This window comes from Cohnella boryungensis (assembly GCF_042651945.1).
Lineage (GTDB): Bacteria > Bacillota > Bacilli > Paenibacillales > Paenibacillaceae > Cohnella > Cohnella boryungensis.
Map to the genome: position 1 here is coordinate 1 of NZ_JBHSED010000036.1, position 40,755 is coordinate 40,755.

Below are 40,755 nucleotides of genomic sequence, written 5' to 3' on the forward strand. Positions count from 1 at the left end.
AAACTTGCCGCAGCTATAGTTTCAGAAATCGGGGATGCCAAGCAGTTTGAGGATCCGAAGCAACTCGTAGCTTTTGCGGGGTTAGATCCTGGGGTCTTTACGACAAGAAAAGAGAAGAGGGCAAACCCTACAAGGTGACGGTGATTGCTTGCGCCAACAAGCTATTGCATCACATTTACGCCATCTTGAAAAAGAGTCAGCCCTACCACGTATAAACCATATTTAACCAACACCCTCCACTGCTATGGAGGTTATTTGGTGTGCAATGAGAATTATATCAACATAATGTTATCAAGCCAAGACACCAATGCTTGACAAACATTAGCTGGTTTTGTTGCAAGAAAACCCCCAGTTCTGAAATACGACAATTCTGGTGTAGAGGATATTTCGTGGATACGGTAGGTCGTAACAAGAAAGCGATCGCCGAATACATTCGGAATCAACTGACGGAGGACAAGAACTACGAACAACTCACGATGAAGGAATTGTTGGACCCGTTTATGGGAGAGTCGGTGAAAAAAGGCGGGTAAAGAGGCTCTTCTCAGGGGCTAGCCCGAGGCAAAACGCGGTTGGAAGATCTTCAATGCGCCTTATATGAGGCGCTTCCTTGTATCATGCCCTTATAGGGCTGATGGAAGCCACCGGCTAAGCCGGTAGTTATGACTTGACCCGAATCGGAGCATTAGATGTAAAAAGTGCAACTATGTCAATCAAAGTGTAAGTAGAGTGTCACACTAGTTGTAAGGGATACAACTAATGCTAGGGTATCACGCTTTGTTAGCGGAAAACCCTGAAATTAGCTGCAGTATCGCAACTAATCTCGCCAAACTGGAGAAATGCTTCAAATTAGTTGCACATTATGCAAGTAAACCAAAGCCGCCTTCGGGTCGCGCTCCTACAGTTTGCTCGATGGGTGTAAAACTATCCATTTCTCCGCAGACTGGCGGATGCCCATGCGTATCCTTCATTTTTGCAGCTGCGGAATGAGAAAGCCTCTTCCGGCATAGAGAAAAAAAGGGGGGTTGACCCTTTAGTTTATGAACTGCAATCTGAAAACGGATACATTACGCTATAATGAAGGTAGTTTTGCGGGAATGGAGGAACGATATGTATTCCGTCTTGCTGGTGGACGATGAGCCGCTTGTGCTGGAGGGGCTTCGTTTTATGGTGGATTGGCAGACACACGGCTTTCGCATATGCGGAGAGGCCTGCGACGGCGAGGACGCCCTTGCGCGCATTCGGGAGCTGAAGCCCGACCTCGTCGTTACGGATATCCGCATGCCGGTCATCGACGGCTTGCAGCTCATCGAACAATGTCATGAAGAGACGGGAGGGCGATGTCAATTCATCATTCTGAGCGGGCACGAGGATTTCGCCCTGGCGCGCCGGGCCCTGCACTATCAGGTGAGGAACTATTGGCTCAAGCCGATCGACGCGGACGAAATTCATGAAACGCTGCGGGAGCTCCGCAAGGAGTGGGAGCGCCCACGCGCTCATGCGGCGCCGATCGAGGCTCCTCTGTCGGTCGCTGCGGCGGGGGCGGACGCAAGGGAGTGCGAGGAGACGCTGCTTGCGGCGATCGAGGGCGCGTGTCCCGGCGATATTCGCGAAGCGGCCCGCAGACTGACGGCGCTGCTGGAGGAGAGGCTGGGGGAGGCGGATAACATTCGCGCCTACCTGTCCAATCTCATTCCGCTGCTCGCGGGCCGGGTCGCTGAGGTCGGCGCGTCAGCGGCAGGCGGGAGCCGAGTCCTGGAGGTCGGCGTTCCGTCCTCTACGGAGTCGCTGAGGCAGGCCTTCACGGCATTTTGCCTCGAAGAGGCCGAGAGGCTTCGAACAGAGCGCGCCAAAGCAGGCGCTGCCGGCGAAGCGGCAAGATATGTCCGGGAGCATTACTCCCGTCAGCTCAAGCTTCAGGATGTCGCGCGCGAGCTGCATTTTCAACCGGCCTATCTCGGCCAGCTATTCAAGAGGGAGTTCGGCGTCTCCTTCCTTGATTTCCTGCATCGAACCCGCGTGGAAGAAGCGCAGCGCTTGCTGCTTAGAACCGACTCCGCCATCTCGGACATTGCCCGCACCGTCGGTTACGCCGATCCCGAACGCTTCACGGCCAAGTTCAAACGCTTCGCCGGCTCCCTTCCTTCCCGATACAAAAAAAGCTGATCGCCCGGAGGGATCCGAATGCGCCAACCGAAGGCATGGCTAGGCTTCGTGAACGATATTCCGATTACCTGGAAATTCATTCTGATCTTCATCCTGTGCGTACTGATCCCGATTCTGACCATCAATGCGCTGTTTTTCCAGCAAATCTCCCAATATGCGCGCGCGCGGGAGGAGACGAACATTCGCATGACGCTCGACCGCGTCTCCAAAAAAGTCATGGACATCGTCCAAGGAGGCGTAGCCGTCAGCCACTCGATTGCCACGGATAGGTCGCTATACGAAGCGCTGGACTTCCATTATCCGGGGTTGGTCGACTTCTATGACACTTATGCCGGCTCGTTAAGGGACAAGATGAAGCCTTATCTGTCGGCCTATCCCTACATCGAAAATATCTCGATCTATACCGGGAACGCTTCAATCGCAAACGGCGGCAGCTATCTGATCCTGGACCAGACCGTGAAGGACGCGGAGTGGTTCCCGGAGCTTGTCCAGTCTCCCGGGGTGCGAGTGTTCGTTCATCTGGGAGCCGACCCCCTAAACGTCAAAAATCCGAAAGCGTACTTCAGCGTCTTCCGCAAGCTGAACGAATACCCCATCTACAATCGTTACGAGAAATACTTGAAGATTGATATTAAAGTCGCCAACATCGACGAAATCCTCAGACAAGAAAAGCCCTATCTGGAGTTGAGCATAAAGGACGGAGAGGGGCGCAGCGTATTTCCCTCGGCCAGCTTTCTGTCCGCTTCCAAGCCTGAGATTCCCCCCACCAAGACGGAAGAAAAACTCACCTACGCAAGCGAATTGGGAACGCCGTCATACCTGACAGGTTGGCGAGTAGTCGGAGCTGCGAACGCGAATCTTTTTCAAACGCAGCAGGCCGAATCGGAACGCTATATTTGGATGCTGGCGCTCATTAGCACGCTCGTACCCACCTCGTTAATCTTCATCATTCTGCGCTCCTACATCTATCGCGTGAAGAGACTGTCCCGCCACATGGACAAGGCCCAGAACGAGAAGTTCGTTCCGATCAATCTGCCCGAGGGCAAGGACGAGATCGGCGGACTGATTCGCAGCTTTAACCGAATGACCTTGACGATCGAATCGCTGATCAACGACGTCTACAAGCTGGAAATTCAGCAGAAGGACCTGCAGCTCGAGTATGTCCGGGCGGAGCTTAAGCTGCTCCAGAGCCAGGTCAATCCGCACTTTCTATTTAATACGCTGAATGCCCTGTTCGTCGTCAGCGCGAAGAAGGGGTATGACGAGGTCACCGACACGATCAAAAGCCTCTCCCAGCTTCTGAGAAGAATGCTGAGCTGGTCGGATGAGCCTGTCACAGTGGAGGAGGAGCTTCGCTTCACGGAAATGTACTTGAAGATCGAGAAATTCAGGTTTACCGAGAGGTTCGATTATCGCTTCGACACCGACGAGGCCAGCATTTCCTGTCTGGTTCCCAAGATGTGCATTCAGCCGCTTGTCGAGAACGCATGCAAGCACGGCTTGCAGTCCGTGAAGGGGAGAAGGTTCATCCGGATCGAGACGAGAAAAATAGGGCCCTATGTGACGGTGCTGGTCGAGGACAACGGAATCGGAATCGACGAAGCCAGGCTCAGCGAAATACGCGCACAGATGAACGAAGGGCTGGATGCCGACGAGAATGTCGGCCTTCGCAACGTGTATAAGCGCTTGAAGCTGCATTACGGGGAACGCGTTGATTTTGACATCGCGAGCGAGGCAGGCGAAGGGACGCGGATTGTATTCCGCATTCCCGCTATGCCGGCGAGTGGCGAGGAGGAAACCGACTATGTATACGGTGCTGCTGGTAGACGATGAGCCCCGGGCGATTGAAGGTCTGCAATGGTTCGTCGATTGGGAGAGGCTCGGCTTCCGCATATGCGGAATATGCGAGAACGGGAAGGAGGCTCTGGATTCGATAGGGAGGCTTGAACCGGACGTTGTCGTGACGGATATCCGCATGCCCGGCATGGATGGGCTGGACATGATCGGCCATTGCCGGAACGTTCACCGCAAGCCTCCGGAATTCGTGATCTTGAGCGGCTATAGCGAGTTTGCCTATGCCAAAAGAGCGCTAAGGCTCGGCGTTCGCCATTACTTGCTGAAGCCCGTGATGGAGGAAGAGGCCTCCGAGGTGTTGAGGCAGGTTCATGACGGGCTGAGAAGGCGAGCGGCGAACGGCGATTTCGATAACAAGGAGCGGGGCTCGGCAGCGCTGCCTGAGGAAGCGGCGCGCCGGATCTCGTCTATTCTGGAGGCGATTGAACGTTTGGAAGCGGCGATGGCCGAGGAGCGGATTCGCGCTTCGTTCGCCTGGCTGGAGCGCGAGGCTGCCGACGTTCAGGCACTGTTCGCGGCCCAGGCGGCCTTTCGAATTTCCCGTCTCGTTCAAGAGTTGGAAGGGGACATTCATTCGCTTGTGCAAAGTGACGGAACGCTGCCCGCTGCGGCAGGGGTAAGCCGACTGGCGCAGCAGGCGATCAAGGCAATCAGAGCTATCCGGGTAAAGCAGCCGGGGAACACGTTGTCCCGTGTGGACGAATTCATGCAGGCGCATTATCGGGAGCCCTTGACGATCAAAAGCCTTGCGGCGCAGTTCTATTTGAACCCGGTTTACTTGGGCAAAGCCTATCAGGACAAATACGGACAAGGCGCGCTGGACCGCATTCACGACTTACGAATCGAAGAGGCAATGAGGCTTCTGCGGGAGACAAATGAAAACATCGGAGACGTCGCGGAACGGGTCGGCTACGCGCATTATCATCATTTTTTGCGGCACTTCGAAAGACGGACGGGACTCAAGCCCGCCGAATACAGAGCGGAAGCCCGACGCAGCCGGGAATCGTAATTTTCAGGGGGAAGAGGCTTTAATCCATGAATTGTAAACGTATTCATAAATGAACTATTTTAGATACAAGGCTTTGCGAAAGCGCGCATCGCACTGTCCCAATACCGTCTAGGAGGATGTTCGATGGGGGTACAGGCAAGAAAGACAGCCAAGTGGATGTTCATGCTTATGGTGATAATCAGTCTCGTGGCAACCGGATGCGCCAAGGGGACCAACAGTGAAGGGAGCCCTCCCGCATCCAAGGATACGGGCTCAAGCCAGCCGAGCACATCGGAAGCTTCGGCTTCTCCCGCAGAGCCGTTCGACATTTCGGTTTTCCTGTCCGTTCCCAGTCCGATTCCGACAGAGAACAACCGAATCTACAAGATCATTAAGGAAAAACTCGGCGTGACGCTGAAGGAAGAGTATCTCGTAGGAGAATTGGAGCAGAAGCTGGGGGTTATGATCGCCGGTGGAGACTATCCGGATGTCATTTCGGCCAACGTTAAGCTGACCAACGCGAAAGCCGTGATCCCGCTTGAGGATCTGATTCAGGAGCATGCTCCGAATCTCAAGAAGCATTACGAGAAAGTCTGGAACCAATTGAAGGATCCGGATGACGGGCATATTTACTGGCTACCGAACTATGGGGTCTATCAAGGGGATTTCCAGTCGACGCAGCATTACGGTCCGGCCTTCTTCATCCAGAAGGCGGTACTGCAGGAGTATGGATATCCGAAAATCAAAACGCTGGATGAATACTTCAAGCTGATCGAGGATTACAAAACGAAATATCCGGAGATTGACGGACAACCCACGATCGGCTTTACCTCGCTGGCCTTCGATTGGCGGGACTGGGGTCTGAGAAACGCTCCTCAGCATCTGGCCGGCCATCCGAACGACGGCGGCGTCCTGGTTGATCCGGTGACGAACGTAGCTACGCTCTATGAAGGCACCGATGTCGCAAAACCGTATTACAAGAAGCTGAACGATATGAATGTCAAGGGTCTGATCGACAGGGAGTCCTTCGCTCAGAACTTCGACCAGTATTTGGCCAAAATCTCCAGCGGACGCGTGCTGGGCATGTTCGATCAGCGCTGGAATTTCCAGCAGGGAGAGGAATCCCTTATTTCCCAAAACAAGCCGGAGCGTGCTTATGTCGGCATTCCGCTTGTGTATGATGCCTCGACAAAAGACTATTACGTGGATCGTCCGCCGATCAACCTGCTCAACGGATTTGGGATTACGGTTAATGCGGAGGATCCGGTTAAAATTATTAAGTTCTTCGATACGATGATCACTGAGGAGTGGCAGAAGCTGCTCTCATGGGGCGAGGAAGGCATTGACTACCATGTCGGCGACAACGGTTTGTTCTATCGGACGCCGGAGCAGCGCAAGCAGCAAGAGGACGTCACCTGGAAGCAAGCGAACAAGGCGGAAGCGCTGTACGGCCAACTGTTCAAGCTGGAGGGGAAATATCCGGACGGCAACGCCGAAGGCGCGGGCAATCAGCCGGACGAATTCTTCGCTAATCTCAAGCCGATTGATCAAGAGCTGCTGAACGCATACGGCTATAAGCTCTGGACCGATTTCTTCTCGGTGCCGTCGGAGAGCCGGATCTCTTATCCGGCCTGGAACATCGATCTTATCGAGGGCTCGCCGGCCAAGATCGCCAATCAGAAGTTGAAGGACTTGGCGTTCAAGTATTTGCCAAAAGCGATTCTGTCCAGCCCCGACGATTTCGAGAAGGTCTGGAGCGAGTATGGGGCTCAGATCGGCAAGGTGGACACGAAGTCCTATCTGGATCGGGTTAATTCGCAATTGCAATGGCGTCAGGATAATTGGTCAAGTAAATGACAGTGAGGGGGGAAGGCGGACGAGAGCCCGGCCTTCCTCCTCTCGCGAACGGATAGGAGGAGGTACCGTTGCCCGAGGCTATGCTTAAGCAAGAACCCGCAGCGAAGACGGGAAGGCGGACCGAGTCGCCTTGGAGGCGCATGATTCGTCAGCGCCAGTTGATCTTCATGTCGTTCCCGATGCTCATCTACGTGATTATTTTCGCCTATGTGCCGATTTGGGGCTGGGTGATGGCCTTTCAGCAATATCAACCGAGGAAGGGCGTATCGATCTTCGATCAGAAGTGGGTCGGATTCGATCAGTTCCGCTTCCTCTTCGCAGACGATGCTTTCCTGAGGGTGCTTCGCAACACACTGGCAATGAGTTTGATATCCATGATTCTCAGCTTTGTCACGGCGATCGGATTTGCTATTCTGCTCAACGAGATTCGCAAATCCGGGATTAAGAGGATCATTCAGAGCATCTCTTATCTGCCACACTTTCTTTCCTGGGTTATCGTAACGGGCATCGTGGCCCAATCCCTGTCCACCGAGGACGGAATCGTGAACGTTGTATTAATGAAGCTGCACTTTATCGATCAGCCGATTCTCTGGCTGGGAGAAGGGAAGTATTTTTGGGGCATCGTCGGCGCATCCAACGTCTGGAAGGAGGTCGGGTGGAATGCGATAATTTATCTAGCCGCTATCACTTCCATCGATCCTTCGCTCTACGAAGCTGCAGAGGTGGATGGCGCTAGCCGTTATCGGAAAATGCTGTACATTACGCTTCCGGGCATTAGATCTGTCATCATTATTCTGCTCATCCTTAACATTGGCTGGATCCTGAACGGAGGCGGCTTCGAGGTGCAATACTTTCTGGGCAACGGACAGGTTCTGGATTGGTCGGAAACCATTGATATTTTCGTTCTGAAATACGGCTTGAAGATCGGCAACTACTCGCTGGGTGTCGCCGCGGGCATCTTCAAGACGGTAGTCAGTATCTTTCTGCTCGTAATGGCCAATTCCATCGCCAAGCGCCTTGGCGAAGAAAGATTGATTTAGGGAGGGCTCCGCATGAATGCAAGAATAAACAAATACAGAGCGGAGCCGGTGATTTTTCATACGCTAAACGGTTTACTGATGCTGGCTATCGTTGTTGTAACCTTATATCCGTTTTTGAATACGCTTGCGGTATCGTTTAACGCCGGGGTCGATACGACCCGAGGCGGGATCTACCTGTGGCCGAGAGAATGGACCATGAAAAATTACGAGGCAGTGTTCATAACCGGCAAAGTGCTGCACGCATTCTGGATTTCCGTTGCGCGTACGGTCGTCGGCACGTTGCTGGGCGTGCTGCTAACCGCGATGCTTGCCTACGCTGTCAGCCGTAAGGATTACATGTTCCGTAAAATCATCACCATCCTCGTCGTCATGACGATGTATTTCCACGCAGGCTTGATTCCCTCCTATTTTCTGGTGAAGGATCTGGATTTGCTTAACACCTTCCTTGTGTATATCCTGTTCCCGGGAGGCGCGGCCGGGCTTATCAGCGCCTTCAACATGCTGGTCATTCGCACCTATATCGGCACGCTCCCGGAAAGCCTGGTCGAATCGGCGAAGATGGACGGAGCCGGAGACTTCAGGGTATTCGCAAGCGTCATCCTGCCGCTGTGCGCGCCTGTGCTGGCGACGATTTCTCTGTTTATAGCGGTAGGGCAATGGAATACGTGGTTCGATACATTTCTCTATGCCTCGTCCAAGCAGGATCTGAGCACGCTGCAATACGAGCTGATCAAGCTGATGTCTTCCACTACGCAATCCAACGCGAATCCGAATCTGACCTCGACAGCGGCGAAGGATACGGCGTCCATGATTACGCCGGTATCCATCCGCGCGGCAATTACCATTGTCGCTTCGGTGCCGATTCTCGTTGTTTATCCGTTCCTTCAGCGACATTTCGTCGCAGGTTTGCACCTGGGCAGCGTGAAGGAATAGGGTGGTCCGGAGAATACGCGGCTCTAGAATTAACGAGCTGTCCTGTAAGCTAGGGGCAGCTCGTTGTTTTGCTCGTATCCTCGCAAACGAACCGTCTTTGTACAGCTTCCTGCTCGTCCATATCCCCAATATTCGCAATTAAGGCGTTCCCCTCCTCCGCATCCGCCGCTATGCCATTCTTATCTGCCCCCAATCCTGCAATCCCTCCGCCGTTTAGCCCATCCTTCGCCTGACGTACTGCCTCATCGCTGCCATTCAGCAAGGTTTAAGCAAACCGACGGCAACGCCCGAGGCGGCCGGCGCATAAAGCGACTTCAAGCGGCGGGGGCCGCGCCGTTATGCGCAGAACCTGTCGGATAAACGAAAAAAATATTATGAACAGAATCGGAGTAGGGGCGCGAATTATAGGTCAAACTTAAAAAAAGTGTCACATGTGTCGAAAGGGGGCTATACCCAGCCTGTCAACGCTGTGATAAAATAAATAAGTTAACGCATCGTAAAATCTACATCAACGCGATGTAAACTTGAGCAGCTACATACATGGGAAAGAAGGGTTATCCGTGTTTCGGAAAAAGGATATTTTCTTTAAGACGCTGGAGGAAATGGCGGACATTATCGTTGAAACTGTCGATGAGTTCGCAACGGCCGTCAATGCTGATCTGCCTGACGTAACTGCGTTCGCCAGAGTGATGAAGGAGTTCGAGCACAAGGGAGACAAGTGCACCCATATCATTCTGACCGAGCTCAACAAAACCTTCATTACGCCAATCGAGCGGGAAGATATTATGGAGCTGATCAAGAAGCTCGATGATGTGCTCGACGGCATTGAAGCCTGCGCATCGCGGTTCGAGATGTATCAGATTATCAAAGCCGATCCTTTCATTCGGCAATTCGGGGATTGCCTGCGGAGAAGCTCTCTGGAAATCAAGTCGGCGATCTATCTGCTCAGTCAGAAAAAGCTGCTGGCCATTCAGCCGCACTGCGTAAACCTGAACGAGCTGGAGAACGAAGGCGACGACCTGATGCGTCAAGGCATCAAGCATCTGTTCCAGAACGTCACCGATCCGATCGAGCTGATTAAGCATAAAGAAATTTATGAACGGCTGGAAGAGACGACCGATTCATGCGAGGATGTTGCCAATACGCTGCAATCCATCATCATGCGCAATTCTTGATCGGCGCGAACGGGGACGGAAACGAATACAATGGATTATACAATGTGGCTAGTTGTCGTTATTGTTGTACTTGCCCTCGGATTTGACTTTATCAATGGCTTCCACGATACGGCCAACGCGATCGCGACGTCCGTATCGACAAGGGCGCTGACGCCCAGACGCGCCATTCTTTTGGCGTCCGTCATGAACTTGCTGGGGGCCTTGATGTTTACGGGGGTCGCGAAGACGATAGGCGGAAAGATCACCGATCCGTTCAAGCTGGAGCATGGACTGACGGTCGTCATAGCAACGCTTGTCGCGGCGATCGCCTGGAACCTCATTACCTGGTGGTTCGGCATTCCCTCCTCCTCCTCGCACGCGCTCATCGGCGCTCTTGCCGGAGCGGCCGTTGCATCTGAAGGCTGGGCGGGTATAAATTACTCAGGGTTCTCCTCTATTATGACGGGCTTGCTGTTGTCGCCGTTGATCGCCTTTGCTCTCGGGTTTTGTATTATGTTCCTGCTTAAGCATATCTTCGCCAATTCCAGTCCGCATCACGTGAACAAGGTTTTCCGCGGCGGGCAAGTGCTTACGGCCGCCTTCCAGGCGTTCACGCACGGGACGAACGATGCACAGAAGGCGATGGGCATAATCACGCTGGCGCTTGTGGCGGCGGAAATTCAGACGGATCTCGATATCCCTCTCTGGGTTAAGCTGTCGGCCGCCTTCTCGATGGCGCTCGGAACTTCGCTCGGAGGCTGGAAGATCATCAAGACGATGGGAACGAAAATCTTCAAGATCGGTCCGATCAACGGGTTCTCGGCGGACCTTGCTTCCGCATCCGTCATTCTTGGCGCTACGTTGACGCACTTCCCGGTCAGTACGACTCATGCGATCACGTCCTCCATTCTTGGCGTCGGCTCCGCCAAAAAATTTTCCAGCGTGAAGTGGAGCATGGCCGGACGCATTGTGGTGACCTGGGTCATCACGATTCCTATCGTCTCCGTGCTGGCGGCGATCGTCTATTATTTCCTGAGTTTATTCCTGCACTGATTCCGGGATGCGCCCAGATCAAAAATAGGCGTGGGATGACCCAAACCTGAACGCCCGAGATTGCTACAATAGAGTAAGGACGCTGCCATCTCAGTTTAGTCTGGAGGAATTCCCATGCTAGCATACACAGAACAGGCACAATCTTGCTTGGAGCTGCTCAAGGAATACATGGAGACTGAGCCGAGCGCGATAGGGGAGAGGCTTGTCTTCTCCGGCGTCGGCGATCGAGACGTCTACAACATCAGCGCTCCGTTCCTCGATCAGGGCGAGAAGGTCATCGCGGGGCGGGTCGAGGATCGCGACAAGGAGTCCTCGGAAGTGATGTTCTTCGTGGAGCGGCAAGGCGTGTGGCTGCCGAGGAACGGAGCTCCGGTATTCGCGCTGCAGGACCCGTTCTTCACCTTCATCGGTCAAGAGCTTGTTTTCGGCGGAGTCGAGGTGTACTTCGATGCGGACGATCCGCATTATGTCACTTCCTGGCGCACCATATTCTACAGAGGATACTCGATCGACGATCTGGAGCCGTTCGCGCAAGGACCGCTGACGATGAAGGATATTCGCCTGGTGGAGCGGCATAACGGACGCATCGGCGTATTTACCCGTCCCATGATGGTGGAAGGGGCGCGCGCGCTTATCGGGTATGCCGAGATTGCTTCCCTTGAGGAATTGACGGAGGAGGCGATCTCCGGCGCTCGCCTGCTGCGTCATCAGTTTCTGCCGGAGGAGTGGGGCGGGGCGAACGAAACGCACCTGCTGTCCAACGGATTGATCGGCGTGCTCGGCCATATCGCCTGGATGGAAGACAGCAATATCCGGCATTATTATCCAATGGTGTTCGCTTATCATCCGGAGGAGCACAGGTATTCGCCCATACAGCTCATCGCGACGCGCAGCATGTTCCCTGACGGCCCGGCCAAGAGAACGGACCTGCAGGACGTGATCTTCAGCGGAGGGCTGGTCCGACATTCGGACGGGACGGCTTCGCTGTATACGGGAGTCAGCGATGCGGAAGCGCATAGAATCGTGATCCCGGACCCTTTTCTAACCTACGAGAAATGAGAAAATAGAGGCTGACGCTGGCGATTAACGGCCAACGTCAGCCTCTTTCGAATGGGATTGATAAGGCTGGTCCGGCCGGCTATCGCCGCTTCGCCGGGCGCCTGCTGCGCGCCTTGCCGCCGCCCGACCGCTTGGTCCGGCGCTTGCGGACGACGCCTTTGGAAGCGTTGGCCGCGGCTGCTTTACTGGCCTTGCTTCCCATAAACAGCTTGATCATGGGAGCCATCTGCTGCATCGTGGACATGAACTTCTGAACCTTACCCATTGTAGACAGAACGCCCTCGATGCCTCCCATTCGGTCGACGATATTTTTCAGATCGCTCAAATTGGAGATGTTGAAGGGGAGGGAGCTTTTGGCCGTGCTGACAGCTGTGCTTACGGCCGTGGCCTGCACGGGGACAGCAGCAGCCTGATCTATAACGGCGGGAGGGCCCGAGATTGTGCCACCGATGCCGGGAAATTCATTCTGCCCCGTACTGGGGGTCCAACTGTGCAGAGAGGGAGAAAACGGATCGTTCATGGCCTCACACCCTTTCTTCATGGTAGGTTATGCCGGGCCGGAGCCTTTGGCATGGACGCATGCCCGGAGGGGGAGACATTTTAATCCTGTAATGCGTGAATACGGTGATGCTTGAACTATCGGCAGGTACACAGTACAATAAAGCCAAAGGGAAACGGAGTGCCGCTTCCGGCATTCGGTGATTTCCCCCGTCTCCAGAGCGAGAAAGGATGCGAGCGCATGCAACTGAAGAAGCTGAACGATAAATCGATAGATCAACTGTTCGAAGCGGTGCTAACCTTGAAGAGCGTGGAGGAGTGCTACGTCTTCTTCGACGACTTGTGCACGGTCAACGAGATTCAATCCCTGTCTCAGCGGCTTGAGGTCGCGCGTATGCTGGGCAAGGGGAATACATATAACCAGATTGAAACGGAGACTGGCGCGAGCACGGCGACGATCTCCCGCGTGAAGCGTTGTCTCAACTACGGCAATGACGGCTACAAGCTCACGCTGGCGCGGCTGGGGCGCTTCGGCGCGGGAGACGGCGCGGCTGAAGGCACTTCGTAAGGGTTTCGGCTTGTTACATAGGTTCTTTCGACCGCCAAGGCAGCTTGGCGGTTTTTTGCCATATCAGAAAGATAGAATTTGGCCTTCTTATCCCATCTGATAGCGCCATACACAACGTTTACCGCCGTTCCCAAGGACGGCGAAGCCGTTTTTACTTGCGTAAGCGGCAAAGATTTTATTGCTGGAACTGGAAATCGTGGGTTATGCTGACCTTATAGATCAGGTTCGGGGAGTTGTCGTCATGAGGTTCTGGCAGTCCGTGAGGTTCAAGATCGTGTTCGGTTTTTTTCTAATCATCCTGCCAATGGTTGCTTTCATTATATACAACAATCTGTATGCGATGAAGATTGTCCGCCAGCAGATTTCCTCGAATTACAGCAAGCTGCTGACGATGAACGTGCGCGAGAATGACAAGATGCTGCTGGAATTTCTCTATTATTTAATTCGCTTGAAGCAGACCGATCCCGATATCGCCTTGATTCAGAAGCTGCCCATCGATGACAGCGACTACACGTTCGCAAAGATCAGGCTGAGGAACAGCTTCATCGGGAATTCGGGCGGCATGAACTATAACATTGATTCCGTCTTTATCTATCCGCGCAAGGAGGGAGAGGTGTTCCTCTCGACCCAATACAGCGGCGATTCGGCTGAGAAGCAGCAAAAGCTGAAGGAGTGGGCCCAGCAGCGTCTGAGCGGAAGCCTGATCGACAGCTCGACGGCGTGGGAGCCGATGCAGGTGAGCGACCGGCACTATTTGCTCAAATCGATCGACATGGGCTTCAACGTCTATGCCGGGATCCTCGTTAATACGCAGGGGCTGATGAGGGGGCTGGAAGGCTTCGATGTCGGACCGAACGGGAAATCCTTCCTGATGAATTCGCGCAACGAGATCATCTCCAGTCCGGGCTTCCAGCCGCTGGAGGACGAGCCGTTCCGCAATGCCATCGGGAAGCTTCAGAATACATACGGCTCCGTCAAGCATGGCGGCGAATCGTATCTGGTGCTCTCGCAATCTTCGATGTATGCGGATTTGCGCTACGTGATCGTCATGCCGGAAACCTACATTTTGCAGAATCTGCCCTTTTTCCAGGTGATGCTGTTCGTGTGGATTCCTCTAGCGGTTGCGGTGCTGCTGTCGTTCTACTTGCTGCTGCTGCAGAGAGTTATGTTCAAGCCGCTGGTCGAGCTGATCCGGGGGATGCGCAAAATCGGCCAAGGCCGCCTGGATGTTCGCTTGCCGGACAAGCAAAGCAGCGAATTCGCGTTTATGTCGGGAACGTTCAACCAGATGGCCGGACAAATCGAGCAGCTTAAAATCGGGATTTACGAGGAGCAGCTCAGGGTTCAACGGGCGGAATACAAGCATCTGCAAATTCAGATCAATCCCCATTTCTACATGAATTGTCTCAATATCATCTACAATCTGGCGGCGCTGAAGGACTTCAAGTCGGTGCAGAAGCTGAGCTTGCATCTGGCGGATTACTTCCGTTTTCTGATGCATAGCCATCGCTCGGTTGTGCGGCTGGAGGATGAGATCGGCCATATTCGCAACTATCTGGAAATTCACAAGCTGAGGTTTGTAACGAAGATGGACTATGAGATCCAGGTGCTGCCCGAGCATCTCTCCTGGGAGGTGTCGCCGCTGATGATCCAGCCGTTCGTCGAGAATGCCGTTATTCACGGCTACAACGGGCGGGAGCAGGACGACTCGCAATTCCGGATCGGGATATATTCGGAAGCCGACCCGGAGGAGCCGGACAGCTACATCAGAATCAGGGTGCAGGACAACGGGCCGGGATTCCCGGCGGACAAGCTGCGGGATCTGACGAGCGGCGATTATTTGTCGGGGACGGGAGAACAGCATCTGGGCATATGGAATATCCTGCGCCGGTTCAAGATGCTCTACGGCGAGAACGGCGAGATTTCCTTCCGCAACGCACCGGAGGGCGGGGCTGTCGTCGAGGTTCGGCTCCCGCTGCGTCTGTACGGCAATTTCGAAGTCGAGAACGGAGAGCCATCGGAAGCTCTAACATCCTTGAAGGAGGGCGCCCCCCATGCTGACGATGCTGGTCGTGGACGATGAAATCTATGCTCTGAAAGGAATCACCCAGGGAATCGACTGGAGCGATCTGCCGATCGAAACGATACTCGAAGCGGAGAACGTGGATCAGGCCAGCCGATTGCTGACGAAGCATCGCGTGGATATTGTGATCTCGGATATCGAGATGCCCAGAGCGAACGGCATCGACCTGCTCAAGCAAATCCGCGAAATCTCGCCAGACACGCTGACGATCTTCCTCACCGGTCATGCCCGGTTCGAGTACGCCCAGGAGGCGGTGCATTACGGCTGCTTCGATTACGTGCTGAAGCCGATCGACCATGACGTGCTCAAGGAAATCGTCCGGCGGGCGGCGGAGGAGGTGGAGCGGCGCAATGAGCAGCATCAGTTCGAACGGTCGCTTGAGGAGTACCGGATGCAATGGAGCAGCCAATTGCCGATTCTGGCGGAGCGCCTGTGGCAGGAGGTGCTCGGCGGCAAGGCGGCGATCGTGCCGCAGCGGCTGACGAAGGAGTTCGAGCTGTACGACATTCCGTTGACGGCGGAGGATTCGGCTCTGGCCGTGCTGATCAGCGTCGAGCAATGGGAGGTCGAGCTGGACGAACGCGATGAACGGATTATGGAGTACGCTGTGCGCAAGGCGGCTGCGGAAGTGATTCTTGGCTCCGAGGCGGGAGCGATCGTGCAGGATCGCAACGGGCTTAATCTCGCTTTGCTGTACGGCAAGAACGTGGATCGCGAAGGGCTGAAGACGCGATGCAGGCAATACGTCAACGCGTGCAGGGACTATTTTCATTGCCGGGTGTCTTGTTATGTCGGCGTTCCGGCGCCGATCCTGGAGCTCTCGGAGGCGCTGGATCGGCTGACGCAGCTGGAGCGCTCCAACATCTCAAGCCCGCAGTCCGTTCTGGACAGCACGTCGGTGGAGGAGTCGGCCGGCGCTGCGAGCGGCGCTGTGCAGCTTCCCTTCGCCGAGTGGGCAATTACGCTTGAGAACGGTCAGGTGGATGCGCTCATTGGACAGATTGAGGAGACGATGAACAGGCTGCAGGAGGAGCCGGCGGGAAGGGAAGCGCTGGACTTGTTCTACTACGGCTTCGTGCACCTGCTCATTCAGGCGGCAAGCCGCAAGGGCCAATCGGTCTACGACCTCGTATCGGGACAGGAGATCGAGGAGGGCAGGATGCTGCGCACCCCGACGCTCATGCAGGGCTGGGCGGCGAAGCTGCTGAACAAGGCGGCTCCCGCGCTGACGGATCGGCAGCGGGATACTTCCGCCGTTATTGCCCGGATTCAGGCTTATATTCAAGACAATCTGGACAAGGAGCTGAGCCGCGACGATATCGCCGGCTCGGTGTATCGCAATCCCGCGTATCTGTCGAGGCTGTTCCGCAAGGAGACGGGGCTGTCGCTGTCCGACTATATCGTTCAGGCGAAGATCGAGAAGGTAAAGAAGCAGCTGAAAGAAACGAACGACAAGATCAGCAATATCGCGGAAAGCCTCGGCTATGTCCATTTTTCCTATTTTGCCAAGCTATTTAAGAAAATGACCGGGCTTACGCCCCAGGAGTACCGCAAAAAGCATCAATCCATGCCGTAAATGAGAAGGGGGAGCGGTTGCGAATACCGCTCCTTTGTCATTGCCATATCAGACAGTATAAAATTCAGATATCCTTATTCCCATCTGATAGCTCGAGACAAAACGTCTGCCGCCGTACCTAGGGATGGCGAAGCCGTTTTTACTTGGCAGATCCCGCTCAAGTCACAATAGTGCTATGTAGGTCATCCCAGTAGATAGATAGAATCGGGGAAAAACTTGTAAAATGACCATACAAACAGTATCCGACAAGATAAAGGATCGTGATGGAGATGGAACAAGCGGCTCAAACCGCAGGGGTGAACAAGCCGCGCAAGACGCAGCGGTTGAACCAGAGTTACTGGAAAAAATACGGCGTTTTCTATATTATGATGGCGCCTGCGATCATCGTGTTGATTATCAACAACTACATCCCGATGCTGGGATCGGCGATCGCCTTCAAGAACATTACGTATCAATCGCCCAGCTTCTTCGAGAATTTCATGAACGGGGCATGGGTCGGCTGGAAAAACTTCGAGTTCTTGTTTAACACAAGCGATGCCTGGAGAATTACGCGCAACACGATTTTGTACAATGCCGTATTTATTTTCCTGAATCTCGTCATCGGGGTGGGCATCGCGCTCCTGTTCAATATGATGAGAAGCCGGCGTCTGGCCAAGTTTCATCAGACGGTTATGTTCCTGCCGTTCTTCCTATCGTGGGTTATCGTCAGCTACCTCGTCTACGCCTTCTTGAACCCGCAGCTCGGGATCATGAACAATTACGTGCTGAGCTGGTTCGGCGCAGAAGAGGTCGAATGGTATTCCGATCCGAAGTGGTGGCCGGTCATCCTGCCTATCCTGAACGTCTGGAAGGGCATCGGCTATTACGCGGTGCTGTACCTGGCGGCTATCATCGGCATCGACAAGGAGTACTACGAAGCCGCTACCATCGACGGCGCAAGCAAGTCGAGACAGATCTGGAGCATTACGATTCCGCTCATTCGTCCGGTTATTATCGTCCTGACGATGCTGCAGATCGGAAAGATCTTCAACGCCGACTTCGGGATGTTCTTCAATGCTACCCGGAATGCGGGCGCGCTATATGATACAACGCTGGTTATCGATACTTACGTGTACCAAGGCTTCCTCGTGACGGGCGATATCGGACTTTCCTCCGCTGCCGGATTCTATCAGGCGGTTGTCGGATTCTTGCTAGTGTTCGGATCTAACTTGATCGTTCGCCGCATCAGCAAGGAAGATGCCTTGTTCTAGTCGCTTAGGCGACAGAGAGGCGCTTCCCGGGCGGAATACATGATCGTCTTGATCCGAAATTCGAAGGAGGATAACCATCCATGTCTGCAATCACGCTGAAAAAAAAGAAAAACTTCGATCCGACGCAAATATCCGCCGGCTCGAATGTCATAATCAATATCTTCTTCTGGTTCTATACCGCGATTTGCGTGCTGCCGCTGCTCCTGATCGTCGGCGTGTCGTTCTCGGACGAAAGACAGGTTCTGATTAACGGCTACAAGCTCTTTCCCGAGAAGTTCAGTCTGGCGGCTTACGACTTCCTGCTAAAGGACTGGAAGGAAGTCTTTCAATCCTATGGCGTCTCGCTGTTCGTTACGATTATCGGCACCGTCGTAGCGCTTACGATTATGGCGCTCTATGCGTACCCGATCTCCAGAAGGGACTTCAAGCACCGCAACTTCTTCTCGTTCTTCATGTTCTTTACGATCTTGTTCAGCGGCGGTCTCGTTCCCTTCTACATTATGTATTCGCAAATTCTCGATCTTCGGAACACGATGTTCGTTCTGATGATGCCGATGTTCGTACAAGGCTTTTTCGTACTCGTCATCCGCACCTTCTTCTCGAACTCGATTCCGACGGAGCTGCTGGAGTCGGCGAAGATCGACGGCGCCGGCGAGTTCAGAACCTTCTTCTCCATGGTGCTTCCGCTTTCGTTGCCGGTGCTCGCTTCCGTCGGGCTTCTGTGTACGCTGGGTTATTGGAACGATTGGTTCCTCAGCCTCTTGTTCATCACCGACAATGAAACGATAAGCATTCAGTTCCGAATGTACGAGGCGCTGCTGGATATCCAGTACTTGAGCGCGAACTCAACGGCCTACTCCGCTATTCTGCAGGCCAATCCCAACTTCTCGATGCCAAGCGAGACGGCCAGAATGGCCATGGCGATCGTCGGCGTGGGACCGATCATATTCGCGTATCCGTTCTTCCAACGCTTCTTCATTCAAGGTCTTACGGTCGGCGCGGTCAAAGGCTAAGCCAGCCGTTCTCCGAAATGGCAAGACACAAGCATGGCTTCTACCGGTTACCGGCCGGTTGAGCATAAACATTTTGTCAAAGAAAAGGGAGGCAATACCCATGCTCAGAAAGAGCAAAACTGGAAAGATGTATTTCTCTTTGTTAGCTGTCGTCTTGATGCTGTCCGTCGTATTGGCGGGCTGCGGAGGCAATGACAACAAAAAAGCGGATCCGTCTCCATCGGCTTCCGCATCCCCTTCCGCTTCTGCGGAAAGCTCGCCGTCTGCATCTGCCGAGCCGTCCCAAAGCGCTGCCGCAGATCTTCCGGAAGTGACGCTGTCGATCACTTTCCCGGGTACTGCGCCTAAGGACGAACAGAAGATAGAAGAAGCGGTTAACGCTTACCTGAAAGACAAAATCAACGCCAAAATCGATATCAACATGATCGATTGGGGACAATGGGACAATAAAATCAACCTGGCTATCGCTGGCCGCGAAAAGATGGACATTCTGTTCACGGCTGCATGGAACGGTCACTCCAACAACGTTGCGAAGCAAGCATTCCTTGCGATCAACGATCCGAAAGGTCCGAAGGGCAACCTGCTTGAGCAGTACGGCAAAGGCATCCTTGAGACTCTGCCCCCAGCTTATCTGGAAGGCGCCAAAATCGGCCAATTCAACTATGGCGTTCCGGCGAACAAAGAGCTGGCAGAGCAAGGCGGCGTAATCTACCGCACTGACATTGCTGATGAGCTCGGCTTGACGGCTCAGCTTGACGCAGTAAAAACGATTGCCGATCTGGAGCCGATTCTGGCTGTAGTAAAAGAGAAAAAGCCTGAACTGATTCCTCTGTACATGAAAGACGGAGAAAACTTCAACGCTCACTACTTTGCAAAATACGACCACCTGGGCGACGGTTCGATCGAGGGCGTCATTATGAAAACCGGTTCCGAAACAACGGTTAAGCCTCGTTACGACTTCCCGATCTACAAAGAAACGCTGAACATTACTCGCGATTTCTTCAAGAAGGGCTACATCAACCGCGATGCGGCAACTGCACAATTGTCGCCGCAAGACGCTTTCAAAGCGGGCAATGTGTTCATGGGCGTATTCCCTCTGAAGCCAGGCAAAGACGCAGAGGTTGCAAACGCTGCCGGTCTGCAAGGCAAGCTTAAGCAAATTCCGATGACGGATCGTACGACTTCCACTGGCGAAACTGCCGGCTCCATGCTGGGAATCACGACGACTTCCCCGAATCCGGAGCGCGCAATGATGTTCATCAACCTGCTGCACACGGACAAAGAGCTGAACAACCTCATGAACTTCGGTATCGAGGGAGATCACTACACGCGCAGCGGAGACATCATCACTCCGACTGCCGGAACGCCTAACTACGCGATCGGCGCAGCTTGGATGCTGGGCAACCAGTTCCTGAACTATGTATGGAACAACGAAGCACCGGACAAATGGGAGCAGTTCAAAGCGTTCAACGAAGGCGCGATCAACTCCAAGGCACTGGGCTTCACGTTCAACGCCGAGTCCGTTAAGACTCAAGTCGCTACAATGAGCAACATCCGCAAGGAGTTCGATCCAGGTCTGGATACAGGCTCTGTCGATCCTGCGAAGGCAGACGATCTGCTCAAGAAGCTGAAGGCGAACGGCCTTGACGATGTTATTGCTGAGAAGCAAAAACAATTGGACGCTTTCTTGGCTACTAAATAAGAAGAGGATTTAGGTCAAGCCGCCCGGCATCCTGCCGGGCGGTTTTTCTTGCACATAATGTTAGAATTATATAAATAGACGAGGACTCATTCCGAGGCTAGTGCCGAGGTAGGGGGTCTTTTTTCGTTTTGTTTATTATTTGTTTAGTGCGACATTGTAGAATAATGTCGATTACTATCGAATTTAGTAGTTTGAACACAGGAACGGGTCATTCCATAGGACGGAGGAGAATCATTGACTAGCAAACGTTGGAATTCAGGCCTGGCCAAGCTGCTGATCGCAGCGCTGCTGCTGCAAGTCCTTCCTGCAATGCAAGGAGGCAAAAATGAGGCTTACGCGGAGGGAGTGGATTACGGGGAGGAACCGTACGGTTCATCGATAAGCGTCACCGATAGCACCTATGGGCCTAGCGTAACGGCCACTACTTACGGTCCGAACGATAACTTGACGGACTATACCTGGGAGCGGATGACCGCGGGCACGTTCAAGCCGGCGGCCAGACAAGCCGCGGCTATGACCTACGATGAAAACGAAGAAAACGTCGTATTGTTCGGGGGCGAAGGAAACGGCGGCCTGCTGGACGATACGTGGATTTGGACCGGAGGCGACGTCAATACCTGGCAGGAAGCAATGAACTTGTCGACGAAGCCTGCCAAGCGCGCGCACGCGGCGATGGCCTACGACCCGGTTAGCGGCGGCCTAATCTTGTTCGGCGGCCAGGGACAATCCGGCGTGCTCGGCGATACGTGGCTGTGGAAGAACGGCGCTTGGACGCAGCTGACCGGCTTGGCGCAATCGCCTTCGCCGCGGGCCGGGGCGCAGATGGCCTATGACGGCGAACGCCTGGTGCTGTTCGGCGGGTACACGCTGAGCGGTTCGACGAAAATTCCGAATGGCGAAACGTGGCTGTGGAACGGAGCGTCATGGGAGAATGCGACCCCGGCCGATCCGGGCGACTCTCCGCTTGCCGCCTATTACGGCCAGATGAGCTTCGACGGCCAGACGGCCGTTCTGTATGGCGGGATCACGGGCTCCGTGACGAGGAATTACACGGCGGACTCCAACCAATCAACGAAGACGTTTACTCACTACGTCGGCTCCGACGCGCTGTGGCTCTGGAACGGCGCCGATCGGAAATGGATCTCGAAGGCAGGACCGGAAGCTTACGAGCGTTGGGGAGAAGCGATGGCTTACGATGGACGGCGCGTCGTATTTTTCGGAGGAAAGCGCGATTATGTTCATATGTATACGGCCGAATTAGTTACTAGCCTGACTTTACCCACGAGCACCTACCCTGCCATGAGGGGCAGCTACGTGTATGGATGGAATAACGGCGGATGGGAGAAGTATCCGCTGAAGTATTCCACGGGGGTCGTATACAACGACGTGACCGGATACGAGAACTCCGCGCAGCCCAATCCCAATATTACTCCGTTCCCGCTTAGCGATGCGAACATGGCCTTTGACGGCTCTAAATTTATTGTGTTCGGCGGATATCGGGATAAAATCGACGTCATGAACAAACCTCTTGATCAAGTCGTCTCCAATTGGCCGGCGGGCCGGATGAACGAAACCTGGGCGTTCGGCTACACGCCGCCGTCGGCTCCCGTCATCGAGATGGTCGGAGATCCGATTCCTAACTTCGATCCGCAGCATATCAACGATACGGTCAGCATCATTACAAAGGTCCAGTCTCTGGGCGGCAGACCGGTCACCTCGCGCGGGGTAGAATACCGGCCGTATACGGAGGAGGGGAACGAAGACTGGATATCCGTTCCTTATACGGCGGATCCGCAAGCGACCGGCTCGTTCACCGTTATGCTGACCGGTCTCGAATGGCAGCGCAAGTACGAGGCTCGGGGATATGCCGTCAATGCAATCGGCACGAGCTACACCGAGACCAAGCCGTTCGAATTGAAAGACGATCCGAATATGGAGGAACCGGACGTCCGGTACGACCGCGTCGGCCCTTCGGTGCTGAACGTCAAGGACCGCAAGCGGCTGGTCGCCGTCGGGGAAGGCGTGACCAACCTGCTGCGCAAGCCGGTGAATCTGATCGAGTATTATTTGCAAAGCGGCGGTAATCGTTACCCGTTGAAGTACAACATCTTGAACGAGCGTCAGTTGGAATTGACGTGGGACGCCGATCTGCCGCAGGGTCAATATGATGTCGTATTGGAGCACGGATTCTACAAGGATTATTCGTTCGCGCAAAGTCTGATGGTGACCAATCTGGACTTCTACAAGCCGCGCGATTTCGCCTTGGTGGAGGTGCCGAGCACTTCCTCCGTCAACGAGCTCAGCGCTTTGAGATTGCAGGGGCCGTTCACGGAAACCCCGCAGGCACCGAACGTATACACGCTGAACGACGTCTCCGAGGTCGTCGCGTTGAACGATACCGTTCTGTTCAAGGGCAGCAGGCTTGTCGTAGACAAGAGCAACCCGGGGCATATGGTCATTACAGGCGAGGGGCGCCTGTTCGTCAACGGCGGAAGCCAAGAGGCGGCCGTGCCGTACACGCTCTATGACGGAAGCTTTGAATTCACTTCGAACGATTTCTCCATCGCTTTGAACGACGGTCGTGCCGTCGATTATTTGGGCATCGATATGCCTTTCACGCCCAGCAAAATCACGTTCGCCAAGGGCGGTCTGAAGCTAGCCGGCACGCTTGATCTCGGATTCACGGTCGGCAGCGGGAGAGTAACCAACGCCATTCCGGTAGACGAGGTTCTGTATCGCTACGGGCGCTTCGAGCTGACCGGCACTTACGCGTTGAACAAAAGCTTCAAAGTCGGACCGATCGACGTAAGCGACACTTCCTTCGTCATCGACAGCCGGATTCCTTGGGTCAGCGTGAAGGGCAAGGGCAGCCTGCCGGGCACAAGCCTTAGCTTCGATCTGCGCATGAAGCTCAAGCAAGGACGCCTGGACGAGGTCGGCTTCGGCATGTTCAATAAGGCGAACTTCGCCTCCACGGGGCTGCAGATCGATTATTTATACGGAACGGTGGACAAGCTCGCCGAGAAAACGCAAGTTCCCCAACGGCTTCCCGTGTTCGGTTCTGTAACGGATATCCTCGTTCCGCAGTTGAAGCATCCGTCGGCGAGCTACAAGTTCAACCTGCTCGGCACGGACGAGATCGACGTGAATCTGACGCCTTACGGGCTTGATGCAACGGGCATTGAATATTATTACTGGCTGCCAGTTAACAAAATGAGCCTGCAAGCCGTCGTCAATCCTTCGAATGCCGGCATCAAGGGCTTCTCCCAGCCGGGCTTCCTCGCATCGGGCGAAATCAACGCTTACGATGTGATCAAAGGAACGATCGCGGCGTATTCTTTCAACAAAAAAGGCTACAACGGAGCGCTGAAAGCGACCGTCTACGTGCCTAAAGGCATCCCGCGCATCGGCGGGGCAACGATTCGCAACGCAGTGCTGAGCGTGAACGAAAAGCAGATCATTGGCATGCTCAAGCATAACGGAATCGCCGCCAGAGTGTCGTATACGTTCAGCAACAATACGATTTTGTTCGAGGTGGAGGCCGAGCCTCCGAAGAAATCGTGGTGGGAGAAAGGCTTGGATTTCATCAACAACGTGAACGATTTCTTCGAGAAGGTCGAACCACTGGGAGATATTCTGGAGGAATTGCTCTACGAGGCGCCGTCTTACTCCGAGTTCAATATCGCGGCAGCGGACGATTGGACGAAGAGCTTCGATTTCGAACGCTTTAATCGGGTAGCGGCATCGACAGGAGCGCTTAAGAAGGTGTACGACCTGACGCCAGTCAGCTTGGTCTTCCAACCGGACGAAGAGGCGGACACGGAAGCCGTCGCCCGCATGGTGGAGGGAAAGCTGACTACGGTCGAGCGGAAGACGCCGATGACGACGCAGGCGACTGCGGCGGGCGGGCAGTCGGTATCTGTATTCCGGGTCAAACACGCCTATGAAGCTTGGATCGTCCTGACGGGAGATCAACGGGCGGCTTCGCTGAAGCAATCCCCCGCAGCCCATCCGAATGCGGAAAGCGCGGTAAAGACCGAAGCGGTGTACAACTCCGAATCGGATCTGACGTTCATACGAGCTTCCCTGTCCGAAGGAATCGCGAAGCTGACAGCAGGCACAGATAGTCGAATTCGCATGCACGAGTTGCTATTCGCGAATCGGTTGCTGAAGCTGGAGCAGGTGGCGGAAGCATGGACGCAGACTCCGGACCGGCCGGTTACCTCCCTGCTTGTGGAGGAACGGGGCTCCTACGCGATGCAAATCGACGCGGTGCCAGGCGAAGTCGTCGTGTACAAGCCGGATGGACGGCCTTACTATTTGGAGTCGGCCGACAACGCTCCGGGCCGGAATGCCTTCCGCGACGGCGAAGGCAATACGCATGTTCTGCTGAACGCGGTCGAAGCGGGAACTTGGCTGATCGGCGCGGACGAGAATCCGGCTGTCCGGATCGACCGGGTGCCGGCTCAGACCACGATTGAGGAATTGAAGACGTGGGTGCAGAGCGGAAGTTATCCTACGGTGTTCGAGATGAGCAGTTCGAGCAGCGGACAAGCCGTCGTGGAGATCTACGAGGCGGACGAGAATACGAAGCTGTACCGTCCCGACGGAGAACTGTACGAGCTGCAGCCGAATCCGAACAAAAGCGGCATGAACGTTTCATACGACGAAGCGCGTCGGAAGATGACCGTCTGGCTTGACGGAGTCGAGCTGAAGGGACAGTGGAAGGCGGTTAGCGGCTCCGGCTTCGCCAGCGTCATCGGCTATAAGCTGAGCCGAAAATTCAAGTCGATCAAGCCGCTGTTGGACGAAGGACAGTATTCTAAGTATTTCGAAGTAGCGGAGAAGGGCGATTACTTGCTCTCCGTCAGCGGCGGCAATGCCCATACGGTCATTCTGGATCCCGCCGGCAAAGCTTACGCTTTGAATTTTGCCGATCCGAACGGCAACGCTTATGTTCAGCCAGCGTCGGACCGTACGTCTAGCCCATCAAGCGGCGGAGATCCGCTGGATAGAGCGGGGATCGTTACGCCGTACCCTGCGGACGACGGACGGGATATGCTCTATGTCACGCTGCTGAACGCGTCTGCGGGCAAATGGCGGGTACAGAACGGCACCCGGGCGGACGTGCAGATTCAGAAGCTGATTCCTACGCCTGACGTGAAGGTTTCGGCGGCTCCGGTCGAAGGCGATAGCAATCGCGTGCGGGTAACGTGGTCGACGGAAAATGCCGCCGTCGGCACCGAGGTAACGCTTATGCTGACCGGCAGCAGGGACGCATACATCGGAGAACCGCTTGTAGAAGGATTGGCGGCTTCGGGCAGTACTGTCATCGACATTCCCGAAGAGACGCTTCCGGGCACTTACTATTTGTCGGCCGAGGCGGCAAGCGCGGATGAAGCGCCCGTCTACACGATCGCGGCTAACGCGGTCGAGGTGGCCGGTGCTTACGCGCTGGCCGCGCCTGCCACGCCGGAAGTTCTGTCCGCAGGCAACGGCGAGGCGACGCTGCGATTCGCTTCCGTATCCGGTCAAGTGGAACGGTACCGGATTTGGATTGGCTCAGGAGCGGGAAGCGAACCGATCACGCCAGTCATGGATGTCGAGCCGCAGGCGGGAGCGATCCAGGAAGCGGTCGTCTCGGGACTGACGGCGAACGCGGATTATACGGTGGCCGTCTCGGCTATCGGCCGGCAGGACGGACGGTTTGCGCTCAGCCCGCTGTCAGGAAGCGTCGACTTGACGCTCCCGGCTCCGCAGCCGGCCACGCTGTCGGTGTCGCTTGATGCGGGATCCAGCCTGGTCTCTACGCGCAACGTTGCGGCTTACGACGGAAGCGATCGGACGCTGCTGATCACGTCCGCCGGCAGCGCCAAGCTGAAGGCTGCGACGAACCAGGCGGTTACGCTGGCTCTGACGATCGACGGACAAACGTTCGGCAGCGTTCAAGCGCCGGCGAACGGCGTTCATTCTTTCGATCTGAACGCGCTGCTGAACGTCGGCGCGCTGGAAGAGCGGGAATACAAAGTGCGGATCGAAGCGGTTAATGCCCGCGGCGACCGCAGCAGCGAATCCATCGGGCTGTTCGTCGATCGCACGAATCCGCTGTTGATCGCGTCCGGTTGGGACGATCAAGCGAACGCGCCAATTCCGCTTAACGGGGCGGTGGACGGCTCCGGCAAGCTGCGGATCGTCGGGCAGACGGAAATCGGAGCGAAGCTGGAGATCGACGGAATCGTCGTTCCTCTGGACGACGAGGGCCGCTTCGTCTACTACGCTCCGCTAGTATGGGACAACGGCAAGGACCGGCAATCGATTACGATGAAAGCTTCGGATGGAGCCGGCAATACGACGGATTACGGCTTCGAAGTCGTGAAGGACACCGCGAGCACCGGGGCGACGTTCCCTGGCGACCTCGCCGCGCTGACGGTCGGGGGCGCGTCTCTCGTCGAACCGTATATATTCGACACGGTCTCTTATCAGGCTAAGGCGAATTCGAACAAGGTACGCGTCTACGCAGTACCGATGGAGGCTTCGTCGACCGTGACGATCGACGGGCAGACGCTTCCGGCAAGCGGTTATGTCGAAGTGGACGTAACTGCTGCGGGCCAAACGGCGCAAGTCCGGGTACGTCCGGCCGGCAACGGGCCCGAGAAGACGTACGCGGTGCAGATCGGCGCCGGGTCGAGCGTGCCGCTGCTAAGCGAATTGACGCTGAGAACGCAATCCGGTCAAGCGATTGCCGCCGCTCCGTTCGTCGGAACGGACGATTCGTACGAAGTATACGTAGATTATTCGACAGAGGGCGTTACATTGACGCCTGGCGCACTGATGGCCGGGTCGGCGATCACGGTCGACGGGCAAAACGCGCAGAACGGGCAAGCCTCCCAGATCGTGGCTTTGGAGGCGGGCGAGAACCGGATTCCGGTCATCGTCTCCTCGCCGGACGGCTCGCAATCGCGCAGCTATGAGGTCGTGGTCTTGCGGGAGAAGAGCGGCAATGCCGAGCTGCAACAGCTGGGTATCCAGACGAGCGGCGCTGTACTGACGCCCGAATTCGATCCGAATGTCTTCTCTTATCAGGTAAAGGTCCCGCAAACGACGACCGCCTTCGTTCTTAAGCCTGTTGCGCAGCAACTGGACGCGACGGTTCTCGTCAACGGCCAAAGCATAACGGGAAGCCCGGCGACGATTCCGTTCGGCGGAGACGGCTTAACCGTCAAGATCGAGATGAGCGCGCAGGACGGCAGCACGCGGACTTATACGTTATACGTGCTGCGCCAGAAGGCCTCGCCGGAAGCGCCGCCGCTTCTGGACAGCCTGGAAGCGAGCGCCGCGCTCGACGGCAGCTTTAACCCTTATAAGCTGAACTACGGCACGAAGCTGAGGGTAGAAGGCGGAAGCGTGTCCATTCAGGCCACGGCTAACGACCCGCAAGCGACCGTCACGGTGATGGACAAATCCCTGCAGGGAGGCGGCAGCTTCACGTACGGCTTGAAGATGGGTCTGAATACGATCAAGATTCAGGTAGAATCCGCCGATCAGATCGCTTCGCAGACGTATTCGATAGACGTGACGCGCGTAAGCGCGGGCTCCGCACCGATGGAGACCGTGCGACAATCGACGGTTACCGGCGGATCCGGAGACTGGACCGTTCAAATTCCGATCATTCGGACGATCGCTCCGGACGGCAGCGTCATCGATACCGTAAAGCTGGATGCGGACAAGGCGAAAGCCGTATTGGACAAAGCCCGGCAAAGCAAGAACAGCGTAGCTCGGATTCTGGTGACCGACTTGCCAGGCGAGCCTGCCGACGAGCGTAAAGTAGACCTGAATCCGGGAGCCTTGACCTTGCTTGCCGAGAGCGGGTTGACGCTGCGGATCGAGCTGCCCGAGGGCGTCATCGAGTTACGGACCGATTCGTTGAAGCAGCTGGGCGAACAAGGAAAAGACGTCTACTTCCGGATTGTTCCGATCGTAGCGGCTAACAAGCGGGACGAAGTCGTCGCGCGCGCGCTGCAAGCCGAGTCGGTGCGGCAGGCGGCAGACGGTCGCCCGGTATCCGCGATCGGCGGACCGGTCCGGATAGAAACCAATTACACCAATTACAAGACGGGATTGCTCTTCCGGCTTGACGGGTTGAAGCTGCCGGCGGACGAAGCCGCAGCTAAGCGGATGTTATCGGAGCTGACGGTCTACATTGAGCATAGCGACGGAGAGAAGAAGCTTGCTCAAGGAGAAATCCGCTATGACGAGGATGGCGGCATAGCCGGCCTAGCCATCGAAGTCGATAAGTTCAGCACGTTTACCGTCTTGCGGATGGGCTCGAACGAGACGGCGACACCGACGAAGCTGGAGCCTTACCTGCTCGGTTATGCGGACGGCACCTTCCGTCCGTTGCAATCGATCAAGCGCTCGGAGATCGCAACGATCCTGCATCGCCTCGGCTTGGACGGTGCGGACAAGGAAACGGCCGCCGGAGGGACAACGGGCTACAAGGACGTCAAGGCTTCGCATTGGGCAGCGGAAGCGATCGCCTCCGTGCGGCGTTCCGGCCTGATGCTCGGCGACGACAAGGGCTTGTTCCGCCCGGATGCCTCCATTACTCGTGCGGAGCTGGCGAGCATCATTGCCAGACTGCTGCCGTCCGGCGCGACCGGTCGGAGCGAGCTTCCTACAGATGTGCAAGGACATTGGGCGGCGGGAGCGATCGGAAAGGCGCTGGAGGCGGGTATCCTGAAGGGTTATCCGAACGGCACCTTCCAACCGGACCGACAGCTGTCTCGCGCGGAAGCGGTACGGGTATTGAACCAATTGCTCGAACGGCCGACGGCCAGCGTTTCGTCCTCCGGCTGGCCCGACGTGCCGGCCAACTATTGGGCGATCCGGGACATCGAATCGGCAACCGGTACCGTAACGGTATCGGAGAGCGGCGCGGTTCGGATCGAGCCTTACCGCAAGAACGAATCTTCTAAATAATAAATACAGTCTTATATGCAACGAAACGGCCTTGGTCCAGAGATTCATCGGACCGAGGCCGTTTTTGCTTGCGAGCAGGGGCGGATCTCCTCGCTTGCGCTCCACAAATCGGTTAAAATTGATGGAGGCAGCAATTGTGCGGGCTTTGCCGTTGACTTTGTCCAAACGATTCGATAGCATGAACGAGAAAGAGGGTACGCTGGGTGAAATTGGATGGGAGGCTCGCCAAGCTATGAAACCGGGGATATTGATCATCAGCCACGGCTCTAAGGAGTCCGGCTGGGTTAGCTTGGTCGATGAGGCGGTAAGCTCGGCCCGTCAAGCTTGGGGAGAAGAGGTTCTCGTTGCGGCCGGTTTTCTGGAATTGGTTGAGGGCCGTCTTATCCAGGATGCGATCGACGAGCTGGAGCGGGCGGGCGCGGATCGTCTATTGGCGATTCCGTTGTTCATTTCCTCCGGCAGCACCCACGTTTCCGAGATCGGCTGGGCGCTGGGGGCTTACGAGGAGCCTGGCACCGAAACGGATTTGACCCCTGTAGCTTGCAGCGTTCCCCTCCTGTACGGGAAGCCGATGGACGACGATGCCGAAGTGGTGGATGTGCTGCTGGAAAGGCTGCAGGCGTTGTCCGTTCGACCGGATAAGGAAAGTCTACTGCTTATCGGGCACGGCAGCAAGGAAGAGGGCTTCCGGCAGGCTTGGGAGCGGGGATTGGCGCGCCTGTCGGAGAAGCTGATTGAGCAAGGCGGATTCGGCGATTGTCGCTGGGCGATGCTGCAATTGGATCAGGTAGGCGGGAGATGGGAAGAGCTGCGAAGCGATAAGCCGCAGAACGATATCGTTGTCGTTCCGCTGTTTCTCAGCGAAGGATATTTTACGAAAGAGGTTATTCCTTCTCTCCTGAGAGGACTGCCGAGCCGTTACGACGGACGCACGCTGATGCCTCATGTCCGGGTGCTGGACTGGATGAGTCGGCAGGCAGGCAATTGGTTAAATGACATTGGATTCAAGAGGCAGCTATAGACGAAGAGGGGATTTCCGGTTGGACACAATTCGCGCCCGGTTAATCTATAATCCGACTTCCGGCCGGGAGGAAGTCAAACGTAAGCTGGGAGCCATCCTCCAGCGCTTGGAGCAGGGCGGAATAGAGACCTCCTGCCATGCGACGGAGGGCAAGGGGGATGCGACCAGGGCAGCGGAGGAAGCCGTGAAGAGAGGCTTCGATATGGTCATCTCCGCAGGCGGGGACGGCACCTTGAACGAGGTCGTGAACGGGCTGTCGCAGAGCGAGAAGCGTCCTGCGCTCGGGATTCTGCCGCTCGGGACGACCAACGATTTTGCGCGGGCGCACGGCATTCCGAAGAAGTGGGAGGCGGCGTGCGATCTCATTACCCGCCGCTATACGACGGCGGTGGATGTGGGGCAGGCGAACGACCGCTACTTCATCAATATTGCCGGCGGGGGCTCGCTGACGGAATTAACCTATGAAGTTCCCAGCAAGCTAAAGACGATGGTCGGACAGCTTGCTTATTATATGAAGGGTCTGGAGAAGATCACGCGTCTTAATCCGACCCAAATGCATATCTCGGCGGAGGGGATCGGCGAATTCAACGAGGAATTCATGCTGTTCCTGATCGCCAACAGTAACTCCGTGGGCGGCTTCGACCGGCTGGCGCCGAACGCAAGCACAAACGATGGCGTATTCGACGTGCTCGCTCTGCGGAAGTGCAGTCTGGCCGAGTTTCTGCGAATTGCCACAATGGTGCTGCGCGGGGAGTCGATCTTGAACGATCCGCACTTCATTCATTTTCAGACAAATCGGGTTGTCGTGCAATCGGACCATCGCGTGCAATTAAACGTGGACGGCGAATTCGGCGGCACGCTTCCTTGCACGTTTAATCTGCTGCCGGGTCATCTGAACGTTATTGTGGATGAACGAGGGGAATCTACGTACACGAAAAACGGACCTGGGCGGGCCTTGCAGCTATGAGCGGAGGAAAGCGCAGAGACGGAGGAAGACGGGAGAGCCCTGGCGCTGGGAATCGCGATAGCCTAGCCGGCGGGCGCAAGCGGCAGGGCGGCAGAGCAGTCAACGGGCAAGCGAATAATCGCGGCAGGCAGGACCGTTTCGCAAGCGGGCGAGAGGGAAGAAGTGGCGGAGCACCATCCTCTCTTGCAGGAGTTCCGGTGGCGGTTGGACAGAGCGTCGCTTGCGATATTATCGGATTGACGCATGACGGGGAAGGGGTAGGCCGAGTCGAGGGCTATACCCTTTTTGTTCGTGGAGCGCTGCCCGGGGAACGGGTTCGCGCGGAGGTCGGCAGCATCGGCAAATCGTTCGGCCGAGCATGGATGACGGAGCTGCTGGAGGTTGGCGAGAGCGAGAACAAGGGCGAGGGCGAGAAGATTCGCGTAACGCCGCCGTGCCCGATCTATGAGGATTGCGGCGGGTGTCAGCTTCAGCATCTGGCGTATGCCGAGCAGCTGAAATGGAAGCGGGAGCATGTCGTTAATAATCTGAGGAGAATCGGCAAAGTAGCAGTGGCCGGAGCCGAGGGAGCTGTCGCCGCGGGCGATGGGACGCTCGACGGCCGTCCTGAGGCGGTCGTTCATCCGACGATAGGGATGAGCGAGCCCTGGCGGTATCGGAACAAGGCGCAGGTGCCTATCGGCAGCGCGGGCGGAAATCTCGTCGGCGGCTTCTATGAGAAGGGGAGCCACGAGATCGTCGAGATGGGAGCTTGCCTCATTCAGGTGGAAGAGAATGAGAAGACGGTGCGCATCGTGAAGGAGGCCGCGCGGCTGCTGGATATTCCGCCTTACAGCCGGGAGTCCGGGCGCGGCCTGCTGCGGCATGTCGTTGTCCGCCATGCCCGAACGACGGGACAGCGGATGGTCGTGCTGGTCACGAACGGACGCGATATTCCGCGCGGCGAGGAGCTGGTCGCTTTGTTACGCGAAAGCGTACCCGGAATCGCGAGCATCTGCCAGAACATCCAGACGGCTGAGACTTCCGTCGTCTTCGGCGACGAAACCCGCACGCTGTGGGGCGAGGACGTAATCTATGACGAGATCGGAGGCATCCAGTTTGCGATCTCGCCGCGTTCGTTCTTCCAGGTTAACCCTGAGCAGACGGTGCAGCTTTATCGCAAGGCGGTGGAGTATGCCGGCCTGACCGGCGAGGAGACCGTTATCGATGCGTACTGCGGCATCGGGACGATCTCGCTGTTCCTTGCCCGGCATGCGAAGCGGGTGTATGGCGTGGAGATCATTCCGGAAGCGATCGAGGATGCCCGGCGCAACGCCGCGTTGAACGACATCCGCAACGCCGAATTCGCCGTCGGCCCCGCCGAGGTCGTCATGCCCCGATGGCAAGCGGAAGGCATCGCCCCCGATGTCATCGTCGTCGACCCTCCTCGCAAAGGCTGCGATCCCGCGCTTATCTCCACGATGCTGGAGCTTCGACCGGCTCGTATCGTCTACGTCTCCTGCGATCCCGCGACTCTGGCTCGGGACTTGAAGCTGCTTGAGGATGGCGGGTATCGTACGGTGGAGGTACAGCCGGTGGATATGTTTCCTCATACGGGGCATGTGGAGTGCTGTGTGTTGCTCGTAAGAAAGTAATATTTCAGCCGCATTTACCTTTTATATTAAGACTGATAGAGCCTAAGCGGAGGTTCAAGAAGCCGCTTGCACTGAAACTTTCAGCGCAAGCGGCTTTTTACACCGACGCTTTAGATTTGAACGATCCAGATCGCTTACCTGTGTTACTAACTACAATCGACCGTACCACTCGGCCAGCTCTGCTGAAGGCTGAATATTGAGTTCTTGCTTTAGCAGCGCTTCATACTGCTTGTAGTGCAATTGGAGGGCCAGTCTGTCCTTCAAAGCGGCAAACCCGTGCATAAGCAGCATATTCGCTTCCTCATCCAATTCGTTGCGCCGCACCAACCTTTTAGAAATCTGAACGGCCTGACGAATCTGATTATTTTCGAGCAGCCACTTGGCTAGACGTTTGGCAAACGCCTCATACAAATCAATGAGCCGCTCGCGCTCGACAAGCGCCCACCCGTACGCTTTGTCATCGAACAAATCGCCTGTATACATTTTCTCAACGGCAATTGCGGCCTCTTCATTATTCTCATCAATGGTGTGAAAACCGGACAATCGCTCTTCGAATTCTATGAAATCGATCTTGATTTGTTCTAGACTCATCTGATAATGTTCGCGATCGGAGGAAAGTATTTCCTTTATCCCGTAAGTAGACAGCGTCCTACGCAGCTGGTATAGCGCAGTATTGAGATAAAACTCCGAATTCTTCCCTTCTCTATCAGGGAATAAATCTTCCAGTATACGGACTTTGGTCGCACGATTGCCGCGACAGAGCAACAAATACGCAAACAGCTCCTGACTTTTGCGGGACGTCCACTTCAATGAGTCTTCTTGCTTGCTGCTGATTTGCAATCCTCCCAAGCCTGCAACCGACAATCGTTTCAAACTGTCCACGTTACCGGAATCGAGTTTTTCCGCCCGCCCTCTCGCCGCTCTCGCAACGGTTTCTTCTAAGCGCTTCAGGGAAACTGGCTTCACAATATAATCCAATGGATATACGTCAAAAGCATCCAGCGCATACTCCTTATGGGAGGTTACGAACACAATATCCAAGTCGGTGTTCATCTTCCGTAACTCAAGGGCTAATGTCAATCCGCTGTCTTCCGCGATCATGATATCGATAAAGGCAAGATCCACGACATGCTGTGCGGCAAACGTAACCGCCTCTTCACTGCTGCGTATCATCCCGACGATTTCCACACCTTCTATTCGCGACAATAGCTGGCTCAATGCCGTCAACATCGCCTGTTCGTCATCGATAAGCAATACTTTCATCGTTGTCCCTTTCCGAGTCTGCAGCGCGAAGCGAAAAGTAAAAAACGGTTTTCCGGCGCGGCATGCTCTCCACCCAAATGTGTCCTCCGCTCATCCGCACGAATTGTTGGCAGACTTGCAATCCCAGGCCGGTTCCTCTCTCCCCGGCAGTCCCCGTCGTAGACACGAGTCTCAGCGGATCGAACAACTCCCGAACCCGATCATCCTCCATACCCACACCATTGTCGCTAACCGATACGATTACCTGTCCGGCATTATTTTCGGCGCTAACCCTAACGGTCCCGCCCCGCTCGGAAAATTTAATTGCATTCGTCAGCAGGTTACGAACGATCAAATTGACTGCTTCTCTATCCGCATAGACCGCAATGTCGCCGTCGATCTCGGTATGTATAGCGATTTGTTTGGCTTCGCTTTTGATTCGCAGCGTGCGGCACGCTTCCTCGACCCTATCCGTCAGTCGCAATCGTTCGGGTTGCAGCAGCATGCCTTCCTTCTGGCTGCGAAACCATTCCAGCAAATTTTCGATCATCGCGAACGTATTTTGAATTTGCCCGCTTAACGCATCGATCACTTCCTGATGATTGCGGTTAAACATCGTTTTATCTACTTCCAGTACTTCGATCAAACTAGCCTGAACCGCCAACGGATTCCGGATATCATGGGAAACGATTGCGAACAAATGATCCTTTAGCTGATTAAGTTTAACGATCTGCTCCATCTGTCTTTGCTTTTCCGTTATATCGAACAATACGGATACGGTTCCTTGCTCAGCCCCACCCCGGGAGGCGAGCGGATACACCTTGACCGAATAGACCCGTGCTTCTCCGTTCACCTGGGCGTCAATCTCTATATCGCTCGTCTCCATTCGCTTGCAGGCTTGCAGCCAATTCGGCCAATCGGCCAACAATTTGTCGATAGGCTTCCCCGCAATCGAACTTTCTCCCGAACCCGTCAATAAGGGCTCGACATACGAATTGCTATCGACGACGCTTCCCTTGTGATTGACAATGAGTATCCCTTCTTTCATTGTCTCCACCACGACTTGTCTTGCGAGCGGAACGACCGAGAACATCCGGTGACGGATCACGATCCACAGCATGGTCATTCCCACAAATCCGCAATAAACCGAGATAGGAAGCAGCCACGGCGCGAAGCCGGAATAAGCGGACTTGGCAATTTCCGTCGCTGCGGGGATGCAGCCGCACAGAACCAACCAGATTCCGGGCTTGCGAAGCTCGGGACGTACGCGCCGCAGATAGACGAACAAATAAAAGACGCAAGCAGCAAGAATCAGATAACAGATGATATTAAACGCAAGAGAATAAACGGTTTTGCTTACTTCCAAATGCCCTTGGCCCAGCTCTATATTCCAAAAAAGCAGATGGTGATAGGGGTTCGTCCATATAAGCACTGACCATAACACAAAAATCGATAGAATCTGCATCATACGCAACGGACGTAAATATTCGTCTTTCCCGAACAGGGCCAGCACGAAAAAAATCATCATAGGCACCACAAACAACAAGCTGGTTTGTTCCATATTTCGAAACAGTATTTTGGATGACAAACTTTCGCTGTTGATTTCCATGATCACGCTTCCGGCATAAATCACGCGACAGACCATAACCCAGGCAAAATATCGGATTCCCCGTTCCTGGCTATACAGAAAGGCGTAACATAAAAACGCGATCATTAAAAAAATGGAAACCAGCATGGCCACATTGGGTAGCGTTACACTCATTACGATCAAGTTCTCCTTATGACGGGAAGCATCTATATTGATCATACTATATGGAAGGTTCTTTCACTATAACAAGTGAACTGTAGTCCTTTCATAGTTCTTTCATAGTTCTTTTATAGTTCTTTTATAGCCGTCTGATATGCTAGTTTTTATTAAAATACTGGGAAAATTATTCCTCAAGCTATTAAGAAAAGGAGAACATAATGAGAAAATCGACTATAATCGCAAAAAAAATAATGATTTGTCTACTAGCGCTTATCCTTATCGCAAGTCCATTATTTATTCCGGCGAATGCCGATGCTGCATCAAATGATCCTGTATTTGTTTCAATTACTTCTGAAGATTCGACTACATTTGCGTTGGATCAGGACGGTCAGATCTGGGCATGGGGAGAGAATGGCAACCAATATGGGCAATATGGTGACGGAACAACGGTATCCTCCTTACTCCCCAAAAGAGTTCTGGTGATGAATGGCGGTACCCCGGTTAGATTTACAAAAGCAAAACCGACAGCGAATCATTCTATGGCGTTGGATAGTAATGGTAATGTCTGGACGACGGGGCGCGATAATCTCGGACAATTGGGCAATGGAGCGTTAGGCGATTCTCTTACATGGGAGAAAGTTAACATCCCGGGCAAAACGTTTACGGACATCGCAGCGGCACGGGAGGCTTCATTTGCTTTGGACAGTCAAGGTTTCTTGTGGCGATGGGGCTATAATTTAAACTCGAATTCCCAAGTACCGATCCAGGTGCCGGTGCAAGAGGAAGGGAATACGATTAGATTAAAATCTCTTTATGGACATACGCAAGCGGTTTTCGCAATAGATACAAATGATCGATTATGGTTAATCGCTGAGGGTGAGGTTGTTCCCGAAAGATACCTTTTTCTAGGAAGCCATGGGTTCCAATCGGTTTCGCTTGGTTCCAGTGGAGCGTCTTCTTTTGCATTGGCTCTTGATGAATTCGGGGATGTATGGGGATGGGGAAACAATTCGAATGGACAACTTGGACATGGGCTTCCTACAGGCACCTGGCGCACTCCAACCCCGATGACGATTAAGAACGGTAACGGCGTTCCGATTAAATTTGCTCAAATATCCGCTGGATATACTCACACGTTAGGCATAGATGTAGATGGGAAGCTGTGGGTGTGGGGAGCAAACGAATTGGGGCAGCTGGGCGACGGTACAACCGTGAATGCTGTAGAAGCTAAGACATATAGTGTCTCTTTTCAAGAGGGGGGCAATGTGCGATTAATCGGTTTTAAATTCGTGGAGGGGGGATCTGACAGATCGTTTGCCCTGGATCAAGACGGGAAGCTGTGGCATTGGGGTAATGGAATATTAAAGCCACAAAAGCTCGGTTTGGCAGTAAGTGCGGCCAGTCCGGCGAAGGAGATCACCGCATTCGGCTTCGCGACACCGGCAGTGACGGGAACGGTGAACGAGGAGAATCATACGATCAGCGTTAATGTGCCCTATGGAACGGATGTAACTGCCCTAACGCCGACGATTACGCATACAGGCGCGAGCGTCTCGCCGAACAGCGGCGCGGCGCGGAACTTTACCAATCCGGTTACCTATACGGTGACGGCAGCGGATGGCTCCACGCAAGATTACACCGTAACGGTCACAGTGGTCGTGAACCCTGCGAAGGCAATCACGGCGTTCGGCTTCGCGACACCGGCAGTGACGGGAAGGGTGAACGAGGGGAATCATACGATCAGCGTAACGGTTCCTTATGGCACGAATGTGACGGCTTTGACGCCGACAATTACGCACACAGGTGCGAGTATATCACCGAATAACGGCGCGACGCGGAACTTTACCAATCCGGTGATCTATACGGTGACGGCAGAGGATGGCTCCACGCAGGATTACACCGTAACGGTCACTGTGGCCTCCGGAATCACTTCTTTCGCCTTCGAAAGCCTGGGAGTGACGGGAACGGTGGACGAGGAGCGTCACATTATCAGGGTTGAAGTGCCATATGGAACGGATATCACGTCGCTGACACCGACGATTACGCACACAGGATGGGATATCCATCCGAAAAGCGGCGTGGCGCAGGACTTCTCGATCGTAGGGAATGTCCACTATAGGCTTGATGGCAGTGTTTTTTACGCAGTAGGGATCACTGTGGCCGCGAACCCGGCGAAGGAGATCACCGCGTTCGGCTTCGCAAGCCCGGCAGCGACGGGAACGGTGGACGAGGGGAATCATACGATTGCCATCACCGTTCCATATGGAACGGATGTCAGGTCGCTAACTCCGACGATTGCGCATACGGGCGCAAGCATCTTGCCGAATAACGGAGTGGCCCAGAACTTCACCAATCCGGTGACGTATAAGGTGACCGCAGAGAATCGCTCCACGCAGAATTACACCGTAACGGTGGATGTGGCCGCCAACCCGGCGAAGGCAATCACGGCGTTCAGCTTCACGACGCCAGCTGTTTCCGGTACGGTGAACGAAGCGAATCATACGATTGCCATCACTGTTCCTTATGGAACGAATGTCGCGTCGCTAACTCCGACGATTACACACTCAGGTGCAAGCATCTCGCCGACCAGCGGCACGGTACGAAACTTTACCAATCCGGTGATGTATACGGTGAGGGCAGCGGATGGCTCCACGCAGAATTACACCGTAACGGTGAACGTCGCCGCCAACCCGGCGAAGGCGATCACCGCGTTCAGCTTCGCAAATCCGGCAGTGACGGTAACAGTGACCGAAGCGAATCATACAATTGCCATCACCGTACCTTATGGAACGAATGTCGCGTCGCTAACTCCGACGATTGCGCATACGGGCGCGAGCATCTCGCCGAATAGCGGTACGGCGCAGAACTTTACCAATCCGGTGACCTATAGGGTGACTGCAGCGGATGGCTCCACGCAGAATTACACCGTAACGGTGAATGTAGCCGCCAACCCGGCGAAGGCAATCACCGCGTTCAGCTTTGCTGCACCAGCTGTGACGGGAACGGTGAACGAAGCGAATCATACGATAAGCGTTAATGTGCCATATGGAACGAATGTGACGGCCTTGACTCCGACGATTGCGCATACGGGCGCGAGCATCTCGCCGACCAGCGGCACGGTACGAAACTTTACCAATCCGGTGATGTATACGGTGAGGGCAGCGGATGGCTCCACGCAGAATTATGTCGTGACCGTGAATGTAGCCGCCAACCCGGCGAAGGCGATCACCGCGTTCAGCTTCGCAAGCCTGGCAGTGATGGGAACAGTGAACGAAGCGAATCATACGATAAGCGTTAATGTGCCATATGGAACGAACGTGACGGCCTTGACTCCGACGATTGTGCATACGGGCGCGAGCATCTCGCCGACCAGCGGTACGGCACAGAACTTTACCAATCCGGTGACCTATAGGGTGACCGCAGCGGATGGCTCCACGCAGAATTATGTGGTGACCGTGAATGTAGCCGCCAACCCGGCGAAAGCGATCACGGCGTTCAGCTTTGCTGCACCAACTGTGACGGGAACGGTGAACGAAGCGAATCATACGATAAGCGTTAATGTGCCATATGGAACGAATGTGACGGCCTTGACTCCGACGATTGTGCATACGGGCGCGAGCATCTCGCCGACTAGCGGTTCGGCGCAGAACTTTACCAATCCGGTGACCTATAGGGTGACCGCAGCGGATGGCTCCACGCAGAACTACACCGTAACGGTGAATGTGGCCGCCAACCCGGCGAAGGCGATCACAGCGTTCAGCTTCACGACACCGTCTGCTACGGGTACGGTGAACGAGGCGAACCATACGATTGCCATCACCGTGCCTTATGGGACGAATGTCGCGTCGCTAACGCCGACGATTACGCACACAGGTGCGAGCATCTTACCGGGCAGCGGTACGGCACGGAACTTTACCAATCCGGTGACGTATACGGTGACCGCAGCGGATGGCTCCACGCAGAATTACGCCGTAACGGTCAATGTGGCGGCGAACCCGGCGAAGGCAATCACAGCGTTCAGCTTCACGACACCGGCTGCTACGGGTACGGTAAACGAGGCGAATCATACGATTGCTGTAACCGTGCCGTATGGAACGGATGTTACGTCGCTAACGCCGACAATTGCGCACACGGGCGCGAGTATCTCGCCGACCAGCGGCGCTGCGCAGGACTTCACCAACCCGGTGACGTACACGGTGACCGCAGCGGATGGCTCCACGCAGAATTACACCGTAACGGTGAATGTGGCCGCCAACCCGGCGAAGGCAATCACGGCGTTCAGCTTCACGACACCGTCTGCTACGGGTACGGTGAACGAGGCGAACCATACGATTGCCATCACCGTGCCTTATGGGACGAATGTCGCGTCGCTAA

General features: G+C 55.0%; 23 protein-coding genes and 3 pseudogenes. 23 read left to right on the forward strand and 3 right to left on the reverse strand.

The window, feature by feature from the left end; genetic code table 11:
• The 11 genes and pseudogenes from ACFO1S_RS17100 to ACFO1S_RS17150 form a co-directional block, all read left to right on the forward strand.
• Window positions 1-215, forward strand: a pseudogene (locus tag ACFO1S_RS17100) (transposase); the annotation flags it as partial.
• 147 nt (window positions 216-362) lie between these two features.
• Window positions 363-530, forward strand: a pseudogene (locus tag ACFO1S_RS17105) (IS200/IS605 family transposase); the annotation flags it as partial.
• A gap of 577 nt (window positions 531-1,107) precedes the next feature.
• Window positions 1,108-2,163, forward strand: coding sequence for a response regulator transcription factor (locus tag ACFO1S_RS17110; RefSeq protein ID WP_378127203.1), 1,056 nt, complete (start codon window positions 1,108-1,110; stop codon window positions 2,161-2,163).
• 18 nt (window positions 2,164-2,181) lie between these two features.
• Window positions 2,182-3,996 carry a sensor histidine kinase gene (locus tag ACFO1S_RS17115; protein WP_204606204.1) on the forward strand — a complete coding sequence of 605 codons (1,815 nt, stop codon included), beginning with the start codon at window positions 2,182-2,184 and terminating at the stop codon, window positions 3,994-3,996.
• Window positions 3,968-5,026, forward strand: a complete 1,059-nt coding sequence (locus ACFO1S_RS17120; protein ID WP_204606205.1) for a response regulator — start codon at window positions 3,968-3,970, stop codon at window positions 5,024-5,026. Before ACFO1S_RS17115 ends, ACFO1S_RS17120 begins: the two co-directional genes overlap by 29 nt.
• A gap of 123 nt (window positions 5,027-5,149) precedes the next feature.
• A complete protein-coding gene (locus ACFO1S_RS17125) occupies window positions 5,150-6,862 on the forward strand; it encodes an extracellular solute-binding protein (RefSeq protein ID WP_204606206.1) in 1,713 nt (570 codons plus the stop codon).
• Window positions 6,863-6,942: 80 nt separating this feature from the next.
• Window positions 6,943-7,902: an ABC transporter permease gene (locus tag ACFO1S_RS17130; protein WP_204606225.1), complete on the forward strand. Its 960-nt coding sequence runs from the start codon at window positions 6,943-6,945 to the stop codon at window positions 7,900-7,902.
• 12 nt (window positions 7,903-7,914) lie between these two features.
• Window positions 7,915-8,835: a carbohydrate ABC transporter permease gene (locus ACFO1S_RS17135; protein WP_204606207.1), complete on the forward strand. Its 921-nt coding sequence runs from the start codon at window positions 7,915-7,917 to the stop codon at window positions 8,833-8,835.
• 560 nt (window positions 8,836-9,395) lie between these two features.
• Complete coding sequence (locus ACFO1S_RS17140) at window positions 9,396-10,010, forward strand: DUF47 domain-containing protein (RefSeq protein WP_204606209.1); 615 nt, start codon at window positions 9,396-9,398, stop codon at window positions 10,008-10,010.
• Window positions 10,011-10,040: 30 nt separating this feature from the next.
• A complete protein-coding gene (locus ACFO1S_RS17145; RefSeq protein ID WP_204606210.1) occupies window positions 10,041-11,042 on the forward strand; it encodes an inorganic phosphate transporter in 1,002 nt (333 codons plus the stop codon).
• A 114-nt stretch (window positions 11,043-11,156) separates the two neighbouring features.
• On the forward strand, window positions 11,157-12,101 hold the full coding sequence (locus tag ACFO1S_RS17150; protein ID WP_204606211.1) for a DUF1861 family protein: 945 nt from the start codon (window positions 11,157-11,159) through the stop codon (window positions 12,099-12,101).
• Between the two features lie 79 nt (window positions 12,102-12,180).
• Here the strand turns inward: ACFO1S_RS17150 and ACFO1S_RS17155 are convergent, their stop codons facing one another.
• Complete coding sequence (locus ACFO1S_RS17155; protein ID WP_204606212.1) at window positions 12,181-12,621, reverse strand: tyrosine protein kinase; 441 nt, start codon at window positions 12,619-12,621, stop codon at window positions 12,181-12,183.
• A gap of 219 nt (window positions 12,622-12,840) precedes the next feature.
• Between ACFO1S_RS17155 and ACFO1S_RS17160 the strand changes: the two genes are divergently transcribed.
• The 10 genes from ACFO1S_RS17160 (at window position 12,841) to rlmD (ending at window position 33,392) form a co-directional block, all read left to right on the forward strand.
• Entirely contained in the window at window positions 12,841-13,167 is a 327-nt protein-coding gene (locus tag ACFO1S_RS17160; RefSeq protein WP_204606213.1) for a YerC/YecD family TrpR-related protein, read from the forward strand.
• 241 nt (window positions 13,168-13,408) lie between these two features.
• Window positions 13,409-15,250 (forward strand): sensor histidine kinase, encoded by a 1,842-nt coding sequence (locus tag ACFO1S_RS17165; protein ID WP_378127207.1) that lies wholly within the window; start codon window positions 13,409-13,411, stop codon window positions 15,248-15,250.
• Complete coding sequence (locus ACFO1S_RS17170) at window positions 15,222-16,826, forward strand: response regulator (protein WP_204606215.1); 1,605 nt, start codon at window positions 15,222-15,224, stop codon at window positions 16,824-16,826. The genes ACFO1S_RS17165 and ACFO1S_RS17170 overlap by 29 nt, the downstream gene beginning before the upstream one ends.
• Before the next feature lie 263 nt (window positions 16,827-17,089).
• On the forward strand, window positions 17,090-18,076 hold the full coding sequence (locus tag ACFO1S_RS17175; RefSeq protein WP_378127260.1) for an ABC transporter permease: 987 nt from the start codon (window positions 17,090-17,092) through the stop codon (window positions 18,074-18,076).
• An 80-nt stretch (window positions 18,077-18,156) separates the two neighbouring features.
• Entirely contained in the window at window positions 18,157-19,089 is a 933-nt protein-coding gene (locus tag ACFO1S_RS17180; RefSeq protein ID WP_204606216.1) for a carbohydrate ABC transporter permease, read from the forward strand.
• Between the two features lie 100 nt (window positions 19,090-19,189).
• Window positions 19,190-20,791: an ABC transporter substrate-binding protein gene (locus ACFO1S_RS17185; protein ID WP_204606217.1), complete on the forward strand. Its 1,602-nt coding sequence runs from the start codon at window positions 19,190-19,192 to the stop codon at window positions 20,789-20,791.
• Between the two features lie 234 nt (window positions 20,792-21,025).
• Complete coding sequence (locus ACFO1S_RS17190) at window positions 21,026-29,770, forward strand: cadherin-like beta sandwich domain-containing protein (protein ID WP_204606218.1); 8,745 nt, start codon at window positions 21,026-21,028, stop codon at window positions 29,768-29,770.
• 232 nt (window positions 29,771-30,002) lie between these two features.
• Window positions 30,003-30,791, forward strand: a complete 789-nt coding sequence (locus tag ACFO1S_RS17195; RefSeq protein WP_378127211.1) for a sirohydrochlorin chelatase — start codon at window positions 30,003-30,005, stop codon at window positions 30,789-30,791.
• 19 nt (window positions 30,792-30,810) lie between these two features.
• On the forward strand, window positions 30,811-31,758 hold the full coding sequence (locus tag ACFO1S_RS17200) for a diacylglycerol kinase (protein WP_378127213.1): 948 nt from the start codon (window positions 30,811-30,813) through the stop codon (window positions 31,756-31,758).
• Window positions 31,755-33,392 (forward strand): 23S rRNA (uracil(1939)-C(5))-methyltransferase RlmD, encoded by a 1,638-nt coding sequence (gene rlmD / locus ACFO1S_RS17205; RefSeq protein WP_204606221.1) that lies wholly within the window; start codon window positions 31,755-31,757, stop codon window positions 33,390-33,392. Before ACFO1S_RS17200 ends, rlmD begins: the two co-directional genes overlap by 4 nt.
• 150 nt (window positions 33,393-33,542) lie before the next feature.
• On the opposite strand, the gene ACFO1S_RS17210 is transcribed toward rlmD, so the two are convergent.
• Window positions 33,543-34,655, reverse strand: coding sequence for a response regulator (locus ACFO1S_RS17210; RefSeq protein WP_204606222.1), 1,113 nt, complete (start codon window positions 34,653-34,655; stop codon window positions 33,543-33,545).
• Window positions 34,633-36,396 (reverse strand): sensor histidine kinase, encoded by a 1,764-nt coding sequence (locus tag ACFO1S_RS17215; RefSeq protein WP_204606223.1) that lies wholly within the window; start codon window positions 36,394-36,396, stop codon window positions 34,633-34,635. Before ACFO1S_RS17215 ends, ACFO1S_RS17210 begins: the two co-directional genes overlap by 23 nt.
• Window positions 36,397-36,632: 236 nt before the next feature.
• On the opposite strand from ACFO1S_RS17215, the pseudogene ACFO1S_RS17220 reads away from it, so the two are divergent.
• A pseudogene (locus tag ACFO1S_RS17220) lies at window positions 36,633-37,562 on the forward strand (RCC1 domain-containing protein); the annotation flags it as partial.
• An 84-nt stretch (window positions 37,563-37,646) separates the two neighbouring features.
• The coding region (locus ACFO1S_RS17225; protein ID WP_378127261.1) for a beta strand repeat-containing protein at window positions 37,647-40,755 on the forward strand (3,109 nt) is incomplete at its 3' end.

Coding starts and splice junctions, on each gene's coding strand:
- ACFO1S_RS17110 (WP_378127203.1), top strand. CDS start 1,108: ATGTATTCCGTCTTGCTGGTGGACGATGAGCCGCTTGTGCTGGAGGGG.
- ACFO1S_RS17115 (WP_204606204.1), top strand. CDS start 2,182: ATGCGCCAACCGAAGGCATGGCTAGGCTTCGTGAACGATATTCCGATT.
- ACFO1S_RS17120 (WP_204606205.1), top strand. CDS start 3,968: ATGTATACGGTGCTGCTGGTAGACGATGAGCCCCGGGCGATTGAAGGT.
- ACFO1S_RS17125 (WP_204606206.1), top strand. CDS start 5,150: ATGGGGGTACAGGCAAGAAAGACAGCCAAGTGGATGTTCATGCTTATG.
- ACFO1S_RS17130 (WP_204606225.1), top strand. CDS start 6,943: ATGCTTAAGCAAGAACCCGCAGCGAAGACGGGAAGGCGGACCGAGTCG.
- ACFO1S_RS17135 (WP_204606207.1), top strand. CDS start 7,915: ATGAATGCAAGAATAAACAAATACAGAGCGGAGCCGGTGATTTTTCAT.
- ACFO1S_RS17145 (WP_204606210.1), top strand. CDS start 10,041: ATGGATTATACAATGTGGCTAGTTGTCGTTATTGTTGTACTTGCCCTC.
- ACFO1S_RS17150 (WP_204606211.1), top strand. CDS start 11,157: ATGCTAGCATACACAGAACAGGCACAATCTTGCTTGGAGCTGCTCAAG.
- ACFO1S_RS17155 (WP_204606212.1), bottom strand. CDS start 12,621: ATGAACGATCCGTTTTCTCCCTCTCTGCACAGTTGGACCCCCAGTACG.
- ACFO1S_RS17160 (WP_204606213.1), top strand. CDS start 12,841: ATGCAACTGAAGAAGCTGAACGATAAATCGATAGATCAACTGTTCGAA.
- ACFO1S_RS17165 (WP_378127207.1), top strand. CDS start 13,409: ATGAGGTTCTGGCAGTCCGTGAGGTTCAAGATCGTGTTCGGTTTTTTT.
- ACFO1S_RS17170 (WP_204606215.1), top strand. CDS start 15,222: ATGCTGACGATGCTGGTCGTGGACGATGAAATCTATGCTCTGAAAGGA.
- ACFO1S_RS17175 (WP_378127260.1), top strand. CDS start 17,090: ATGGAGATGGAACAAGCGGCTCAAACCGCAGGGGTGAACAAGCCGCGC.
- ACFO1S_RS17180 (WP_204606216.1), top strand. CDS start 18,157: ATGTCTGCAATCACGCTGAAAAAAAAGAAAAACTTCGATCCGACGCAA.
- ACFO1S_RS17185 (WP_204606217.1), top strand. CDS start 19,190: ATGCTCAGAAAGAGCAAAACTGGAAAGATGTATTTCTCTTTGTTAGCT.
- ACFO1S_RS17195 (WP_378127211.1), top strand. CDS start 30,003: ATGAAACCGGGGATATTGATCATCAGCCACGGCTCTAAGGAGTCCGGC.
- rlmD (WP_204606221.1), top strand. CDS start 31,755: ATGAGCGGAGGAAAGCGCAGAGACGGAGGAAGACGGGAGAGCCCTGGC.
- ACFO1S_RS17210 (WP_204606222.1), bottom strand. CDS start 34,655: ATGAAAGTATTGCTTATCGATGACGAACAGGCGATGTTGACGGCATTG.
- ACFO1S_RS17215 (WP_204606223.1), bottom strand. CDS start 36,396: ATGAGTGTAACGCTACCCAATGTGGCCATGCTGGTTTCCATTTTTTTA.